The sequence below is a fragment of the Mesorhizobium helmanticense genome (assembly GCF_003034915.1).
Taxonomy (GTDB): Bacteria; Pseudomonadota; Alphaproteobacteria; order Rhizobiales; family Rhizobiaceae; genus Mesorhizobium; species Mesorhizobium helmanticense.
On sequence record NZ_PZJX01000046.1, the window covers coordinates 1 to 52948 of the forward strand.

Annotated in this window: 66 protein-coding genes and 1 tRNA gene (1 of these 67 cut by a window edge); 24 read left to right on the forward strand and 43 right to left on the reverse strand. The window is 62.2% G+C overall.

The genetic code is table 11. The features are described from left to right. Window positions 1–452 precede the first annotated feature (452 nt). From C9427_RS24750 to C9427_RS24765, 5 genes are all read right to left on the reverse strand, one after another. Complete coding sequence (locus C9427_RS24750) at window positions 453–791, reverse strand: hypothetical protein (RefSeq protein ID WP_165779798.1); 339 nt, start codon at window positions 789–791, stop codon at window positions 453–455. Further along, window positions 770–988: a hypothetical protein gene (locus tag C9427_RS24755; RefSeq protein WP_107651708.1), complete on the reverse strand. Its 219-nt coding sequence runs from the start codon at window positions 986–988 to the stop codon at window positions 770–772. Before C9427_RS24755 ends, C9427_RS24750 begins: the two co-directional genes overlap by 22 nt. Further along, window positions 973–1242: a hypothetical protein gene (locus C9427_RS24760; RefSeq protein WP_107651709.1), complete on the reverse strand. Its 270-nt coding sequence runs from the start codon at window positions 1240–1242 to the stop codon at window positions 973–975. The genes C9427_RS24755 and C9427_RS24760 overlap by 16 nt, the downstream gene beginning before the upstream one ends. Before the next feature lie 99 nt (window positions 1243–1341). Beyond that, the gene (locus tag C9427_RS34180) at window positions 1342–1509 is read right to left on the reverse strand and encodes a hypothetical protein (protein WP_165779797.1); all 168 of its coding nucleotides are present in this window, start codon (window positions 1507–1509) and stop codon (window positions 1342–1344) included. A 3-nt stretch (window positions 1510–1512) separates the two neighbouring features. Further along, window positions 1513–2265, reverse strand: a complete 753-nt coding sequence (locus C9427_RS24765) for an N-acetylmuramidase family protein (RefSeq protein ID WP_107651710.1) — start codon at window positions 2263–2265, stop codon at window positions 1513–1515. An 87-nt stretch (window positions 2266–2352) separates the two neighbouring features. Here C9427_RS24765 and C9427_RS24770 point away from each other — a divergent pair, with 87 nt between their 5' ends. The 3 genes from C9427_RS24770 to C9427_RS34190 all read left to right on the forward strand — a co-directional run bounded on the left by C9427_RS24770 (window position 2353) and on the right by C9427_RS34190 (window position 3552). After that, on the forward strand, window positions 2353–2544 hold the full coding sequence (locus tag C9427_RS24770; protein WP_107651711.1) for a hypothetical protein: 192 nt from the start codon (window positions 2353–2355) through the stop codon (window positions 2542–2544). Window positions 2545–3034: 490 nt separating this feature from the next. Next, on the forward strand, window positions 3035–3190 hold the full coding sequence (locus tag C9427_RS34185) for a hypothetical protein (protein ID WP_167434473.1): 156 nt from the start codon (window positions 3035–3037) through the stop codon (window positions 3188–3190). 191 nt (window positions 3191–3381) lie between these two features. Beyond that, window positions 3382–3552 (forward strand): hypothetical protein, encoded by a 171-nt coding sequence (locus C9427_RS34190; RefSeq protein ID WP_167434474.1) that lies wholly within the window; start codon window positions 3382–3384, stop codon window positions 3550–3552. Here the strand turns inward: C9427_RS34190 and C9427_RS33865 are convergent. Then, window positions 3549–3770 carry a hypothetical protein gene (locus tag C9427_RS33865; RefSeq protein WP_146172586.1) on the reverse strand — a complete coding sequence of 74 codons (222 nt, stop codon included), beginning with the start codon at window positions 3768–3770 and terminating at the stop codon, window positions 3549–3551. The two genes, C9427_RS34190 and C9427_RS33865, sit on opposite strands and share 4 nt — an antisense overlap. 13 nt (window positions 3771–3783) lie before the next feature. Here C9427_RS33865 and C9427_RS24775 point away from each other — a divergent pair, with 13 nt between their 5' ends. Both C9427_RS24775 and C9427_RS24780 read left to right on the forward strand, forming a co-directional pair. Continuing rightward, a complete protein-coding gene (locus tag C9427_RS24775) occupies window positions 3784–4095 on the forward strand; it encodes a hypothetical protein (RefSeq protein ID WP_146172587.1) in 312 nt (103 codons plus the stop codon). Next, window positions 4095–4649 (forward strand): acyltransferase, encoded by a 555-nt coding sequence (locus tag C9427_RS24780; protein WP_107651713.1) that lies wholly within the window; start codon window positions 4095–4097, stop codon window positions 4647–4649. Before C9427_RS24775 ends, C9427_RS24780 begins: the two co-directional genes overlap by 1 nt. On the opposite strand, the gene C9427_RS24785 is transcribed toward C9427_RS24780, so the two are convergent. The 4 genes from C9427_RS24785 to C9427_RS24800 form a co-directional block, all read right to left on the reverse strand. Then, window positions 4642–5355: a class I SAM-dependent methyltransferase gene (locus C9427_RS24785; protein WP_107651714.1), complete on the reverse strand. Its 714-nt coding sequence runs from the start codon at window positions 5353–5355 to the stop codon at window positions 4642–4644. The two genes, C9427_RS24780 and C9427_RS24785, sit on opposite strands and share 8 nt — an antisense overlap. Window positions 5356–5413: 58 nt before the next feature. Continuing rightward, on the reverse strand, window positions 5414–5596 hold the full coding sequence (locus C9427_RS24790; RefSeq protein WP_107651715.1) for a hypothetical protein: 183 nt from the start codon (window positions 5594–5596) through the stop codon (window positions 5414–5416). A gap of 10 nt (window positions 5597–5606) precedes the next feature. After that, window positions 5607–8642 (reverse strand): SGNH/GDSL hydrolase family protein, encoded by a 3036-nt coding sequence (locus tag C9427_RS24795; protein WP_146172588.1) that lies wholly within the window; start codon window positions 8640–8642, stop codon window positions 5607–5609. 320 nt (window positions 8643–8962) lie between these two features. Then, window positions 8963–9229 carry a VanZ family protein gene (locus C9427_RS24800; protein WP_245437167.1) on the reverse strand — a complete coding sequence of 89 codons (267 nt, stop codon included), beginning with the start codon at window positions 9227–9229 and terminating at the stop codon, window positions 8963–8965. Window positions 9230–9823: 594 nt separating this feature from the next. On the opposite strand from C9427_RS24800, the gene C9427_RS34460 reads away from it, so the two are divergent. Further along, window positions 9824–9922, forward strand: a complete 99-nt coding sequence (locus C9427_RS34460; RefSeq protein WP_198292795.1) for a putative RiPP precursor — start codon at window positions 9824–9826, stop codon at window positions 9920–9922. A gap of 83 nt (window positions 9923–10005) precedes the next feature. Next, entirely contained in the window at window positions 10006–10449 is a 444-nt protein-coding gene (locus tag C9427_RS24815) for a hypothetical protein (protein ID WP_107651720.1), read from the forward strand. A 128-nt stretch (window positions 10450–10577) separates the two neighbouring features. Here C9427_RS24815 and C9427_RS34465 read toward each other — a convergent pair whose 3' ends face one another. The 12 genes from C9427_RS34465 to C9427_RS24875 all read right to left on the reverse strand — a co-directional run bounded on the left by C9427_RS34465 (window position 10578) and on the right by C9427_RS24875 (window position 23016). Further along, on the reverse strand, window positions 10578–10718 hold the full coding sequence (locus C9427_RS34465) for a hypothetical protein (protein ID WP_208636415.1): 141 nt from the start codon (window positions 10716–10718) through the stop codon (window positions 10578–10580). 93 nt (window positions 10719–10811) lie between these two features. Beyond that, a complete protein-coding gene (locus tag C9427_RS24825; RefSeq protein ID WP_245437168.1) occupies window positions 10812–11255 on the reverse strand; it encodes a hypothetical protein in 444 nt (147 codons plus the stop codon). After that, window positions 11252–13777, reverse strand: coding sequence for a hypothetical protein (locus C9427_RS34470; protein WP_208636416.1), 2526 nt, complete (start codon window positions 13775–13777; stop codon window positions 11252–11254). Before C9427_RS34470 ends, C9427_RS24825 begins: the two co-directional genes overlap by 4 nt. Next, window positions 13778–14308 (reverse strand): hypothetical protein, encoded by a 531-nt coding sequence (locus C9427_RS24835; protein WP_107651721.1) that lies wholly within the window; start codon window positions 14306–14308, stop codon window positions 13778–13780. Window positions 14309–14310: 2 nt separating this feature from the next. Beyond that, entirely contained in the window at window positions 14311–14967 is a 657-nt protein-coding gene (locus C9427_RS24840) for a hypothetical protein (RefSeq protein WP_107651722.1), read from the reverse strand. A gap of 125 nt (window positions 14968–15092) precedes the next feature. Then, window positions 15093–17549 carry a phage tail protein gene (locus C9427_RS24845; RefSeq protein ID WP_107651723.1) on the reverse strand — a complete coding sequence of 819 codons (2457 nt, stop codon included), beginning with the start codon at window positions 17547–17549 and terminating at the stop codon, window positions 15093–15095. 57 nt (window positions 17550–17606) lie between these two features. Beyond that, window positions 17607–18194, reverse strand: a complete 588-nt coding sequence (locus C9427_RS24850; protein WP_107651724.1) for a phage connector family protein — start codon at window positions 18192–18194, stop codon at window positions 17607–17609. A gap of 234 nt (window positions 18195–18428) precedes the next feature. Beyond that, window positions 18429–18677 carry a hypothetical protein gene (locus C9427_RS24855; protein WP_107651725.1) on the reverse strand — a complete coding sequence of 83 codons (249 nt, stop codon included), beginning with the start codon at window positions 18675–18677 and terminating at the stop codon, window positions 18429–18431. A gap of 565 nt (window positions 18678–19242) precedes the next feature. Beyond that, window positions 19243–19896 carry an outer membrane protein gene (locus tag C9427_RS24860; protein WP_107651726.1) on the reverse strand — a complete coding sequence of 218 codons (654 nt, stop codon included), beginning with the start codon at window positions 19894–19896 and terminating at the stop codon, window positions 19243–19245. A gap of 267 nt (window positions 19897–20163) precedes the next feature. Continuing rightward, window positions 20164–21153, reverse strand: a complete 990-nt coding sequence (locus tag C9427_RS24865) for a Coat protein (RefSeq protein ID WP_107651727.1) — start codon at window positions 21151–21153, stop codon at window positions 20164–20166. A gap of 105 nt (window positions 21154–21258) precedes the next feature. Beyond that, on the reverse strand, window positions 21259–22164 hold the full coding sequence (locus C9427_RS24870; protein WP_107651728.1) for a hypothetical protein: 906 nt from the start codon (window positions 22162–22164) through the stop codon (window positions 21259–21261). 279 nt (window positions 22165–22443) lie between these two features. After that, the gene (locus C9427_RS24875) at window positions 22444–23016 is read right to left on the reverse strand and encodes a hypothetical protein (protein WP_107651729.1); all 573 of its coding nucleotides are present in this window, start codon (window positions 23014–23016) and stop codon (window positions 22444–22446) included. Window positions 23017–23289: 273 nt separating this feature from the next. Here C9427_RS24875 and C9427_RS24885 point away from each other — a divergent pair, with 273 nt between their 5' ends. Together C9427_RS24885 and C9427_RS24890 are read left to right on the forward strand one after the other, a co-directional pair. Beyond that, window positions 23290–23604 carry a YMGG-like glycine zipper-containing protein gene (locus tag C9427_RS24885; RefSeq protein ID WP_097576353.1) on the forward strand — a complete coding sequence of 105 codons (315 nt, stop codon included), beginning with the start codon at window positions 23290–23292 and terminating at the stop codon, window positions 23602–23604. Between the two features lie 150 nt (window positions 23605–23754). Then, window positions 23755–24057, forward strand: coding sequence for a hypothetical protein (locus tag C9427_RS24890; protein WP_107651731.1), 303 nt, complete (start codon window positions 23755–23757; stop codon window positions 24055–24057). Between the two features lie 315 nt (window positions 24058–24372). Here C9427_RS24890 and C9427_RS24895 read toward each other — a convergent pair whose 3' ends face one another. From C9427_RS24895 to C9427_RS24920, 6 genes are all read right to left on the reverse strand, one after another. Then, on the reverse strand, window positions 24373–24804 hold the full coding sequence (locus C9427_RS24895; RefSeq protein ID WP_245437169.1) for a hypothetical protein: 432 nt from the start codon (window positions 24802–24804) through the stop codon (window positions 24373–24375). Between the two features lie 127 nt (window positions 24805–24931). Then, window positions 24932–25366, reverse strand: coding sequence for a hypothetical protein (locus C9427_RS24900; protein WP_107651732.1), 435 nt, complete (start codon window positions 25364–25366; stop codon window positions 24932–24934). A 141-nt stretch (window positions 25367–25507) separates the two neighbouring features. Beyond that, window positions 25508–25942, reverse strand: coding sequence for a hypothetical protein (locus C9427_RS24905; protein ID WP_107651733.1), 435 nt, complete (start codon window positions 25940–25942; stop codon window positions 25508–25510). Then, window positions 25942–28452: a hypothetical protein gene (locus tag C9427_RS34905; RefSeq protein WP_245437170.1), complete on the reverse strand. Its 2511-nt coding sequence runs from the start codon at window positions 28450–28452 to the stop codon at window positions 25942–25944. The genes C9427_RS24905 and C9427_RS34905 overlap by 1 nt, the downstream gene beginning before the upstream one ends. 250 nt (window positions 28453–28702) lie before the next feature. Next, window positions 28703–29023 (reverse strand): Bbp19 family protein, encoded by a 321-nt coding sequence (locus C9427_RS24915; RefSeq protein ID WP_107651734.1) that lies wholly within the window; start codon window positions 29021–29023, stop codon window positions 28703–28705. Then, window positions 29020–30783 carry a portal protein gene (locus C9427_RS24920; protein WP_107651735.1) on the reverse strand — a complete coding sequence of 588 codons (1764 nt, stop codon included), beginning with the start codon at window positions 30781–30783 and terminating at the stop codon, window positions 29020–29022. Before C9427_RS24920 ends, C9427_RS24915 begins: the two co-directional genes overlap by 4 nt. Before the next feature lie 317 nt (window positions 30784–31100). Between C9427_RS24920 and C9427_RS24925 the strand changes: the two genes are divergently transcribed. Continuing rightward, window positions 31101–31718 (forward strand): methyltransferase domain-containing protein, encoded by a 618-nt coding sequence (locus C9427_RS24925; protein WP_107651736.1) that lies wholly within the window; start codon window positions 31101–31103, stop codon window positions 31716–31718. 360 nt (window positions 31719–32078) lie between these two features. Here C9427_RS24925 and C9427_RS24930 read toward each other — a convergent pair whose 3' ends face one another. Then, the gene (locus C9427_RS24930) at window positions 32079–32648 is read right to left on the reverse strand and encodes a hypothetical protein (protein ID WP_107651737.1); all 570 of its coding nucleotides are present in this window, start codon (window positions 32646–32648) and stop codon (window positions 32079–32081) included. Between the two features lie 189 nt (window positions 32649–32837). Next, window positions 32838–33596, reverse strand: a complete 759-nt coding sequence (locus C9427_RS24935) for a phage terminase large subunit family protein (RefSeq protein WP_107651738.1) — start codon at window positions 33594–33596, stop codon at window positions 32838–32840. Window positions 33597–33891: 295 nt separating this feature from the next. On the opposite strand from C9427_RS24935, the gene C9427_RS24940 reads away from it, so the two are divergent. Beyond that, window positions 33892–34617, forward strand: coding sequence for a hypothetical protein (locus tag C9427_RS24940; protein ID WP_146172589.1), 726 nt, complete (start codon window positions 33892–33894; stop codon window positions 34615–34617). Between the two features lie 288 nt (window positions 34618–34905). On the opposite strand, the gene C9427_RS24945 is transcribed toward C9427_RS24940, so the two are convergent. The 3 genes from C9427_RS24945 to C9427_RS33870 are packed head-to-tail and all read right to left on the reverse strand — an operon-like array spanning window position 34906 to window position 36370. Beyond that, window positions 34906–35562: a terminase large subunit domain-containing protein gene (locus C9427_RS24945; RefSeq protein WP_245437171.1), complete on the reverse strand. Its 657-nt coding sequence runs from the start codon at window positions 35560–35562 to the stop codon at window positions 34906–34908. Next, the gene (locus C9427_RS34910; protein ID WP_245437172.1) at window positions 35540–35974 is read right to left on the reverse strand and encodes a hypothetical protein; all 435 of its coding nucleotides are present in this window, start codon (window positions 35972–35974) and stop codon (window positions 35540–35542) included. The genes C9427_RS24945 and C9427_RS34910 overlap by 23 nt, the downstream gene beginning before the upstream one ends. A 3-nt stretch (window positions 35975–35977) precedes the next feature. Further along, on the reverse strand, window positions 35978–36370 hold the full coding sequence (locus C9427_RS33870) for a hypothetical protein (RefSeq protein ID WP_146172590.1): 393 nt from the start codon (window positions 36368–36370) through the stop codon (window positions 35978–35980). Window positions 36371–36893: 523 nt separating this feature from the next. Between C9427_RS33870 and C9427_RS24955 the strand changes: the two genes are divergently transcribed. The 3 genes from C9427_RS24955 (at window position 36894) to C9427_RS24965 (ending at window position 38449) form a co-directional block, all read left to right on the forward strand. After that, window positions 36894–37199, forward strand: a complete 306-nt coding sequence (locus C9427_RS24955; protein WP_107651741.1) for a hypothetical protein — start codon at window positions 36894–36896, stop codon at window positions 37197–37199. Window positions 37200–37428: 229 nt separating this feature from the next. Then, window positions 37429–37734 (forward strand): hypothetical protein, encoded by a 306-nt coding sequence (locus C9427_RS24960; RefSeq protein ID WP_107651778.1) that lies wholly within the window; start codon window positions 37429–37431, stop codon window positions 37732–37734. A 409-nt stretch (window positions 37735–38143) separates the two neighbouring features. Next, window positions 38144–38449, forward strand: coding sequence for a hypothetical protein (locus tag C9427_RS24965; protein ID WP_107651742.1), 306 nt, complete (start codon window positions 38144–38146; stop codon window positions 38447–38449). Between the two features lie 20 nt (window positions 38450–38469). Here the strand turns inward: C9427_RS24965 and C9427_RS24970 are convergent, their stop codons facing one another. Together C9427_RS24970 and C9427_RS24975 are read right to left on the reverse strand one after the other, a co-directional pair. Further along, complete coding sequence (locus tag C9427_RS24970; protein ID WP_107651743.1) at window positions 38470–38883, reverse strand: DoxX family protein; 414 nt, start codon at window positions 38881–38883, stop codon at window positions 38470–38472. 306 nt (window positions 38884–39189) lie between these two features. Further along, window positions 39190–39942, reverse strand: coding sequence for a tryptophan 2,3-dioxygenase family protein (locus C9427_RS24975; RefSeq protein WP_107651744.1), 753 nt, complete (start codon window positions 39940–39942; stop codon window positions 39190–39192). Window positions 39943–40235: 293 nt separating this feature from the next. Here C9427_RS24975 and C9427_RS24980 point away from each other — a divergent pair, with 293 nt between their 5' ends. From C9427_RS24980 to C9427_RS25000, 5 genes are all read left to right on the forward strand, one after another. Continuing rightward, complete coding sequence (locus tag C9427_RS24980; protein ID WP_107651745.1) at window positions 40236–40529, forward strand: hypothetical protein; 294 nt, start codon at window positions 40236–40238, stop codon at window positions 40527–40529. A gap of 190 nt (window positions 40530–40719) precedes the next feature. Further along, on the forward strand, window positions 40720–41193 hold the full coding sequence (locus C9427_RS24985; protein ID WP_107651746.1) for an Lrp/AsnC family transcriptional regulator: 474 nt from the start codon (window positions 40720–40722) through the stop codon (window positions 41191–41193). Between the two features lie 322 nt (window positions 41194–41515). Then, window positions 41516–41589 (forward strand) — tRNA-Gln (locus C9427_RS24990). Window positions 41590–41743: 154 nt separating this feature from the next. Next, window positions 41744–41941: a hypothetical protein gene (locus C9427_RS24995; RefSeq protein ID WP_107651747.1), complete on the forward strand. Its 198-nt coding sequence runs from the start codon at window positions 41744–41746 to the stop codon at window positions 41939–41941. A 122-nt stretch (window positions 41942–42063) separates the two neighbouring features. Continuing rightward, window positions 42064–42249 (forward strand): hypothetical protein, encoded by a 186-nt coding sequence (locus C9427_RS25000; RefSeq protein ID WP_107651748.1) that lies wholly within the window; start codon window positions 42064–42066, stop codon window positions 42247–42249. Here C9427_RS25000 and C9427_RS25005 read toward each other — a convergent pair. Continuing rightward, a complete protein-coding gene (locus C9427_RS25005) occupies window positions 42246–42515 on the reverse strand; it encodes a hypothetical protein (RefSeq protein WP_208636417.1) in 270 nt (89 codons plus the stop codon). The two genes, C9427_RS25000 and C9427_RS25005, sit on opposite strands and share 4 nt — an antisense overlap. Before the next feature lie 511 nt (window positions 42516–43026). Between C9427_RS25005 and C9427_RS25010 the strand changes: the two genes are divergently transcribed. Both C9427_RS25010 and C9427_RS25015 read left to right on the forward strand, forming a co-directional pair. After that, window positions 43027–43341, forward strand: coding sequence for a DUF982 domain-containing protein (locus C9427_RS25010; protein WP_107651749.1), 315 nt, complete (start codon window positions 43027–43029; stop codon window positions 43339–43341). Window positions 43342–43392: 51 nt separating this feature from the next. Then, window positions 43393–43638 carry a hypothetical protein gene (locus C9427_RS25015; protein ID WP_146172591.1) on the forward strand — a complete coding sequence of 82 codons (246 nt, stop codon included), beginning with the start codon at window positions 43393–43395 and terminating at the stop codon, window positions 43636–43638. 18 nt (window positions 43639–43656) lie between these two features. Here the strand turns inward: C9427_RS25015 and C9427_RS25020 are convergent, their stop codons facing one another. Beyond that, entirely contained in the window at window positions 43657–44376 is a 720-nt protein-coding gene (locus C9427_RS25020) for a Crp/Fnr family transcriptional regulator (RefSeq protein ID WP_107651751.1), read from the reverse strand. 183 nt (window positions 44377–44559) lie between these two features. Here C9427_RS25020 and C9427_RS25025 point away from each other — a divergent pair, with 183 nt between their 5' ends. Together C9427_RS25025 and C9427_RS25030 are read left to right on the forward strand one after the other, a co-directional pair. Further along, a complete protein-coding gene (locus tag C9427_RS25025; protein ID WP_097576377.1) occupies window positions 44560–44793 on the forward strand; it encodes a DUF6894 family protein in 234 nt (77 codons plus the stop codon). A 303-nt stretch (window positions 44794–45096) separates the two neighbouring features. After that, the gene (locus C9427_RS25030) at window positions 45097–45426 is read left to right on the forward strand and encodes a GYD domain-containing protein (protein ID WP_167434475.1); all 330 of its coding nucleotides are present in this window, start codon (window positions 45097–45099) and stop codon (window positions 45424–45426) included. 280 nt (window positions 45427–45706) lie between these two features. Here the strand turns inward: C9427_RS25030 and C9427_RS25035 are convergent, their stop codons facing one another. Continuing rightward, entirely contained in the window at window positions 45707–47809 is a 2103-nt protein-coding gene (locus C9427_RS25035) for an EAL domain-containing protein (RefSeq protein WP_107651753.1), read from the reverse strand. A 233-nt stretch (window positions 47810–48042) separates the two neighbouring features. Here C9427_RS25035 and C9427_RS25040 point away from each other — a divergent pair, with 233 nt between their 5' ends. Then, a complete protein-coding gene (locus C9427_RS25040; RefSeq protein WP_107651780.1) occupies window positions 48043–48714 on the forward strand; it encodes a GntR family transcriptional regulator in 672 nt (223 codons plus the stop codon). A gap of 39 nt (window positions 48715–48753) precedes the next feature. Here C9427_RS25040 and C9427_RS25045 read toward each other — a convergent pair whose 3' ends face one another. The 5 genes in view from C9427_RS25045 to C9427_RS25065 are tightly spaced (at most 7 nt apart) and all read right to left on the reverse strand, a layout consistent with a single transcriptional unit that may run on beyond the window. After that, window positions 48754–49740 (reverse strand): branched-chain amino acid ABC transporter permease, encoded by a 987-nt coding sequence (locus C9427_RS25045; RefSeq protein WP_107651754.1) that lies wholly within the window; start codon window positions 49738–49740, stop codon window positions 48754–48756. Between the two features lies 1 nt (window position 49741). After that, entirely contained in the window at window positions 49742–50629 is an 888-nt protein-coding gene (locus tag C9427_RS25050) for a branched-chain amino acid ABC transporter permease (RefSeq protein ID WP_107651755.1), read from the reverse strand. Window positions 50630–50636: 7 nt separating this feature from the next. Then, on the reverse strand, window positions 50637–51341 hold the full coding sequence (locus C9427_RS25055) for an ABC transporter ATP-binding protein (RefSeq protein WP_107651756.1): 705 nt from the start codon (window positions 51339–51341) through the stop codon (window positions 50637–50639). Beyond that, window positions 51334–52131, reverse strand: coding sequence for an ABC transporter ATP-binding protein (locus C9427_RS25060; protein WP_107651757.1), 798 nt, complete (start codon window positions 52129–52131; stop codon window positions 51334–51336). The genes C9427_RS25055 and C9427_RS25060 overlap by 8 nt, the downstream gene beginning before the upstream one ends. Further along, window positions 52131–52948, reverse strand: the 3' portion of a protein-coding gene (locus tag C9427_RS25065; RefSeq protein WP_107651758.1) for an ABC transporter substrate-binding protein. Its footprint extends 391 nt past the window's final position; 818 of the gene's 1209 nt are visible here — the last part of the coding sequence; the start codon falls outside the window, past its right edge; its stop codon occupies window positions 52131–52133. The genes C9427_RS25060 and C9427_RS25065 overlap by 1 nt, the downstream gene beginning before the upstream one ends.

The window sequence follows — 52948 nt, forward strand, 5'->3', positions numbered from 1 at the left end:
AGCAGCTGCGTCTGCTCACACGTCATGGTGCGCCTGTCCGTCCGGGCGTAAGCCATGCTTGTGGCGGCAAACAGGATCGCTCCCGCGGCTGTCAAGAAGATTGGGCGAATTGGCATGGCGGTATCCTCACGAGATTCGTCGTGCCCAACTCGCACCGTCGCTCGTGGTTTAGCGCGTTTGGCGCTGGAGCGGCAATGCGCAACCTCGATCACCCGGAACTGGCTGGCCGAAGAGCGGACCGAGCGCGTAAAAGCAAAAAAGCCCGCCACACCTTTCGGCGTGGCGGGCTTTCCAAAAAGACATCACTGCGGTGTCGGCACTTCCGGTTCATTCGACACCACTGCGGCTCCAATCACCGCCAGCCTGCCCTTCTTGACAAGCACCACACGCCCTCGGATCGAGCATCAGGAATGCTTTACGCGATGCGCTTTAGACTTCCGCCAGGCACGATTTCACTCTTCCCTCCCCGGTTTGAACCGCCGCACCATCACCTCGAATACAATGTCCGATATCCACATCGCCGAGACGCCGATGAGGAACGCCGCGGCCAGCGTCGTGGTATCGTCGTCGGGGACCGGCAGGCCGGTCGCTCGAAAATAATGCGCCACGGGAAGCGTGAGATAGGCTGCCGCCAGTGCGCCGCAGATCGGCGACGCCACCATCTCGCGGACCTTGTAGCGGTGGCGCGACAAGGCCCGCAAAATGCCGCCGGAAAGGCCGGCGACCACCACCGGCGCCTTGATGCCGAGCGTATCGAGAAACTCCTGTATCATGGCGCCCACCCGCACCATCTGGCGCCCTTTCCGTTATAGGCGTTCATCTCGTCGAGTTCGGACCGCGTCATCGCCACGACGACGGAAGCTGACGAGCGGCGCGGCTGGTTGTGGTCGCACCAGACCTGGCGCGGATTGCCGACCGAGGCCGGCGTTGTGCATCCGGTAAGCAACAAGCCCCCAGGCAGCAGCGCGACCATCAGCGCCTTGCCCATCGCATCGCCTCCCGCCGCGCTGCCTCGTCCGGCAGGTCGCGCGCCGCGCGCTCGACATCGGTCGCTTCGCGGTCCATTTCGAGGCGGCCCTCGGCAGCGGCAAGTTTTTCAGCCGCTTGCCTGGCCGCATCCTTTTTCGCCCGGTTGACCCCGCCGGCGACATAGAGCCCGAGGCCGCCGACGAGCGTGGCGAAGATCGCCATGATCGTCTTGTTGCCGGCGAGCGCCGACAGGATTGCGAGGAGCGCGCTCATAGCAACAGCCCAAGGATCAAGCCGGCGACCGCGCCGACGACGAGCGGCGGCCAGGATTGGCGAAGGTAGGCGGTGATGAATTCGACCCGGCCTTCCATGTCACGCGCCCTGGTTCGGGATGCGATAAACGCCGCCGGCCACAAGGGCGCCGACGATCAGGTCTCGCACCACGCCACCGAGGCCGGGGATTTCGACCTGAAGCTGCTGAAGGCCGATCAGGACGCCGATGCCCGCGACTGCGACGATGAATTTCGAATAGCAAGCCATGGTTCATTTCCTTCCGAACAGTTTGAGAATGAGATTGAGGAGCGCGGTCCAGGGGCTTTGCTTTGCCACAGGCGCGGGCGGCGCGACGGGCTTTGACGATTGTGGGGGCCGGATAGGTGCTGGCTGGGGAACCGCGGGAGAGGCCGCCGGCGGCCACGGCGTATCCTTGATGCGTGACCATTTGCGATAGGCGTCGGCAAGGCGAGTATCGTAGGCGTTCTTCCTGTATGACGCGCCGTTGTAGCCCTTGGCGAAACCGGCCCAATCGTGATTGCGCAATTTGTCGGCGAGCCGTTTCTCGGCGATGAAATTGACAGCCGCTTCAAGCTGTAGCGCCTCGTCTTCCATCATGGCTTCGACCATGGCCTGCACGGTGAGGAAGCCGGCCGCCTCGAAATTCTCGCCGAGCACCTGGCCGAGACCCCACGACGCCGATTTCAGCGCCGCCGTCTCGTCGATCGCGACAGCCGCTTTCAGCCTGGAGTAACTATCCCTGGGGTAGGGTTTTTCGCCCCACTTCGGATAGGCGAGACCCGCAGCGACGGCTTGCGCTCGAGCCGCCCCCGACAGATTGCGGAAAAAGACATGCGGCTCGAACAGGATGATCGGCCGACCCTGCGCATCGAAGCCGTGGCCGCTGGTCTCGACATCGAGAAAGGCGTGGATCTCGTCCTCGCCGACGCCGATCAGCGCGCCAAGTCGGGGCAGATCGAGGTCGTCCAGACGCTTCGCAGCGCCCTTGAAAGAGGTGTCCATGGTGTTTCCTTTCCGCCCGGGCCACGGGCAGTTGATGTTTGCAAGCGATCGTGTGAGATGAGCGCAAGGGGGAGGGAGGATCTGCGGATGTCGGAAGACGAAGAAACGGCAATGGCCACGGAACGCTGGACCGTGAAAGCCGAACTATCCGCGCTCGGCCGCGACAAGCCGCTGCTTTTGGTGCTGGCGGCGATCCTCTGCCTCTATTGCGGGCTGGTCGCCGGGCCAATCCTCTATGCGTTCCTGGCCATTCAGGGCATGGCGGATTTCTTCAAATGACCGTGCTGGCTGCTTGAGAACAGCTCCGTCCGTGCCCTCGCCTGTATCGAAATTGCTTAGCCGGGATGAAACCGCTCCGATTGATCGTTCGTACCTTGTGGGACACAAGGTGCGGGAGGGCACGTGACAATAAGGATCAGGCTTCCGGGGGGAACTCTGAAGATCAAGAAGAAGGACGAACTGCGTCGCCGTGAGCAGAAGCGCGAGGTTCCGGTCTGGCAGATCGGAAATCGCTTTGTCATCTGGTGGCCAAGCAGCATGTCTGATCGCCCATCCAAGCGCCCGCCAGAACGGTGATCCAAAACTCGCGGCTGTGAAGAGATCCGAGGGCGGACCAGGACAGAACGGCGGCGATTCCATCGGGAGCACCGCGCTTCCATCGCGCAGGGACCTTGTTCCGAAACATCCCAGAAATAGTCAACGCCCTGCCGTTGACTATTTCGCTGCGGAAGCTCTCTTATTGCTGCATTGCACAAAAAGGTTTGGGCCGATGGCGGTGCGGATCAGGTTGCCGGGCGGCACCTTGAAGATGAAGGTTTATCGGGAGTTGCGCGAGCGCGAGCGCGACCGCCGTGTGCCTGTGTGGAAGGTGGGCTCGCTCTATCTTATCTGGTGGTCGAACCGCCAGCGTCCTTCAAAAGACTAGCGGCTGGCTGACGGCGCGCCAGACGCTTCCGCAAAAGCGTTACACCCGATCATAAAACCGTTATCCGACGTCTGTACCCTGGGCCCTCCCAGAAACAGTCGATGACCAGATGTTGACTCTTCCGCAAGGGAAGGTCTCTAATTTGCTGCAATTGCACATCATTGCTGCGTTGCACAACGGGAGTTGAACCGATGGCGGTGCGTATCAAGTTGCCGGGCGGCACGCTGAAGATGAAGACCTATCGCGAATTGCGGGAGCGGGAACGCGACCGCCGCGTACCGGTCATGAAGATGGGCTCGCTGTATTTCGTCTGGTGGTCGAACCGGGGTTCTCACGACAAGCCGCAGGGCAGCCATCGCTAGATGGTGGCGGCATCTGCCTGCGCAGGGCGTGTCCTTTGAACACCCAGGATGCTGTAAATTCTTGCATCGACCAAGGCGGCAATGCGCCATCGCAGATCAACCAGCGCAACGGCAAGTTGATCTGCGATGGCGACTACAGGCTTGTTGGACGCCTCACCATCACGCTTGCAAAGCGACGCCGCTTGCCGCAAATGGCAACTTGCCAGATTGATATCCAAGGAGGCCCGCGAGATGGCTATCCAGCGCACATACCACTTCAATGGGGTAAACCATATCGAGGCTGAACAGGGTGGCAATCCCGTTTTTGTCGAAGCCACAAATCCGGTCCAGGGCGGCGGATGGATGCATATTTCCGCAAGTCAGGTCCACGATATCGCGGTCCGCCTGTTTTTGACTTCGCAAGACACAGCGCAGATGCGCAACGATCTGACCAAAACCGTCACACACGCAGAGCCCGTCACCGCAGCGCTATCCGCTCAAATGCCTAAGCATTGCGTCATTATTGAAGATTGGCCAGCGTTAACGCCGCTTGGCAAGCACTGATGCCGTTCGTTCCGCCGTTCCTGTTTCGCCTGTTAGGCATTAATGTCGGCGCCGGCACGAAGATGAGTGTCCGAAGTGTCCGCACCGCTCGCAAGGGCCATCACACGATCGGCGATGAATCCAATCTCAGTTGCTATTTCTCATACGACCGGCCTGAGGCGCAGATCACGATCGGCGACCGCACCTACATTGGCAAAAGCCATTTGGTCGCCGCTAGCCGCATAACAATCGGAAATGACGTACTGATCTCGTGGGAGACGACGATCGTCGATCACAATTCCCATTCGTTGGACTGGAAACAACGGGCACATGACGTTGTCGATTGGAACCAAGGCAAAAAGGACTGGACCGGCATCGGCATCGCACCGGTCACCATCGAGGACAATGCTTTTATAGGTTTCGGCGTCATCATCCTAAAAGGTGTCACGATCGGCAGGGGCGCGATCGTAGGCGCGGGGTCCGTCGTGACAAGGGACGTTGCGCCATTCACCGTCGTGGCCGGCAATCCTGCCAGACTGATCACCGATCGCTCAGCACACCAGCAAGCTACTTAGAACTGCACAGCGCGCCGGCCATATAAACCATGCTGCGCACTGCAGCCTTCGGGGCGAACCTAAGAAACTCGGTGCGCAGCTTGTATTTTACCCAGCCTTTGGACCTACCCGCCAGGTGCTGCTCGTAGGCGAGATCGTGAGCGAACGTCATTAGCCTTTCGACCTTCAGACCAGACGTCTTCAACAAATTGTCAAAAGTCAGAGGCGTGTAGAAGTTGATGTGCCCGTAAGGGCCGGACATGCGGATCGCTTTGCCGAGGTTTCTCGTATGCTCCAGCGGCACCTCGATATAGAGCTTTTTGCAGACCCTGGCCGCTTCCATCAAGAACATTCGCTCATGCTCGACATGTTCGACGACATGAATGGCAAGGCCGAGATCGAAGGATTTATCAGGGTGCGGGATGTGGTAGCCGTCGAAGATGTCGAGGCTGTCCAGGTTGGCGATCTTTCTCGCCTTGATCGCTTCGATGCCACTGGTTGAAATCTCGACCGCTCCAAGTGTTTTTCCGAGACCCTTCTTGTTCAGCTTATCCAACACGGCGCCCTCGCCAGCACCTATGTCGAGGACCTTTTCGAACTTCTGTCCTTTGATGATCGCTTCGATGTGGCTGACCGATTGCTTCGACGCAATCTCGCGTTTCGCCGCCACCTTCCCGTCCGTGTAATAATCGTCATAAATATCGATAATACTGCCGGCGTTGGACATTGTGGTGGGCTCCTCTTTGGCAACCGTGCCACAGCGAGCGAACCGCGTCCAGTGCGGGCTAGGCGCCGCCCTCCCAGACCTCAATGAGGCCCTCAATATCGCCGTCTGGCACCGTGATTTCTTGGCTGCGCATCGGGTCGATTGGGTCGGCAATAATGATCTTGTCCCCGACCACCACCCAATCCTCGCCATCCGAAAGCTCGGTGATGATCTCGCCTTTGTATGAGATTGCGCGCGGCATTCCTGCCTCCTTAAGCCAGCGTTTCTATGCCGATTTGCGCCATGGCGTCATTGCCATTGACGCTAAGATGAAGGCCATCTTGCAGTAGCCCCATGTTGATCCAGTCGAGCTTGTCGGAGCCGAACATCTTGATGTTGTTTTGCCTGTACAGCTTCCTCAGCGCACCGGCCGCAGGATCGAAAGTACGTCCACTCGTGTAAGATCCGTCCCACGAGGACGTTAACCGCCAGATCGGTATGGCGAACATGGCGGGTGCCCCAGCCGCAACGAAATCGTTGATCAAGGCAGTGGCATTGGCGACGATGACGGACGGGTCCAGGCCGAACTGGTCGTTGATCCCCAATGCGAAAATCGGGACAGGCTTACCGCCGAAGGCAGAAGCCTGCTTGATCATTGAAGCCCGCCTCGCGGCATTAAACGACTGGAACTGGTAGCTGCCGTGAGCCGCTCGCATGGTGAGCAATCTCGGGCGTGAGCCAGCCGCCTTGGGACCAAGCCTGACCAGTCCGGTGATTTCCACAGGACCGCCGACAGCGGTGATCGTATAGGTTCCGCTTGCCGCCTGCGCGGTCGCGGTTGGGCCGCTATAGACATCATGGGTAGACGCACCCGCCGCGTTGACCGTCTTGAATGCCGGCCCGCCATTGTACTGGAAGGACAGGCTGCCAGCACCGGCTCCCTGCTCATAGAACACGTCCACCTGTTCATAGGCGCCCGTAAACGACATCGCCGCACCATCGGCCAGGATCAGGCTTTCGCCAAGTGGTCCGGTCGAGCCGGTCGATACTGTCCCCGAAGTCGTCAGCCCATAGAAGGTCGGAACATAGGCGGATGACGGCCGTAGTGCGGTCATAATCGGTTCGTCGGCCGCTATGTTGAAATTGGCGAACCGGGTGAATTTGTTGAACCAGTGCTGTGCACCGGAGGCCAAACCCGTCGAGCCGAAGTGAGAGATACTATCTCCGTTCAGGACCACCACGTCATTCTCAGTGATGAACTCGGCCAAGACGGAGCGCAGGCCATCGTATAGGTTGGTGAGTTGCGGGCGCGGCGGTATAAAGAACCGCTCGCCATTGACGACAGGCTTGCCCGGTCCCCATAAGCCGTTTCCGGTTGCGGGGATGGCAGTCAGCGCGAATGTACCGGGCGGCACGTATGGCTGCGGATGGGCAGCGGCGGCGGCGGCAAAGATCGCGGTCGCGTCAACAACGCCATTCGGATCAGCATCCACCAGCAGGCTCATGCCGGTGTTTTGCGCGCCGCCATTCTTGGCCACCGCTACATCCGCGACAAGGCCAGTCTTGAGCTTGAAACTGACCTCAAAGCGATGCGATGTCTGATCGATGACGGCGGCGCCATTCGACAGTGCGCCCGACCTCACCCAGGTGCGGATGCCGAGCGGATTGCTGTTTGCCTGATACTTGTAGCCGCCGCCGCTGATCGCCGCATACTGACCGGCCGCAATCGGAATTGCGAGCGGCATTGAAGCCACACCATTCAACAAGGTGACGGCCGTAGTGCTGATCACATTGACGGTCGGACCGGCAAGAAGTTCCACCACATGGATGTTCGCCGCACCGCTTGCTGCCGCACCGACATCGACTTCGGTGATGTAGCCGTCGCCAGCGGCCGGCGTCTGCGGGATGACGCTATAGCCAGGCGGGGTGTCGGCCCCTGTGTTGACCAGAGACGGCCAGCCGATATCAGTGCTGGAACCCACTGTTTCGACAATAGCAGCCACAGAGCCATCGGCCCGGCGTGCCTTGGCCGCAATCTCGCCGACAAGAACCGCCTGCCACTGGACGCCGTTCGTCGTGGTGATTGTCTTCGCTGTATGGCTGGTCGGAATGGTCGCTGTGTGCCAGCGAGCTTCGCCATTGGGGATCGCGCCGGCAGTAAAATAAAGCGAGCCGCCCGCTGCGGGCTGAACGCCGACCACGCATCCGGCCGGCTTGTAGATGTCCAGTCCTGAAATGGTGGACACGCCACCCGGCGCATTGACCAACTGCGTCGGAACGCCGGCATCAGAAAGGGAACCGTCGCCCTCTACCTTCGAGACCACCACGCGCAGGGCACCAGCAGCCGTCAGCGCGACCGGCAGGGCCGTCACATACTCATCGGCTGAGGCCAAAGAACTCGGCCAGAAATAGACGTTCGCGCTCGCAACGCTGCCGGCACCCGTCAGGGGGGTTGGCCCGACCGTCCGCGAACCGATCAAGGCGACTACTTCCGCCGCCGACGCGCGAACGCCTGTGTCCACCGCAATCGGCCCCGTCGCCACCGTGTACATTCCCATGATCCCAACGCTGACTTCGGTCCAGAAGTATTCGCCGATATCGACGTTGCGCGCGAGGATGGGCGACGCGCTGGCCCCTGCAAGCCCGGCAGACCCCGCGAAACTGAAGGTCGGCGCCACGGTGTACGAGCCGGGTGCAGTGATCAGGATCTGTGTCAGCGCGCCACCGGCGACGACGAAGCGGCCGGCGGCGCCCGAGCCGGCGCCGCCGGTAAACGCCAGGTCGAATATGCCGTTGGTGCCACCGGCGCCCGCAGTGATCGCGCCGCTGCCGACGACGCCAAGGCCGATCGCGGCCGCAACCGTCGGAAAGATGCCCTTGCCGTACAAGGATGCGTCGCGCGCTGCCTGGGCGCTGGCCAGGTTGGCAGCCGTGGTGAGAACATCGGCGGCGGTCAGCCCGGCATTGGCGGCAGAGGCGGACGCGCTCGCCGCTGCCCGGCCGGCGCTGGCCTCGACGGCATCCTTCAGCACCTGCGTTTCGTCGCGCAACGCTTCTACCTCATCGACCACCTCCGAGATGTCGGGCGGCACGAATGCCGCAATGGCGATGGCGTCGGTGCCCACAACCGGCTCGTCGGAGGTAAACTCAAACACCCGGTCCGCATTTGCCGACCCGACCTGCGTGTGAACCGTCGTTCCTTTCTGCAGCGTACGGGCGGTGCGGGCATCGGCGGCGCGGAACCATTCGCCCTCGCTCACCGTATAGATGCCGTTTTGCGCCGGGTCGGCCTGGTCCTTGACCAGCACCCGGTCGCCGATTTCGGCCGGCACGCCGTCAATGGCTTGCAGGCCATGCAGGGCTATGTTGGCCGTGGTCGCCACACGCACGGGTTCGCGTTCGCCGGTCAGAAGTCGAACGGCGGCAGTTGCAGGTCGGGCCATAAGGGCTTGCTCCATGAAAAAGCCCCGCAAAAGCGGGGCTTGAAAGATCGGGAACGTCAGGGCGCCCGCGAGACATCCAAATCCGTAGCGTCGCTAGGGAATTGGGGATTCAAGTATCGCAGGCGGGGAGTACTATTGGCGAAAGATGGCTGGCTTGTCTTAGAGGAAGCCGCAACCGCTGCGACCTACGGCAATCCGCCGACGAGCCGCTTCGTCCAGCCGGCGAACGTCAACCCGCATGCCATGCCGGCACAGTCGGCAAACCAGTCGAATATGCTCATATCGCGCCCTATCAATTGCATGCCCTGGAGAAGCTCGATCGCGGCGCCGGTAAGGACAAGAAGGACAATCAGCCTTGCCTTGTGTTCCGGCCAGCCGATGCTTCCCAGAGCCGTCAGCACGGCAAAGGCGGTGGCGTGGTTGAGCTTGTCGTGATCGAACGTGAACGCCATGCCGAACTCCTGCAAGAACCGCGCCGGTGAAAGGGCGAGCAGGAGGACAAAGGCCAACGCGGCCAGGAAAATGATCCTTGCCATGGTCGGAAAAGAGTCTGTGCGCAACAAGATACCGTCAATCCTTCATCTGAAAGGTCCGGCCTTCATCTGAAGGTCCTTACTGGCCAATGTGTGGCGGGCTCCGAGGTTTGCATCGCCCTGAAGTGGCAGCGCGGCGGGCGAATTTCGGATCCGCTGCGCCAGGTCAAGACAACGTCAAGCTACACCAATCCGCGCCTCCAGCGCCAGCCGCCACCTTGCGACGCTGCCGATTGCCGGTATTTTGTTTTCGATCGGATCGTCGATCTGGCGTCGTGGTCGACAATCTGACCCGGTGGCCGGCAAAACGGCCTCTAACGAGGCAACCAACCTCTTCGCCGCTCGTTGACCCATGCTGGGCTCTCACCCAGCTACTCCAGCACCTGCCCGTCTCGGTTGGCGCCGGGCCGGGCCTTTTTTGCTTCGGACAAATGGCGCATAAAGGCGGGCGAAGGGAACGCAACCGCGGCGAGCGCGTTCGATGTGTTGGTGGAATCCCTGCGGAGCCCTGCAATGAAGCGCATCTATAAAAAGCCGACGCTGGTGAAACACGAAAAGCTTACCAGGCTGACCGCGCAAATCATTGCGTCCGGGGTCGTTTTGGGCGAGTGATTTTCCAGGCTTTGCCGAACGCCAGCGCAAGACCCGGTTTTCTTGCGTCACGGCTGAATGCCGATCTCTGAGGGGGGGAGAAAATGAGACATAGCGTAAAGGACGCGCAGGCAGACCCGGCCGAGCAGTACCCTCGCGACGCCTATCTCAATGCCTTGGTGACGTTTGCCGAGGGCAATCTGGAAATCGGCATGACGCTGTTCATACGCGGTACGGTCATCGCCGGCACCTTGATCAGCGGCAGGAAGTATTTTGAGGAACTGAGCCGCCAGATGCGCAGCGCCTCGATACATGGCTCCAGCGACCCCGCCGACCTGCAGGACGTGCTGGGCCGCGCCATGCTGGATTTCGCCAACATGTACCCCAGGGCCGGCGAGCAGCCGGAGCCCGGGAGCCCGACACAGTCGTTCCTCCACCTTAGCAATGCGCGGATTTTCCAGGCCGCCAACCATTTGCGCTCCAACGGTCAGCTCATGCGGCTGCGGCTCGACGCGGTCGACGGCTATTTCATGGGAAATATTGAATAGCGGCGCGTGGGGATTTAGCGCGTTGCGCCCTCGCCGCGCCAGGCGCTCAATCCGCATGCTCCGTGCGATCGGTCAAAAAATAACCAGCCGGCTTGGGGAGAGGTGTATCCAAGTTGCAGGCCTATACATCACCCTTGAAGTTCCGGCAGTACCTTTTCATCAAGGAATTTGAGACGTCGATCCAGCATTTCAGCATTGGCGGGAACATTGACCGGGATTAACTCCGCCACTGACTTCCCCTGCCGCGCGGCTTCAACCCACTCTTCCATGGCGCCGATATATCCATCCAGCGCCTCGTGTGTAGTCTTGAGGTCGTCGCCAGGAATATATTGCCGGAGACACATCGCCGACGATCACCCAGCTCAACGCTGCTCGTGCCGAACGTCGAACGGTTTGATGGTAGCGGAAGGGAGACCTCGTTCATCAAACACATCGAAGACGCGTTCTGATAAGACGAGGTTCAGGTTCTGGGCGATACCGAAGTCATCGTGACCCGCCTTCCCGTTCACCTTCAGCCACACGAAAGACGGAAGCTCTACCTCGGGCTGAAGTTCGCGAAAATCTTCGGACGTTATGACTTCCACAGGGGCGAATGTCGCTCCGGTGAAGCCGATTTTTGACAATGCGTGCGCGGCGTCTTCCGTCACAAGGAAGCATGGAAAGCTTGTTATAAGAACGTCACCGAACCATCCCTCCATCTGGTACACAAGCTTGCTTACGACAGGGGGGTGTACACTTGTATCCATAACCGTACCGCGGCCTAATCCTCCAGCCACATCGGGCAGAATATCATAGTATCTCATCATTCACCTATCGGAGGATCGAAAAAATGTCCGTACTTCTTGTCGATTTCGGAAACATAATCAAGGACATTCTGACGGGTAGCATGAGGATTTTTCTTGTAAAAACTGTCCCACTCGTTCCGAATAACCTTAAGGTGCAAATTTATGTCGAACTCCTTTCGGATCCCACGAAGATTCTCGATTGAATTTAGTTCTTGCTCTGTAAAAAGCCCAGGATACTTGTCAAAAACTGCCTGCTCGACACCATGATGCACGACATAGTCGCTTTTGTTGAGGCTAGGATTCGCGTCGAAGAAGGTTTTTCGATAGTCCTTTGATTTCGCCCATCCAACTTTCGCCCCGGCATGTTTAACAGTTGACGGGTCTCTGGCAAGCATCGCACCTAGTAGCGGGGTCTCAATGGCACTGTCGGATATTTCACCGGCTCGCGTCTTCCGGCGTACAGCTCGTGGCGAGACCGATCGAGCTAAGTCTTGTTGGAAGCGAAAGGTTTCAGCGTCGACTCCGCGAACAAGCGCCTCGCCACCTTCGGCTAGGTCTGTCGGCAGCATCGAAAATGCTGAGAGTTTCTCTACCCAGGGCTTGGCAATCTTCCCGGCGGCGCGTTGCAGGGGCACGGCCACCAACTTGCCGCTAGGAATTGCCCCTGCGGCATTCAGCAGTGCTTCGCTGTAGTTGCCTTCCAGCGCTGCATTTCCAGCCTTCTCCAGTGCAAACGACGTCCCCAACGGTGTGAAGTCGGCCACCGAGACGCTGTCTTCGCCGAGCCCGTCGGAGCCCACGAGCTTTTGCGCGAGAAGACGCCACAGGCTCCCCCGCTCACTGTCGCCGGCTATCAATCTCCCGAGCCACTCTTGATTCGTCGGGATGTAGTTGGTGAGTTCCGCGTTTGCCCGCGATCGCCCAAGCTCAACAGTGTTGGCTAAGTCGAGCAGCATCATCGGGTCGACTACAGCTGCCCGGACCGACCTGTCCGTTATACTGTTGTCCGTTTGGGACGCACTGGTCTGAAGCAGGTGGCTCAGCACCGCTTCGCGCGCGGCTTGACTCGGTAGCGCCATGAACACATTGCGCAGCTCTGCGGTCTGGTCTTGCGGCTGGGCCTTGAGTTTGCCGACAATGTCCTCTGCAGTTGAATTGGGCAGCGGCTGGGCGGTCTCAAAACCCAACTGCTGCTGGGCGGCGATAGAGCCGATGATTGCCGCCTGATAATCTTCTGGCTTCGTCAGATTGTTCCAGGCGGCATCCAGGTTCGCGAATACCTTGCGGACATAGCCGCCCGGATCGGCCCGCCTTGCCTTGAACGTCAGCTCCGCAGCGGTGGCGATAGCGTCGTAACGCGCCTTGTCCTCTTCCGGCGTTGGACTGTCTGCCGTGGGGTCGGCGTCTTTGACCATGGCCCGCACGGCGCTATTCGACAGGTCGCGCATGCCGTGGAATTGACGACTAACCTCAATGGTCCTGCTGAACGCCTCGAAGCGCCTGGCGCCGTCGGTGGCGCCATAGAGAGCGACGAACTGTTCCGGCGTTGGGATCGGGCCGGAATAGGTTCCAGTGTCCCTGATGGCGGCCGGCGCATTCTGCTCGGCCAGGCTAATGTTAGTGCGTGTTTCGACTTGCCGCATCGCGTCGGCAGCTCGGGCCTGCTGGACCAACGCTGGGCGGTCTTCGGGCGGAATGTCCTCCCGAAAGGCCTGCACCACCCTTTCGTCCGGCGTAAGCTTGCCAACGCGATGGCCTTTGGATGCCAGCGCGCCAGACCCGCTCGCTTGTGGTCCGCTGACAGCCTCGACGGTATCGTCCTTGGTCCTGCCGCCGTTGACCGACCCCGCACCCAGCATCTCAACCGCGCGCATCGGATCCTGCGCGATCATCGCCAGGACGAGCGCCTTGGCCGTGTTGCTGCGCCAGGCTAGTTCGGCCGCTTGCCTGGTAAGCGGGTTGCCGATCTTGCCGATGAAGTCGAAGCCGCTCTGCCGGATCGCCTCGAACGTTGCGGCATCGTTCGGGTCGCTCTGTGCGATGGAGCCGGTGTAGAAATTATCGACCTTGGTCCATTCGGTCTGCTCATAGGCGTCGCGGCGCGCCTGCTGCCTGGCGGCCATACGCGCGGAGCCAACCGAGCGCATGACTTCCTTCTGCCCGGTGAAACTGGCGCGTTGGCCCTCGGGCACTTTCGGCAGAGTGCTGTCGAAGAGTTCATCGAACAGGCCGGGCTTGACCACCTGGCCCGTGCGCGGATCGACCTGGCCGTACATGGTGTCGTGCAAACCGCTGCCATCGGCTGGCGCGTTCTGCACCGCCTCGTCTTCGGCTTGCGCGATCTGCCCGTTCAAGCGCCGGCGGGTGACTTCGGCGTCGAACGCCTCCTGCTGCTCTTTCCGCTGTCGGTAGCGCTCCGCGACGGCGGAAAGCTCGTCGCCAAAGCCTTGCATGGCTTCGCCGACGAGCGAGCCGTTCGGATAGGGAACCACATTGCCGGTGTCGAGCCGGCGCTGGGCAAGCTGGAGGGGAATGGTTGCCATTTAGCTGTTCCCTACCCACGGCGCCCTGAGCGCCGAGCTGCCGAAGATCACGGCGCGGCTTGGCGCCGTGCTGGCTGCCGCGCTTGGGTCCATCGCCTTCGTCGGGTCATGGATTTTGGAGAGGCCGCCAACGAGATTGCCGCCGGCCTTGAAGATGCTCGCCGTCACCGCCTGCTTGCCGGAAAAGCGCGAGATGGCGGCTTGTGTGCCGAGACTGTTCTGGCGCAGTTGCGAGCCGTACTGGATCGCCTTGAGGTCGAGCTGGCCCTGCCTCGCATTGGCGGCCAGCACCTCGGTCGGCGAGCCTGCCATGCCGACGCCGGAAGCGCCCGCCTGGGCGCGCGCCTGTGCCTGCAAGAGTTCCTGCTTGTGGCGCTCCTGGCCCAGTTCGAAGGCCGCACTTTGGGCCTCGGCCTGCGCCTGCTGCTCATAGGCCTTGGCCTGATAGTCGGCCATCTGCTTCGACTGCTGGCCTTCGACCAGTGCGCCGCCAACCGAAAGCGCCGTGCCGAGAAGGGCAACTGTGCACATGGTCAGCCTCGCTCGCCGGCCGGAATGAATTTGCTTTTGACGCCATCCACCGGCGCGCCCAGCGCCGGGCGCGGATCGAGTGCGCCGCCGGGGCTGAGGAAGGAAAGCAAGAGCCTGTCGGCCTGGATTGCCGGCCGGCTGAGGCGGGCCGGTGCGGCCGCCCGCGCGCCGGCCATGGCTGTACGGCGGATGGTCGTCAGGTTGACCTTCAGGTCGGCGACGCCGGCGGCGTCGAACAGCCCATTGGCGGTGGTTATGGCGCGGCTCAGCGCATCGGCCTCGAACAGCTCCTGACGCAGCTGTTCGATCAACCGGTGGACACTCTTCCAACGATCGCCGAGGGTGATGGCCTTGGCCTTGATATCCCCGCCCAGCGCCGCGACGTCGGCCCGAGCCTCGCTCCGACCAGCCTCGGCGCGGCGCTTGTCGGCGCCGTCGACTGTCTTTTCGATGAGCGCGATTGCGTCGTTGCAGTCGTCGAGCGTGGCCCGCACGGCTGCCAGATCGCCGTCGCCGAAGATCGCGCGATCCTCGGCCTGTTGCAGTTCGTGCCGGCGGGCGATGGCGTTGTTGAGGTCGGTGTCGAGCAAGGCGATGACGGCAGCGAAATCGGCAGCCGTCCGCGCCCTGCCGAGGTCTTCGGCATGGGGGTGGGTCACGGGGAGGTTCCTTTTGGGGAGTGATGGGTGGGCGGGGCAGCGACGCCGCCAATCTCCCCCCTCGTGGGGGAGATTGGCAGCTGCGCGGCTTTCGCCAATCTCAAGCGTCAGGAGGAGAACTTCACCTAAGGCTCGGCGTCGAACACCGGCGTGAACGCGCGGATCGTGCAAGGTGTCGGGTTCACATGCCGGATGCGCACCCTGCCCTGCCCTTCCCAACTGTCGTCGATCGGCACCTCGACATTGCCGCTGAAGAGATCGGCCTTGCCGTCGGGCGCGACGATGCTGGGCATCCGCACCGTGTCCCAGCGCCCCCGCAGCAGGGACTGCACTTCGAGCCCGGTGGTGTCGGTCTCGAGCAGTGACATCATCACCTTGGCCACCTTCTTGCGGCGGCCGATGATGGAGCCGTCGCGGCCGCCGACATCGAGCTCCAGCGTGTCGGCTTGCGCCTGATAGGCAAGCCCGACCTGCCACGTCGCTGCGGTGGCGCCGCCGGGCAGCGTCACCTGGCCGGCGGTCACGACGAGGCCCTTGTAGACCTTGCCGCCGGCCAGCACGTCGACGCTCTCGCCATCGAGATGATCGAGCCCGGAGACGACGTTGACGGCGGCGCCCGAATAGGAGAGCCCGCAATCGACCTGAAAGGCATCGTCGAGGCCGCCATATTCGAAAGGCGGCGTCATGATTTCGATCGTGCGTTTCGTCACGCCGGCGATGGTGCGTTTGACGAACAGCCAGATGTCGTCGACCCCGTGCTGGCCTGGCGTGACGGCGATGCTTTCAACGAACGCCCACTGCGAACCGGCGAAGCCGCCGCCTAGGCGGTGCCGATGCATGCCGCGCACCTCTTGGCTTGGCTGATGCGTGTAGCCGCCGAGCTCGCCATTCTCGAGCGGGAACCACAGCACCGGATCGGGATCGGTCTGGAAGGCCAGTTCCACGACTCCCTTTTTCGGGATGTGCTCGGAAATCTGTCCTACATCGTCTGATGTGAAGCGGCCCGTCGACGCTTGCGTCAGTTCTGCGATCGATCGGCGCGAACGCGTCACATAGAGGAACGACTGCCCGGCATCGACGGGGCGGATGCGGGCGCAGCCAAAGGTGCGCGAGCGCCGGTTCTTGAACGAGGATGGCGTCAGCGCCTCATCGATGCCGGAGCCCGACAGCGCCCTGATGCCGCCCGAGGTACCGATCAACAGCGCGCCGTCGGAATCGGCGATCCAGACGATGTCGTTGGCCTGGCCGCCGCCGGCCTGGACGAACTCCAGCGCGTCGTCATCCTTCTCGCCCAGCGCGAAATTGTCGAAGTCGCCGGTGACCGAGGCATAGACCGAGAATTTGCGGCTGAAGGCCAGCCGTTCTTCGTAGAGCGAGCCGGTCTCGACATATTTGCCGGGCACGAAGGTGCCGAGCCGCCAACGCGTGATCGGGCTCAGATCGGGCAGCGCAAAACCATGGAGCTGGATTGTCACGACCGTCGTGCTGACACGGGAGATGATCTTTGCCCAGCGCCAACGGCCGTCCGAACCGAGAAGGCGCACCGCCCGGCCGACATCGCTGGTTTGGAAGCCGGTATCGTCGTTGATGCCGACGATCGAAGAAGCCGTGAGAGCGAACGGCGTCTGACTGGCCGCCGCCTTGTTCATCGTCACTTCGGCGAATTGGGACGAAGTATTTCCATTGACGCTAAGCCAGCGAAAGCGATGGTATTCGTAGGGCGTCTTGTTGAAGAATTCATAGAACCGCGCTTCGCCACCGGTCCAACCGCTTTCCCCCTGACGGCTGTCGATGGTCGTCCATGTCGAACCATCGTTCGAGCCTTCAATCTTCCATGCGACCGGCTGGCGGTCCACGCGCGTGCCATCGGTCGTGGTGACGGTATAGCGATCCACGATGGCCTGGGCGCCGCCGGGTAGTTGATATCCGATAAAGCCAACCGTGATGTTATCGAAGAAGACGTCGGTGCCGCTATTCTTGTCGAAAGCCTGCCATGCGCTGGACGACCCGCCGGTCGACGTAACGGTGCCGGATGGCGAGGTCAGCCCGGCCATGTCCGGTGTCAGCGAACCGTAATCGGCTGGCGTTAGTGTCGTCGAGGTATCGTTGATGTCATCATAGGGACCATCCTCAAAGGGATAGTCACCCAGCGTCCATGTCGTGTGCGCCGTGCGCGTCAGCACCTTTGGCGGGTAGTTCCTGTGGGTGATCCACATCTGGTCGGCCGACTGCACATAGGCGAGGTCGAACAGGTCCGCCTCCAGATAAGGCGACGCCACCTCCACCGTGCCGACCCGGGCGCCATAGGCATAGACGCGGATATAGAGGTCGCCGAACTCCAGGCAGTAGGCCTGCTCGGAGGAGAAGATGAACGGGATGCCGCGCGTCTTTCCGGCTGCGTTCTTCACCTCGCCGACGAAGACGGTGCCGCCGCGCTTCCTGATGCCGCCATGCGGCAGCGTGAGGAAATTCTCGCATCTGGCGAGCGCCGCCCGATAGAGGTCGAGCGAGGCGCGCGCATGCAGGCGCGGCGAGATCTCGCCGCGGGTGAAGACATCCTGGACCGGATAAAGCGTCGTCATCAGCGAAAACCCTCAAAGCATGTCTCCCCGTGCGCGGCGGGGCAAAAACATGCGAAATCAAAAACGAAAGTCGCCGCGCTGCTGCGACCAGGAGGCGGTGTAGAACCGGCCGCCGCGCTGGATGGCGTTGGCGGTGAAGGCGGCGTCCAGCGCCCGGTCATAGGCTGAGCGCGCGATATCGATCATGCCGGACTTGTGGGTCAGCGGATGGGCGATCTTGATGGCGAGTGCCGCGACCAGCACCTCGCTGAACAGCGCGTCCCAATCGTTGGGGTCGGTGAGGTTGGCGACGTAGCGGATAAGGCGCGGGCCGGGCTGGTCGCAGTAGATCAGCCCCGCCTCCTGCCGCCACGAGATCGGCACGCCGTCCGGCTCGCCATTCAAGGTCAACGGCAGCGGCCGCAGGCAGTCCACGGGCAGTTCATAGGCAAAATTCAAGGTGCCGCTGCCGGTGTCGGCGCCGGCGACGGACGCCGACAGAATGGCGAACACCCAGGCGTGCTTGGTTAATTCCGCTTCGCGCGTCAGGTCGAAATGCAGATTGAGCAGGCGTGCTGCCTTGACGTCCTGGTCGAGCGAGTCGATCGGCGCCTCGTCGAGGACGGCGAGCGCCATGTTGGCGATGTCGAGCGGGGTGATGGCCATGGCGTCAGGCCTCCGTCAACATGGTTGATCGGGCAAAGCAGGGCATGGTGGCCTCCACGGCAAAAAGCCGCTTCGAAGCGGCTGGAATTTGGTGATTTGTGTTTGGCGGAAGAGTTCTCGCGCGCCGAACCCATCAAGGCGCCGAGAAGGAAAGACGATAACGCTCTGATTTATCGCAGTTTCACGACATCGCCGCGCGACGCTGCGATGGCTTGCGGACTGAACCCCGCGGTATCAGCCGATGCTTGGGTCAGTCGAGTTCCGCCGCTTTTCCCTGGATTTGGCAGGGGCGCCTGATTGCGGTTCTTCGGCGCGTTTCGCCATCGCCAACCCCCTGTCCAGCGCCTCCTGCAGGCTTGTCGTGTAATAGGCGGTGTTTTCCTGACCGCCGACAAGGTTTATGCGGTGGATTTCCCCCTTCTTGCGTATGGAAATGCCCGCCTTTCGTAGCCTTGCCTGAACGGTCTTGTACGTCAAATTCATGGTTAACCCCTGCCGAGACAAGGCAACATCGCCGTTCTTTGTAACTGGCCGGTGCCGGCAAATGATCAATGTGCAACAGGAATAAGGTGGCAAACCTCAAAGTTCGTCCCACGCAGCCCGACGGGCGGGTTTTCGATTCGCCACATCGACGGCCTAGGCCCATCGAGCTAATTGAATGGGGAGCCAAACTTGTCCACAATTGCACCTTACCGAAGCCCAGCGAACGCCTGCTGATTTTGCTTCGACTTGTTTGCCGGCATTTGTCCAAACCCCGACGCCGGTCGGTAAACAAAGGCGGGCCCAACTGTCCCTCGGGTCCGCCTTTTCTTTTTTGAAAGGGATTGCAACTGCCTCATGCGCAGGGCGGAGCGCCGACAGCTCTCCGCCCGCTTGCTCAGGCCTCTGTCGTCCTCAGCGCGATGAACGCCATGTTCTTGACGCTGGAGGCCGTGCGGTCTCAGTTCGCCAGCGGCGTCAGCCTGAAAATCTGGTGATTGGCGGAATGCCGAAATAAAAACGCGCCGGGGATGTCCCGGCGCGCCAGCTGCCGAGTTCTGGCAGCAGCCTAGAATTTCATCGCGATGCCGACGCGGAAATCATGCGTCTGAAGCGTATGTTCGAGGACACAGCCACCGCCGCAATATTCCAGTGACTTCTTGCCGAAGAACGAGAAGTCGTACTCGCCGCGCAGGAAGACATTGTGGGTCAGCGCCACGTCGACGCCGGCGCCGACGATGCCGCCGACAACGGTCGCGTCGCGCTCTGCCGGACCGCCCGGATAGAATGTCTTCAACTTCGCCGCCGTGACGCCTGCGGTCACGAAGGGCAAATAACGCCCCATGTCCATGCCGACCCGCCCCTTCAACGACCCGAACAGGCCGGTCGAGACATCCAGCGTGCCAGGACCGGGAATATCGTCGAAGGTCGATTTCTTGAATCGGTAGCCGAGTTCGCCTTCGACGCCGTAGACGACGTTGCCAGACTGGAAATTGTAGCCGGCAAAACCGCCAACGGCCGCGGAGCCGACATTGTGGGTGACGCTGTCGCCGATATTCGGCTCGTGGATCTTGTAGTGTTCGAGCGTTCCGGCGCCGAAGACGCCGGCATAGGGACCCTGCCAGGTCCATTCCGGCGTCTCGACCGGCGCTGTCATATCGGCGGCCACCGCCGGCGCGCAAAGCGCGAGCCCGAATACGCAGGCGAGCAATACAGATTTCATTGGATTCCCCAAGTTCCTCAAAGAATTTGCCAAGTTGCATTATCCGCGACTGGATTGCATTGTCTGTAGTAAAAAGATCACACAGCCTGGGACTATTTTGCTTCGGTCAATTTAGTAATGGCGCATATAATTGATCTTTGGCTGCCTGTATCCAGGCAGACCTTCCTGTCAGTTCTTGCAGACGACGATGCCCCTGCAAAGAAGGGCATCGTCGGCCGGTCGTACAGGGGACGGGGGTCATCCCCCCACCTTCCTATACTCAATCGATCAAACCTCGGTCGTCTTCAGCGCGATGAACGTCATGTTCTTGACGCTGGAGGCCGTGCGGTCCCAGTTCGCCGCCAGCGCCAGTTCCGCGTCGGTGGCGAATTCGCCGGCCGAGGAGGCGTCGAGGAACCGGGTGCCCGGCACATGCGGCACGAAGTGCCGGCGGCCGACCATTTCGGTGACGCCGCCGCCATGGCCCTGCCGCGGCTTGCGGTCGAACTCCAGTGGCCCGCCTTCCGTATTCACCGGAAGCTCGTTCCACAGGATCGCCTTGTCCTTGAACATGAAGGCTGTATAGACTCCCGCCGCCACCGGAATGTCGTCATCGACGACGGCCCTTAGCCCCATATAATAGGGGATCAGCGGCCCGCCCTGCTCCGACGACGGCACATAGTCGATCAGGTCGGCGAGCTTCAGCGCCTTCATCTGCTTGGAGTGCATCCAGATCGTCTTGAACTTGTCGGCGCGGTCGCCCATCAGATAGGCGGCCTCGATGATGTCGGTGTCGACGATGGAGGCGCCGGTGGTGCGCACCAGATCGCCGCCATCATTGGCGATGTTGTCGGCCACGACGCCTTTCAGGATGCCGAGCAGGGTCAGCTTGTTGGCGCGCTGCCAATATTCGGTCTGGCGCCGCACGATCAGCTTCTGCGGGTCGTCGCCGGCCAGGATCGAGGTCAAGTCCGGAACGCCCCAGGCCTGGGCGCGGACATTGCGGGCGGCGACCTCGCGGCGGGAGCCGATCTTCTTCATCTCGATGGAGTCGGCCGGGTCGTCATTCACCGGTTCGGACGGGTCGTTGCCGAGATCCTTCCAGCCGGGCATGTCGACCGAGCGGCCGCCCATCGAGAGTTTCGAGGCGATGGCCGGGTCCGAAAACAGGATCCCGGCCTGATAGATTTCGAGCGACTGGACGTGCTCCTCGAACGAGTATTGTGCATAAACGGACGGAACGATCGCGTCCGCGATACGGGTATAAGCGTCTGCCATTTTGTCTTTCCTTCAGGGTTGATGGGCGGAGAACTGTTGCAGGCCGCTTTGAAACTCGCTCCGGCGAGCCGCCAGATGGCCACCGGAGTAGAGTTCCCAAACGGACTAACGGGGGTTGTTGGGCATCCAGAGGTCCGGGTTCTCACCGGCCTCGCGTGCCAGCCGCCGGGCGCGGGCGGGGTCGGTTTTGACGAGGGCTGAAATCGCCGAAATGTTGCGTTCGCCGGCGGCGTTGCGCTTGAAGGGGTTTTGCCCCCTTGGCACGCCGTCGGCGTCGATCGTGTCTTCCCGGAACATCGCCTCGCCGATGGCCTGGAACGCCTTGGCGATCTGCGGATCGGTCAAGGCGCCGTCAGGCAGGAGGATGCCCTTCGCCTTGTAGGCATCGACCAGGCCGAGCTTCTTCATCGCCCGGTTGGCGACTTCGAGCTTCTGGCGAAAGCCATCGCTGTCGGTCGGTCCCCAGTCCCTCACGAGATCGTCGTGAGTGGCCTCCACCGAGCGGGCAAGCGCGATCTCCTGGCGCGCGGCCTGCTCGGCCATGTAGCCGACGAAGCGGTCGTGATAGGCCTGCGCCACCTTCGGCGTGGCGCCGGCTTCGACCGCCCAGGCCTTGGACGCATTTGCGAGATCGTCCGAATAGGCGAAGTTCTCGGGCACCCCGTCGGGGCGCCTGTACTCGACCTTGTCGGGCGAGGTCAGCGGACGCATCGCCTCGGGCAGCCGGGTATGGAACCTGTCCCAGTCTTCCCGAGATGCGTCAGCAGCCGGAACGCGCAGGCTCTCGCCCTGCTGCCGCTCCAGCTCGGCATAGGATGTGAAAACCCGATCGAGGTTTTCCGCCTTGGTCCAGCCCTTGGCTTCAGCGAGCTTGCGGTTGCCTTCGGAAAGACCGTCAAACCAACTTTTGGCCGTGGGCGGGGCGGACCCATTGTCTCCGTTGGCCGGTACTGGGTTGCCCGCCGGCGGCACGTGCGCCGCCACGGACCCGGCGTCTGCCAGATCTGTCATGTGAGAAGGTTCCTTGTGTTGAGGTTTAAGAGAGAGCCGGCGGCGAAGCGCCAATCTCCCCCCTCGTGGGGGAGATGTCCGGCAGGACAGAGGGGGGCGCGAAGGAACGCGAGCGTTCGCTTCTTTGACCCAGGCTTTGTTCTTCCAAAATTTCAGGCGCGATTGGAGCAGGAGGTCGGCACTCTACGGCCCCCCTCTGCCCTGCCGGGCATCTCCCCCACACGGGGGGAGATTGGCCGTCACCTCCGCTTTCGCCAATCACCCAGATCTGGAGGGAGTCTAGACATTATCCCCCCAGTTCTCCCACAGCAGCGTAATCGTGCCGGTCACCGCAATCGTGCCATCGGCGTCTATATCGGTGCCGGTGGCGAAGGCGAGGTTGAGATGGAGATCGGCCGGCGTCACTGTCCCGTCGAGCGTCAGTGCAGCCGCCACATCGGCCGTCGAGGCGGTCGACAGCGCGGCACCCGCGCCGTCCAGCGTGCGGCCGGTGGCGGCCAGCACATTGACCATGGTGGCGGCCAGCGTCGCGCTCGCCGCCGCCGCCGAGCCGAGCGACCAAGTCAGCGCCGCATTGTCGTTGATGGTCGAGGCGCGAGCGGTCAGCACGGCGAACTGCAATCTGGCGGTGCCGCCTTTGATGCGTACCTTGCCGTCGAGGAAGTCGAAAATCTTCTGGCTGGCATAGGCCTGCGCATCGGCAACCGGCACCTGCATGGCATGGAACGAAAAGACGGTGCGGAAGGCGCCGCCCTGCCCCGTGGTGACGGCTTTCAAGCCGAGCCTGGGCGGGGCAAAGCCGGCCTCGCGGGCGGCGGCGCGGCTAAGCGTCCGGGGAAGACCTCGGGTCATGGCATTTCTCCATTTTTGGGGGAATTTGTCGTTGCTATCGGCTCGGTCAGCCGCCGCCGGCGGCCGCTTGTCGAGCCATCAAGGCTGAATCATTTCGACAGCAAGCTGCTCTATCGCTTTGTTCAAAGACATCTTTCGCCGCGCCACCCCATCAACGCACGAGAAACCATGTCTCATTTCGTGAGGCCCGGTGCCGCCGTTCCGCCGCAATGCGACAGCACTTGGCAAAATCAGCCAGTGCATTAGTTCATTGACTTCAAAGGAGTACCGCAAATGACCATGTACAAAGCCATTGCCGCCGTGCTTGTGACTGCCGCGCTGGCAGGCTGCGCGCAGACCGAGGGGCAGCAGCGGGCCGGAACCGGCGCACTGATCGGCGGCGCCGGCGGTGCTCTCGTCGGCCAGGCCATCGGCGGCAACACCAAGAGCACGGTCATCGGTGCGGCCAGCGGCGCCCTTCTGGGCGCGGTCGTCGGCAGCGCCACGACGCCGCAGCGCCGCGGCGAACAGCTCTGCCGTTACCAGGACCGCTACGGCCGCATCTACACCGCGCCCTGCGACGACCGGTACTATAACGGCGATTATTGAGTGTTAGCCCCTTCTCCCCGTCTACGGGGAGAAGGTCCCGGCAGGGGATGAGGGGCAGCGCAACGTTCGGAATGCTGACACGACCCTTACCCTCGGAGCAGTTCGACGCTATCGTCTGGCACTCACGAGGGGGCGACGATGCGTTTTTTGATGACCACGCTGCTGGTTCTCTGTTCGGTTTCCGCGCATGCCAGACAGGCTACCAGCCTTGACCAGATCGACGGTTGCCTGGTCCTGCCGGTTGCCGCTGTCGACATTCACCTCAAAGCGACTTTCGAAGTGACACTGGACAAGACCGGCAAGCTCAAGTGGATTACCGTCGCATCCTACGAGCCGCATTCGGAGGCCGCGGCAAAAGCAGCCCTGCTACTCTCAAAATCGGTCGAGAGATGTTGGCCGCCGGGCGTCAAAACCAGCCCGATGCGCATAACTGTGGATTTGAGCAAAATCTAGCTATCCCGCGGCCTTGGAGAACGGTGCTCAATCCACATCGGCCTTCACCACTTGCGAATAATCTTCAAGAATTGGTCCTGCTTACGGAGGCGAGACATTTTGCTGCCGCGTGTTGGCAGGTTCCAGAGGCGGGTTGAGTTCGCCGTACTCCTCCTTGAACTGGTCTCGCCATTCGTGTTCGTCAAGCACGTTGGCGGAGTTTCGGACATCTGCTGAATTAGCTCTGGCCCAGGGAGAGTTAGGCTCAAGCACGGCATACGCGCCTCCCGCACCGGACCCGGGGAGAGTTCGGCTCAAGCATAGCATACGCGCCGCCTACCGACCGTCGTAAGGCTCAACCGTCGCGGATGGGATACCAAAGTCGTCAAGTAGATCCAGCACGCGCTTCGAGATGACCAGACGCAGATCGCCAGCAATGCCGAAATCATCATGACCTGCCTTCCCATCCACTTTCAACCACACGAACTGCGGGAGTTCTACGTGGGGCTGCAGTTCCAGGAAGTCTTCCGACTTCGTGATTTCGGCGTGAGCAAAGTTCGCACCAGAGAAGCCGATGTTCTGCAAGGCTTGCTTGACTTCAGCCACGACGAGAAAGCACGGGAAGGTCGTTATGATAACATCGCCGAACCACCCTTCCATTTGGTAGACCAGTTTGCCTACAACAGGGGGATGAACGCTTGTGTCCATGATGGTGCCCCGGCCAATTCCGCCGGCGACATCGGGCTTTATATAAAAATATTCCATCATTTACCTACGGGAGGATCAAAAAGATGATCGTATTTTTTATCGATCTCGGTGAACATCCTGACGCGTCGCCATTGGATACGTCCTGAAGAAATCATCCCATTCGATGTATTGTTCTCGAAGCCCAACCTCATTGCTGCTGGCCATCGTAGGGCTCGACCACAGCAAACGGTATTCCCAATGACTCCAGCAAATTGAGAACGCGTTTCGAGATGACGAGGCGATAGTTTGCCGCGATCCCGAAGTCATCGCGGCCAGCCTTCCCATTCACTTTCAACCAGACGAAAGATGGAAGTTCCTGCCCAGGTTGATATTCATGAAACTCTTCGGATGTTGTCACTTCGGCTTCAGCGAACGTCGCACCTGAAAAGCCTATCTGCTGCAATGCGCGCTGGGTTTCTTCGGTGACGAGGTAACACGGGAACGTCGTAACGAGCACATCACCGGTCCAGCCCTCTACCACGTAGTGGAGCTTGGTCACAATCGGAGGATGGACACTGGGGTCCAAAACGGTGTTTCTGCCAAGCCCACCAGCCACATCAGGTCTGATATAGAAATACTGCATTATCCACCTATTGGGGGATCAAAAGATGGCCATATTCTCTATCGATCTCAGTATCTTATCCAATAACATCCTGACGAATCGCCACTGGATGCGTCCTGAAGAAATCGTGCCATTTGATGTATTATTCTCGAAAGCCCAACCTCATTGCTGCTCGCCATCGTAAGGCTCGACCACAGCAAACGGTATCCCCAATGATTCCAGCAATTCAAGAACGCGTTTCGAGATGACGAGGTTATAGTTTGCAGCGATCCCGAAGTCGTCACGGCCTGCCTTCCCATTCACTTTCAACCAGACGAAGGGTGGAAGTTCCTGCCCAGGTTGATCCTCGTGAAACTCTTCGGATGTTGTCACTTCGACGTCGGCGAACGTCGCACCTGAAAAGCCCATCTTTTGCAGTGCGCGCTGCGCTTCTTCGGTGACGAGGTAACAGGGGAACGTCGTAACGAGCACATCACCAAACCAGCCCTCTACTTCATAGTGAAGCTTGGTCACAATCGGCGGATGGACGCTCGGGTCAAGAACGGTGTGGTTGCCAAGCCCACCAGCGACGTTCGGTTCTATGTAAAAATATTGCATCACTCACCTATTGGGGGATTGAACAGATGTCCGTATTTCTTGTCGATGTAAGTGACGTAGTCCAGCACTTGCTGGCGGGTTGGCTGGGGATGCAACCTATAGAATTTATTCCATTCGAATCGGAAAACAGTCTTGTGCAAAAGATCATCAAGCCCTTTGGGAATTCCACGGAGATTCTGAAGTGAGTGCATCTCATCTTCGGCAACGAGACCAAGATATCTGGTCAATATCTGCCGCTCTGCCGCGTGGTGGACCACGACATCGCCTCCCAAGTTCGGGTTCGCGTGGAGAAATGTTTTGCGGTAATTTTTCGAAGCAGCCTTGCCAAACGATGCTCCCGCATACTTTACCTTTGAGGGGTCTCGCGCGATTGATTTTATTATCTCAAGAAGCTCGGCCTTGTCAGGCTTGGCACCCTTGCTCAAGCGGTAAGCCGCGTCTTTTGCTGCATTTATTGCACGAGACTCAGCCTCAACGGCCTGGCGAGCCACCGCACGCTCAGCGGCGAGCTCTGATGCGGCCCGCGAACCACTAGCCGCAAACTCTTCTAGCGGCTTGGCAAACTTGCCCGTCCCGCCGCGGACAATGGCCAATCCTTTTGTAACAGCCTGGCCGAGTGACTCTAATACTAGGCTGCCCCCGCGTGCTGCCCCAGAGGCGGGATTGACCGGCAGTTGACTAAGGGCGTCCAAAGGATCGTCGCGCAGATCCCGGAAAAACAGGCCAATGTCGTGCGGGGCTCGGCCTAAGGCCTCAAAACTCTCACTGAGATAGTCGCCGAAATTCTCCGCGGCTTGTTGGAATGCAGACGGGGGCTCGTCAGGTTGTGTCGATGGAGGTCGTCCTTGCCCCATCGCAGCAGTGATGATCGGGTCGATTTGGGTCGGCCGAGCAGGGCCAGCTTGATCCAACTGCTGAGATAAGGCCTTGCGAACGCCCGGATCGGGCGCTGCTGCCAGAAGATCACGCAGGATGATGTCCTTCTCAGCCTGCGGAACGTCTTCGTTACCAAAGGTGTCGGCAAGGTTTTTGACAACGGCCATCGGTAGGGGTTGAGGGGTCTCGACCCCCAGCTGCCGTTGGGCTGCAACTGAGACAGCGATGGCCCACCTGTAGGCCTCCGGATTGCTGGTCTTGCTGTTTGAGCTAGCGACCTTGCTCCACGCGGCATCGACATTGGGGAAGACCCCGCGAACGTAGCCACCAGGGTCCGTCCGCCTAATACCCAGAGTCTTGAGGGCGGCAGCAGCCGTAACCTGATAACGTATCTGCTCTTCCTCGGAACTGCCCGGCCCAGGCTCTGCATCGCGTAGCGCCGCGTGGATTGCCTGGTTGGGCAGGGTCCGCATGCCAAAAGCTTGACGGCCGGCATCAATCTTTCGGGCAAAATCCCCGTACTGCTTGCCGCCCTCTTCGGCGCCATAAACTGCGGCGAAGTCCGCGCGGCCAGGCATCTTGCCGGAATAGCTGCCCGTATTGGCGATTGCGTCCGGGGCGTTCTGCGAAGCAAGGTCGATGTTGGTGCGTGCTTCGACCACTTGGGCCGCAGTCGCCGCGTGGGCCTGGTCGATCAGCCGCTGAATGTCATCTGGAGACAGGTCGGCGAGACGGGCGATTGCCGGCTTGGTCGCCATCCGGTCGGGCGCCGGGGCACCGTCCCCAAACGCCTGTTCCACCATTTCATCGGGCGTCCGCTTTCCAACGCGGTCACCTTTCCCGGTAGCTGCCTTTGAGTTGTCCGAGACAAAGCTGCCTGCCGCTTGGGTCGTATCGCTGGCGGCATCTCCCCCGGAGGGCTCCGCGGGCGTCCCGACACCAAACATCTCCAGCGCACGCTGCGGGTCCTTGGCGATCAGCGCTTCGAAACGCGCCTTCGCGGCGGTGCTGAACCAGTCCTTCACCTTCTGCTGCCTGATCCCGGGGTCGAGCCCCATCTTGTCGATCAGGTCGAGCCCGTCCTGGCGGGCCGCTTCGAAGGTGACGATGTCGTCGGGATTGGCCTTGCCGATGGCGATGGCATTGGTCTGCAGCACCGTGTCGACCTCGGCCTGCTCGTAATCCTGGCGCCGCTGAAACTGGCGCTGCGCCATGCGCAGCCCGCCAACCCTGCGCATCGCCTCCTTCTGCCTGCCGAAATTGGCGCGCTGGCTTTCCGGCATGTTCGGCAAGGCATCGTCGAACAGCCTGTCGAACAGACCGGGCTTGACCGCCTGGCCGGTGCGCGGATCGACCTGGCCATACATCGCCTCGTGCAGGCCGCTGCCATCGGCCGGCGCGTTCGCCGCCACCTCGTCTTCCGCCTGCGCGATCTGGCTGTTGAACCGGCGGCGCGCGAGCTCGGCGTCGAACGCCTCCTGCTGCTCGCTCATCTGCCGGTAGCGCTCGGCAACAGCGGAAAGCTCGTCGCCAAAACCCTGCATGGCAGCACCCAGCGGCGATCCCTGTGGGTATTGCACCGGCGTGCCGGTATCGAGCCGGCGCTGGGCCAGTTGGAGAGGAATGGTCGCCATTTGATTGTTCCCTGCAGTGGCGCCACGCTGGAGGCCGCGGCGCTGCGCCGGCGGTCCGGCCCGGTGCCGCCGCTTTCGCGCGTCATGAATTTTGGGGAGGTCGCCAATGACGGTGCCACTGGCCAAACAGGGTTGGGTTTCAGCGACCCTTATTGTGAGCCTGCTGTGAGCTGGGCGGCTCCGCGGACCCGCATGGATGATAGGCCGAAGCGGGCCGTGACCACGGTGAAGCCAGCGCTTGCGAAGTCCCCTACCCCTCCAGCCTCGCCGCCTTCTCGAGCGCCGCCAGCTGTGCCTCGTCCATCGTCAGGAACCCCATGATGTGCTGCACCACTTCGGCGCGCGCATTGCTCAGCGCGCTGTGCAGTTCGAAGCCGCTTGGCGTCCTGGTCCTGGCCATCCACTCGCCATAGGAGGGGCGGCGGTAATAGCCCGTCGTTGCCGCGAGATCGGCCAGCACCATCTCGCCATCCTCACCGGAAAATACCCTGAGATACGCCTTGGTCAGCGCTTCCCGCGCCTTGGCCGGACCGCCGGCCTGCCCGGCATGGGCGAAGCGTTTGCGGCTCATGCGCCGGCGCCCGGCGCAGCCGGGCCGCTGGGCATCTCGGCCTCGGCCTGCCCGCCCTGCAGCATGCCTTGCAGGCCGTCGAGCAAGCCGCTGTCGCGCGCCTGCACGGCCGCCGGCACCGCGTCCTTGGCCGCCTTCCCCGCGGTGGCGATCGCCGCCATGCCGGCCTGCGCCTGGCTTGCCTTGGCTCTCGCGTCGCGCAGACCGTCGACCTCCTCCTTGCGGCGAAAGATGCGCTGCGGGCTGCGCCCGGCGCTCTGCACGATCTTGATCGCCTCGTCGCCGTCGATATTGTCCATGATGCCCGGATCGAACTGCGCCATCTGCATGGCCGTCGTCACCACCTGGATGGTGTCGCGGGCCTCGGCCGAGCGGCGCAGCACGTCGAGCGGGCCGGTGAAGGTCGGCCGCACCGCCTTGCCGGCCAGGCTCGCCGGCGGCAGGAAACGGCTGTCCTCGTCGTACAATCCTTTGTCTTCCAGGATACCCAGCTCGCGGTCGAGATTGCTGGCAAAGCCGGCCTGGATGATCGAACCGGACGGCCCGAGCAGCGCGCCCTTTTCCTCTTGCCTTATCAGCGCTTCGGTCGCCGTCATCTGCGGGTTCTGCACCAGCGTCTGGAACAGGTTGACGAACATCATGTCGCGGATCTCCTCGGCCCGGCTCTCCGCGTAGTTGAACGCATAGGTCGGGTTCTGCCCGGTGGCGATCGGCGCGATCAGCGGCCGGCCATTGTCGTCGATCAGGCCGGGATAGTTCTCGCCGGGATTGAGCACAGGCACATAGTCGAGCCTGGCCTTCGAGGCGGTCGCCGGATCGGTGACCTGCTGCAGCGCGCGCAAGCCCGAGCGGCGCACGGCGTTCTCCTCGCGCACCGTGGTCAGCGCCTCGATGGTCGGCGAGATGCCATAGGGGTCGCCCTCGTAACGGCGCCAGTTGAAGGTCGACACCGGGAAGGAGCGGAAGCCGCTCTCCCTGACGATAACCTCCTCGTCCTCGATGACGTGGTAGGAAGCAAACGCTGTGTCGAGATATTGGTAGGCGCCGCCCAGCCTATACATCCTGCGCTCGTCGCGCGGCTGGATGCACTGGATCAGCGAGATCCTGGTCTCGCATTTGGCGGGGTCGTCGACCAGCATCCTGATGCGCGCCGGCAGCTTCTCATAGCCGAGCAATTGCGCCGCCTGCCGCGCGGTGCGCTCGTAGCGGCGATGGAAAATATCGACCTGGCCCCAGCGGTTGCGCGACAGATAGCCCTCGACCACCGGGATCGAGGCATAGCGGATCAGCGTGCCGCCGAACCCCTCCTCGGCATAGAGATAGGCCGGGCCGTAGCGCACGACATTGCGCAGGCAGGCCTGCGTCGCCGGCACGAAATTGGAGTTGGCGGAGTAGCGCAGCGCAAACAGGAAATCGCGCAGGCTTTCGGCCCATTCCTTTTCCTCGTCGCTCTCCTCGTCGTTCATCTCGGCGGTCGTCAGCCCATGCCATTTTTCCGACTGCGGGATGATCAGGCTTTCGAGCCCGGCGGCAAGACGGTTGGCGGCTGAGTTGATGGTGTTGGCATAGACCCGGGCGCCGCGCCGCTCCTGCCGCTCGGCCTGTGAATCCGGGCCGCCGGTGCGACGGCCGCTCCAGACATCGGGGGCATCGGGGTCGCAGAATTCGGATACGGCCTCCCAGACATGCTCGTACTGGCTGCGCTCGCTCTCGAATTCGGCCTGTCGCGACAGGATATCGCGGGCACGGGAATCGCTCATGGTCTGCCTCGTTGAAACTGCCAATCTCCCCCCTCGTGGGGGAGATGTCCGGCAGGACAGAGGGGGGCGCTGTCCCTCCAGCCTGCAATGAATTCGGATTGCGCCCTCGGGCATATTTCCCGGTTCGAACAGCAATGGCTGGTGTTCCTTCACGCCCCCCTCTGCCCTGCCGGGCATCTCCCCCACGAGGGGGGAGATCGGACGTCGCGTCGGCCTTCGCCAATCTCAAACGTTGGCAAAGCGCTATGTCATTTTTTGCGCACTTATCGGTGCTAGATCGTCGGTGCGGCGGGCCTTTGCAGGAGGCCAATGTGGCAATGACGGAAAGCCTACCCGGCGCCCTCAAGCGGCGAAGCAAGCAGGTTGCAAAGCGGCTGATCGGCTATGATTCCCGCAACTGGTTGCGCATCAGGCAGATCGAGGCGTTCACCGCGTTTCTGGAAGCGGACAATCGAAAGTCCTCTCCGGTGATCGAGGTCTCGCCCGGCTGGAACCGCTACTGGAAGACGATGTGCTCCAACTACACCTCGGTCGATTTCCCCGACTTCGACATCTGCAAGGACCGCACCGAGCGGCAATATCAAATCGTCATCGCCGACCAGGTGCTGGAGCACGTCCAGCGGCCGCTGGCGGCGGCGCGGAACATCCACGCCATGACCCAGCCCGGCGGCTGGGCGATGGTGGCGACGCCGTTCCTGTTCAGGGTGCATGCCAGGCCGCACGACTACAACCGCTGGACGCCAGCCGGCCTGAAGCAGGTGCTGATCGAAGGCGGTTTCGCGGAAGCCGACATAGAAGTGTTCGGCTGGGGCAACAAAGCCTGCGCCAGGGCCCATATCGGCGGCCCGGTGCGCGCCTACGGCCTGTGGCGCGATTTGAGCAATGACGAGGAATACCCGCTGATGGTCTGGGGGTTTGCGAGGAAGGCGGGGTGAGCGGCCGAAGCCTGTCCTCCCTTCTCCCCCTGTGGGAGAAGGTGGCCGAGCGAAGCTCGGTCGGATGAGGGGTGTTCCAGCTTGGCACTGGCGGCACTCCGTCCAGCACCCTCAACCGTCTCGGCGCTACGCGCCGATCCACCTTCTCCCACAAGGGGAGAAGGAAAAGCCTTCACCCCCGCCGCTTCACCAACCTTGCCAGCCGCCGCCAATACCACCAGGGCCAGCCGCCCCGGTTCCTGAACACCCGTTTCATCGCGCCCATCTCACACCCCCAAGAGCACGCGGCGCTTGCCGGTCAAATCGCCGGACGCGAGATCGGTCTTCACCGTGCCGGCTGTGCCCTGGCGCTGCTCGAGCTCAGCCCGAAGTGCCGCCTCGCGCGCCTGCACGTCCTTGTCGGCGATGGTCGGTGTCGGTGGCAGCGGCTTCAAGGCGGGTGGTTTTTGAAACAGGCACATGGTTCCAGCTTTCTCTTGTCCAGTCGAAGAGGATGAAGGTTTCGCCGTTCCTGCCATATCCAGGCAGACGGCAGCGTTCAGTCGCGCCCAGCCGGCCAAGCCAGCGCAGCGCCAGTTCATTGGCGGCCAGCGCCCGCGCCTCGACCCGCCAGGCCCCACGCGCAGCCACCTGAGGCCCAAGCACTTCATGAAAGAACCGCGTGATGCCAGGCACGCAGCGCTTCATGCGGCGCGTGCCCCAGCTCCAGGCGATCCAAAGCCCGCCGCGCTGTTCGGCGGCGCCGAAGCCGGCCTCCGGATTGCCATCGAGCTCGGCGACATAGGCAAACCCCTGCAGCGCCGTCAGCGCCAGCAGCGCCGGAGACCACTGGTCGAGCTGGCAGTCGATCTCGGCCCGGTCTTCAGGGCGCAGGTTGGCGGCGATGTAGGAGAGATCGCGCAAGGTGGCGGGGATGATGCGGGTCGGCATGAACAGACTTTCGTCATCCCAGGGCGAAGCAGGAGCGAAGCGACGTCGCGGAGACCCTGGGATCCATGCCGTGAACTCCGCCGAAGAATGCCGCATCGCAGAATTTCTGCGCCCGTCGCGGCGCTCTGAAGTCACGGCATGGATCCTCGGGTCAAGCCCGAGGATGACGAAACGAAGGCACTGCGAGCATCACCGAAACGCCCCCAGCGGGTCACTCTGCCCCGCCGGTCGTTTGCGCCCCGCCTTGAACTCCGCCGGATCCACCACCGCTTCCCGCAGCATCATCACGCCATAGCGTGTCGCCGCCATCAGGTCATCGCGCAGCTTCACCACCTGGCCATCCCGGCGGTGATAGAGCCGGAACTCCTCGAACCAGGGCAGAAGCGTCGAGAACACCTTGAAGCGGCCGGACTGCATGCGGTCCAGCATCTCCATCAGCCCGGCCTCGACCGAGACCGAGCCGTCGGCGAATTGCGCATGGCGGGTCAACATGTTCAGCCCGTGTGCGGCATATTGTTTGGCCAGCGCCACGCCGGCGCCCTCCAGCGTCTCGCGGCGGCCGTCGCGCGGCCACGCCCAGGGCAGCCATTCGCCCCACGGCTTCAAGGTCAGCGCCTGCATGGCCGGCGTCTGCTGCGAGGCGCGGCAGGCTTTCGAGACATAGACGACATCGGCCTCTGTATCCCAGGCGAGCTCGACCGCGGCCGACGGATGGTCCCAGCCGAAATCGAGCGCGCCGAGCCGCGGCCAGTAGCGCGGCAGGCGGAACGGCTCGCAGCAAATCAGCGCCTCGGCGATCGGAAAGATGCGGCCTGAGCCCAGCACCGGAGTGCCCTTGGCGCGCGCCTCGCGCTCATGCGCGGGATAGGCGGCGACGATCGCGGCGCGCTGCTCGGGCGAATAGTGCCCGGCGTCGTCGATGGTCATGCAGGTGACGTGTCGAGACATATTAGAGTTCCGTAATTGACTTGGCGCGGCGAGCGACTTCCACTGATCTTTCCCTTTGCGGCTTTATGCGCTAGGTCTTGCCCGGCATCGGCGAAACTGATGCGTGTTGGGCCGGAGCATTGCGCGCGGCCTGTACTCTACGCGGGTGGGAAAGCCACTCTTTGCCATGACAGATCTATTCGAGGCCATGCGCCTGTCCGCCGAGGACAGCGAGACCGCTCATCTTTTCTTCAGCGAAGGCGGCAAGATCCTGCTGCCGCTCGGCAAATCGACAAATGCCATGACCGGTCCGGAAATGCTGCAGCGGCTGATGTCGCCCTCCGATGACGACAACGGCGCGCTTGCCAACGACTTTCTCAGTGAGCTCGGCAAGACGGTTCCGCTGGAAAGCCTGCGTCTCCTGCTCATATCGGGCAATGCCCGGACGCGAGCGACAGGTGCGTTTCTTGCCACGTTTCAAAACCAGAACATCAGTTCGATGGTGGGCGAACTGGCCGCGTTGCTGGCAGATGACAACCCGCGCACGCGCTTCGATGCCGTAGAGTCTATCTTGCGATGCAGCACGCGTGGCGATGGCGACTATCTGGCGCAAGCATTGTTTGCTCTTGCAGATGAGCATGAGGGTGTGCGCATGGGAGCCATCCAGTTCGTGCGCTTTGCAAAGGACTGGCAGTTGAAGTTCGCCCGCCAGCGCGCCGCATCGCTCAGGCCGGGAACGCCGTTTTCGTCGATAGCGGAAATTTCCGGGCAGTGGCGGGACGATGCGTCAGGCGCGATCCGTGCGATGCTGGACCATGCCGAGCCGGTGGTGCGGCGCTACGGTCTGGGGCTGGCCGGCCGGGCGAGATTGGTCGTCGTTGACGCCTATATCGAATGGGCGCAGACGTCTGCCGATCCAGAAATCAGCAAGCTGGCGACGGATTGCCTCGAGCACAACCAGATATCGCAGCATGCGGTCTGGCATTCATCATTGCCGGCAGCCGCCCGACCTCGCCCTGATCGAAAGCGGGCGCGAAGGTGACGTGACGGGGCATGGATGGTTTCCGCTTGAATCAGTTTGGCAGAGGCGGGACCTAGGGTGTTGTTTGGGCGGGAGCATTGAATGCCTGGGTTCCTCGCCCCCACGAAAGTGGGGGAGAGGTGGCTCGGCGAAGCCGAGACGGAGAGGGGGACGCCGGTCGTACAAACAGAATGGTCGAAGACGTGGCGCTTGCAGGGACCGGCGCCCTACGAAGGCCCCTCTCCGTCCGCTTCGCGGCCACCTCTCCCCCCGCTTCGCGCGGGGCGAGGAACCCAAGTTCTGCAAACCTCACCCCTTCCCCATCCGCTCCACCTCCTCCGCCGACAAAAACAACAGCACCACATCGCTCATGCCAAGCAGCGGCGTGAAGGTGACGATGGTGATGCCGCCCGTCGCATTGGTGCGGGTCAGGCCTTCGGAGTAGATGTCGAGCGGCGGTTCCTCGTCGAACCAGACGCCGTGCAGCGTTTCGCCCTGCCACTTCTCGCGGCCTTTCTCGTAGCTTTTGAACGACAGCACGGATTCGCCGGCCTGCACGTCGCCGCCGCCACCATGGCGCACCACGACGCTGTCGAGGGCACCGGGAGCATTGCGCCCCATGATGGTGTGGGCAATGGCGTCGGCGGGGATCATGCCGGTGCCCCATTCCGCCGGCTGCTGCGGCGGGCCGACCAATATACGCTGCGGGTTGTCGCGCGTGCCCTCGCCGGTGACGCCGGCGGCCCACAGCCGCACGGCCTTGTCGAACACCTTGCCCTGCCACCACGCGGGATAGCGGCCGGTGAGATGCATGGCCCATTCCGCGCCGCCGGCCCTGGTCTTGCCGAGCTGGTTGCCGGCCATGAACAGGCGCTCGCGATTGGTGGCGCCCGCCGCATGGAACGCGGCCTGCCTGGCATAGGGCTGGTACGCGGCGAGCTGGTTAGTGCGGCGCCGGCGGTCCAACTCCTTGAGCAGGCCCGGATATTCCCTCTTCGCTGCTGCCGGGCTCTTTGAGACCAAGCTTTTCGCGGCCCGGCCTTTCCCTGAGGCCCGGCCCTTCCCCGAGGAATGGCCGCAGGACGGCTTCGAGGCCGCGGATGCGCTGCCTGATTTCGTCATCGCTCAATGCATCCAGACTGTTGGTGTCGATATCGGAACCCTTGGGCAGCACCGACAGCACGATCTTCAGGTACTGGTCGGGCTTTTCGCTGCGAACCTTGGCGATGACGCCGGCGCCATGCGCGCGGAAATCGGCGCGCACGGCGACCAGGAAATCATCGCCCAGCGTCTTCTTCGCCCGCTTCGGACGGCCCGAGGATTTGGTCTTCGGCGCGGATTTCGAAGCGTCCGGTGGATCGTCGGTGACTTCCGTCATGCCCTACTCCGCAATCTCGGCGGGCGCCGGCTTCCCGGGCTTCGTCGCCATATCAGCCTTCGCCGCCGTCTTGCGGGCAGGCTTCTTGCGCGTCCTCTTTCTGCCGCGCGGCTTCGCCTTTGCCTTGCGCCTTGCAGCCTCAGGCTTCGCCGCCTCTGGCAAGGCTTTCAGCCTCGCACGGACGAGCCCCACGATGCTGCCACTGAGCCTCACCTGCGGAAAGCCGAAGCCGCCAACGGCATCGACCGGACCGCCCCGCACCATGCCGATCAGCACGCCGGACGGCACCGCTTCGATACGGCCGACGCGCGCTTGCGGCACGCCCTCGAACAAGCCAATGGCGCTGACGACCTCACGGCCGTCATCGTCGCTGATGATGGTGGCGTAACGGGACATGGGGTGATCTCTTGAGGTGCGGTGCGCGTCACAGGAGGCACCGAGTTCCTTCGCGCCCCCCTCTGTCCTGCCGGACATCTCCCCCACTTGGGGGGAGATTAGCAGCTTCGCCGACAGCGTCCCTTTGCAAGGTTGGTGGTTGGCGAAATCAGTGGTGACGGCCAATCTCCCTCCTTGTGGGGGAGATGTCCGGCAGGACAGAGGGGGGCGCTGTCCCGCCGACATTCAAAGTCGTCGATACGCCAACACTCACTCGAAGATCGCGAGAAACAAAAACCCGCCTCGGGGGCGGGCCGTCGGCGCAAATCAGCACCATAGTCAAATCATAGCATAACTGCCCTCAGATGGCCAGCTGCCGCTATGCAAAGCTCCAACAGAAAAGACCTGTGGCCGGGTCAAGAAGATGAGTTCCCGGTCCAGAAATTGATCGGGTAAGCCGAATTTCTATCGGAACCATTGGCAGGCCCGAACGGTTCTACCCCCAGTCGCAACGCGACAGTGCCTTGGAACAAAGGAGAAGATTATGTTTACCAGAATTCTTGCAGCTTCCGCATTGACGATTGGCCTCGCCACGGCGGCGATAGCCCAGAACGCCGGCGGGACAGGCAATGAAGGCGGCAGTGGCCAGTCGATCACGGTTGATCCGGCAACTCCCGCCAACCCGGCTCCCGATCAGGGTACAACCGGCAGCACCACCACAACTGACGGCATGAATTCGAACGCCGATCAGAATTGTGCCAACAGCCCGCAGGGCGCACAGCCCGACGCTAGCAATTTATCACCTGGAACCGCGTCGCCGACCGTCAACGACAACAATTGCGGCAAGTAGGCCGCTCTCGGGGGTCGCAGGGCTGTGGAGTTGCTCCACGGCCTTGCCTTGGTGAGATTGCCGGAGGGAACCCATTTGCTCCGGCGTCGTTGCCATAGATAAAAAGAAGGAGATGACCGTGGCAGACAATGAAACCAGCCCATCGAACAGCAATGGCAATTCCGTCGCAGCGCGCAGCCAGGGTGCCTCGCGCAGTCGATCCAGCCGGTCGAACGCGTCCGAAGAGACGATGAAGAAGCAGATCGCCGAGTTGCGTCGTGAGGTCAGCAGGCTGAACCGGGCGCTGAGCGAGCAGGCGGAGGAAGCCGTCGAAACAGCCCATGGCTGGTACGACAGCGCGGCGGATCGCGCTTCGCGCGCGGCAAAACAGTTGCGCAGCCAGGCGCAGAGCGTGTCGGAAACGGTCCAGCAAAATCCCGGCACGATTTCGACGGCAGCAATGCTGGGCGGCTTTGTCGGTGTACTGATCGGGCTCACGATTGCCCGAAGCGTCGAACCCCAACCCAACTGGTTCCATCGCCGCTGGCACGACTGACGGAGCGATCGGTCGATTCCACTGGCAAGGCTGGGGGCGGCCGGCCTTGCGCAGGTCGACATCCGACCGGCGATTCACGACCGGACTGGCAGAGCCAAGAAGCAACGCCGCCATGCCTGTGGGATACGTGAAAAGAAGCTGTGGGATACCGTGAAAAGAAAAACCCGCCTTGGCGGCGGGTCGTTGGCGCAAATCAGCACCATGGACAAATATGTAGCATAGCTGCCCTCACCCGGTCAACGACTTTCTAAGAAAAAATTCCCATTCCCATCGAAGTGCCCTGTTCGACAACCGAATCCAGGTGCGCTGGCCTGAGGACGAAGCGGATCCGATACCGGCCCTCCGAGCGCTGTTTCGGATCGGAACCTGCCCTCGCGCGTTTTCACCCTGACCAATGGGAGCAACAGCCATGAACGTCGCCAATCTGCAGCTCGAAGGCCTCCTGATGGCCGTCGCATCGATCAACCAGGTGCTTGTCCGCAAGGGCATACTGACGGTCGAGGAGATCGACATAGCGCTACGCAAGGCCGAAGCCAGCGAGACCGGTGAGGAACGGTCCAACGGCATGTCGGCGTCGAGCCGCGACGCCGTCAGCTTCCCGATCCGGCTGCTGGAACTGGCCAATCAGTGCCAGCCGGAGACGGACATGCCGTCCTTCTCGAAGCTGGCGCGCATGATCGGCCAGATGAAGGAACCCTACAACGACCAGATGTGAGGCCCTTCCTCGCCTCTCCCTCACGCCCTGCCGAGCTTCGAAGCCAGCACATTGCCCGGCCCGTGCACCGCGGCAAACAACAGCCCGGCCAGGAAGGTAAAATGGTCGACGAAGAAGCCGAACTCGGCCTGGTTGCCGGCCCAGTGGCTTGGCCCGTGGAAGGCAAAGTTGAGGAAGATGACGTAGACGCCGGCGATGAGCGCGGCCGGTGTGAAGAAAGCCCCGGTCAGGAAGCATACGACCAGCACGGCCTCGAGCAGCGCCGCGCACCAGGCCAGGAATAGCGGGAACGGAAAGCCGGCAGAAGCGATGTAGCCGGCGGTCGCCCCCATATCCATGACCTTGAAGGCCACCGCCATCAGGAAGACGGCGGCGAAGATCACCCGGCCGACGAGTATGGCAGTGGTCTGCCACGGCGATTGAACGGATACCATGATGTCCCTCCAGGGTTCGCTGCGGTTTCGCCCCAAGGACGGGCGAAGCGCGGCGGTTCCGACATCAGGCTGGAAATAGTTTTGGCTGGCGGCGTGGCAAGCCTCGCAGGGTTGGGTTTCCTCGCCCCCACGAAAGTGGGGGAGAGGTGGCGCGGCGAAGCCGCGACGGAGAGGGGGATTGCGCCGACGGCAGTCAAATGAAGCGGTTGAGGACGTATTTGGCCTTGGCGCCTTACGAAGGCCCCTCTCCGGCCGCTGCGCGGCCACCTCTCCCCCCGCTTCGCGCGGGGCGAGGAAAACTCAAGCCTACCCCGCCTTCGCCTCCGGATGGCTGATCGGCTCCCTTACCGTGCCATACTCGGCCCCCCAGCGGTCGGTCATGGCGCAGCGTATGTCCCACAGCTCCGGGAAGAAGCGGTGCCGCGCGCCGGCCTCCAGCAGTTCGACCGGGCGACCTTTCAGCGACTTCGAGCCGAGCCCGATCGAGCGGTGGATGAGCTGGAGATGGTTGGCGCGGAACTTCTGGAACAGTTCGTCGAATTCGATCAGCGCCTCGGCCACGACGTAGGAGTCGCCGTGATCATAGCCGGAATCATAGACGTCCTCGACGGTCAGCCCGCGGCCGTCGAGATAGGATGCCTTGAAGGCCCGCCACAGATCCGGCGGCATGCGCAGCAACAGCTTGAAGCCCGGCGATTCCTGGCCGCTGCCATTGCCGAGCTGCAGTCGGATCTGCTGATACTCCTTGGGCGACATGGTCTCGAGCAGGTCGAGCTGCGCCGTCATCATGCGCATCAGCCGATGCACGCGCCCCATCAGCGTGACGATGCGATGCGTGTTCTGCCGTTCGAGGAAATCGACGACATCGACCAGCGTGTAGGTGATGAGCTTCATCCACAGCTCCTCGACCTGGTGCACGATCTGGAACTGCAATTCATCCGCGTTGACCATCTCGGCGAGCGGCTTCTGGCAGGCCAGCAGCCTGTCGCATTTGAGATAGACGCCATAGTCGCGCATCTCCGGCGCTTCGATGCGGGCGTAATAGTCCGGCTTGTGCATGGTTTTTCTCCCTGCCCGGCCTGAGGGCTCAAGCTTCGTTCGATCCGAGTCGACAGGATAGAAGTTTTCGGCTTGAACATTGTTCCTTTCTGTTATCCAGATAGCTGTAAATGGAGGACGGAAGTCGCTATTGCGTCAACTTTGGAGAACGATTGATGCTGGATGCCCTCGGCCTCAGGATTGTCGCGGTGCCACGGCGTGCGAGGCCCCCTCGCCAGATCCCGCCCGGCCATTGCGCAACCACCTTGCGACATGCGAGTTTGGCAAAGACTCATCATCATGGGAGTCTCGACATGTCCCTTCGTCCGATTGCGTTGACCTCGGCAGCGATCATGCTTGCCTTCACAACCTATGCCCAGGCCCGGCCGGACACCCGCACCATGACCTGCCAACAGACGCAGGCGCTAATCCAGAGCCGTGGCTCGGTGGTGCTGACCACAGGTCCGAACACCTATGCCCTCTACGTCCGCCAATACAGCAGTGCGTGTAACTATTCGGAAATCCCGGCGATCGCATATGTGCCGACCCTCGATGGCCAGTGCCAGGTTTATGGATGCAGGGAGCCGCTCTACACTCCTCCCGGCTGACGGCCTCACGCCGGGCGACGAGCCGCGCTGCCGATTGACGGCGCGCTTGCCGGTCGCACCACAACAGGAAAGCACATGGCTCGGCGACCGTCTTTCAGGGCGCGCGCCGCTCGAATTTTTCTTGTTGTTGTTCAGGAACAGAAAAGGCAGGACGATTAGCGGGTTTGAGGCGGCCATAGGAGAACGATCGGTGCTGGACGCCCTCGACATCAGGATTGTGGAAGCGCTCGAACGCGATGCGCGAATCTCCTTCGCCGCGCTCGCCGACGAGGTCGGCCTGAGCAAGACGCCGTGCTGGAAGCGGGTCAAGGCGCTGGAGGATGCCGGCATCATCAGGGGCTACTCGACGCGCATCGATCCGGCCAAACTCGGCTTCGGCATCGAAGCCTTCATCCAGGTATCGATCGATTTCGAGGTGTCGGACGCTTTCGAGGCGGCGGTCAAGAAACACCCGCTGATCCGCCGCTGCCACGCCACCACGGGCGAGGCCGATTATCTCCTGCAGATCGTCACCGTCGACATGATGGCGCTGGACCGGATGCTGCGCGTGGAACTCAGCCGCCTGCCCGGCGTGCGCCGCACCATCACCTCGATGGCGATGCGCGAGATCAAGGGCGACATCTCGTTTGCTGCCGCCGTGGGACACGCGCAGACAGAGCGATAGGAGGGGCCGCTTTCGCGTGCTTCCGTCACAATCCTTCCCGCCACACAGGGGGCTTCGATTTCAACGGCTGCGTTCCTGGCTCGTCGCGTCCCTCCTTCTGCCGTTCGCCGTCGGCCTTCCGCTTAGGACAGTCCTCGTAATTATGGTCACGCCCGCCGCAGTAGGAGCAGCATTTTGCCGGCGTGTCGGACTGGAGCATCGAGGCCATTCCCAAGAATGCGCCAGAGGTCGTCTGGTTGCAGCAACGCTGCGAACCGAAGTTGATTCGCGGACAGCTTCATTCGCGGACGGGAAAGTGTTAGAGAGCGTTCACGTCGTCTATTCCCGCTTCGTCTAATGGTAGGACAGCGCCCTTTGAAGGCGTGAATCGTGGTTCGAGCCCATGAGCGGGAACCAGCGGCGCGGCCGGCGCCACTGCCGGACAGGCGACACGACGCCGGTTTTTTCGGCCTGCCACCGCCATCGGCGAGATTCAACGTCAGGTTTTAGAAACGCAACCACTCATTTACTTAGGCGCTGTACCAGACGGCGGTGAATCGCCGGAGGTCGAATGTCGGGACGTGCATTGCGCTTTGAATGTATCATGGAGCCAAACGGCAGGTGGATGGTGTGGGATAAAAAGCTCGACCTGCCGGCCCAGTTTTCAGCCCTTGCGCTGATCGGCCTGTGTCACCTTGAAGCCATTTCGCTCTGCGACCTCTTGAACGAGACCGACACTGCCGATGTACGGCAAAACCGGGCTTCGTGATCGCCGTATCGAACGGCGCCAGCCTGAATGGCTGGCGCTCCGTAGCCGCGCAGCCGGGATTTGCCTTGACAAACAAGAGTGCTATATTAGCTGACTAAATGATTCACAGTCGGCGAGCCGGCATGGCCAAGAAGAAATCGAAACTGGAACTGTCTGGTGTTTCCGCGGTTTCTCCGGCGGAAGCCTACGAGGCGGCCTACTTCGCTCGAAAGTGCGGACTGACCCGGGACGAAGCGCTGAAGATCATGCGCGAAGCCCAGCGCTCGGCGGAGGCGACGATATCTGCCGGCACCAGGCGGCAGAATTAGCCCGATATCCGAAGCCCCTCTCCGCCCACGATCGGCGGGATCTCGCCAGTGATGTGGCTGGAGCATTGCGGCGAGGCCAGGAACACATAGGCCGGGGCGCCATCCGGTTTGGGTTTCGCCTTGGCGCGGTCGTCGATGTCGACCTTGCGTTGCACGCGGCGCTGCTTGCGCACCGTCTTTGACGTGTCGAATTTCTTCAGCGTCGGTTCCTCCCTCGTTCCAAAGGTACAACGCATGCCGATCGAAAAGGTCGGCCGCCGTCTCACCGGGGTTCGTTGGAGCGGGCCGACACAGCCGAGAACCCTCCCTGCACAACGCTCGGCCCAATCGTTCCCGGAGACATATCAAAGTTAAATGCGAACGGCTGCCCCGAGGTGATAGTCAATCTCGGCGGGGGGCTATCGGGAGGAGAAGAAGCCCATGGAGATTGGAGACTTGCTTGACAGATTGTCGGCCACTTTGCAGCGCAGGCATCCCCCCATCCCGCCACCGTCGGTCAGGCCGATCCGCAACTCGCTCGCCGACGACGCCCCGCCAAAGCCGCGTGAATTGCCCCGCACCGACCACGCCCGCCAAGCCGACCGGCGAGCAATATAATGGATGCAACCATCGCCGGTTATCTTCGTTTATCGCGATCCAAATCCTATGCGGGTGGCAGTGATGAAATCGTTTCAGACAAGTAATCCCATTCTGGTCTTGGGCGCCGCTCTTTTCCTGCTCGCGCCCTTCGTGGGGCTGCTGTGGCGTACAAGAGAATGGTTTGGATGGTGAGTACTGATGAGCACGTTCCTGCCACTGACCATTAAATTCGTGGACGGTGACTCGATGGTGGTTTCATCGATCGCCGATGCCAGGAAGGCGCTTGATGGCAAATGGGCGAACAAGCAAGCCGCGCCCTATACCGCGGCGGTCAGGCTGGTGGACGATGCCCTGAATGGCATTTGCCGCCCGGCCATTGCTTTCGACGCCTTCGCCAAAGCCGCGGTCGAACAGGGTTTGCTGAAGCCCGCGAAGCCGTCGAGCGCGCTTGCCATGCTGGACGAGTTGTGCGCGCCGGACGGCCAGGTGCAACGTGATCGGTCCGGCCGATGATAGACGGTCTCGCGCATGGCTTGGATCCTTAGGGTTGGCGACGAAGTGATCGTGAATGGCACCGTCCTGAAAGTGCTCGGCAGTGGTCGCGCGCGTGTCAGGATCCCTACCCATAATTTCCCTTTCGCGATCGAGCCTCCGGCCGGCGCCAAACCGGGCGATCAGATTGCCATAGTCGGCCATGTCACGGACGTCGACCAGGGCAAAGGCAGGGTCACCTTCAAGGCGGGCGGCCTTGTCACCGTCGATATCGCCTCCCTTACCGCGTGGAAGCCCACACATCGGGACCCGCAATAGCAGGCCGCGGATCCTGGCCTATCTCGGCTCACGATTCATGCTGAGATAGGTGGGATCGAATTCGGCTATTTCGACAAGCCGCTGCCAGTCCAGTATCGTTACCTTGTGGTTTGCCCAGCCAATCACGCCGATCTTGCGCAGCGTGCCGATGACCCGGTTCATGTGGACGACCGACAGCCCCAGCACGTCAGCCAGTTCCGCCTGCGACAGAGGAAGCAGGAAACTCATCCCGTCGGTCCGTTTGACCACCTGAAGCCGGATAAAGAGTTCGCAAATGAGATGGGCCAGATGCGATATCTTGGAGCGCCGGCCCATGGCCACGATCCATTCCCGGTGGATCGCGCCATCGACAAGTGTATCCAGCCAAAGCAGCCGGGTGAGATGAGGAGCCTGCTCGGTAATGGTGCGCAGCTTGCTGTGCTCGGCGGCGATGACGTGACATGGCGACAGCGCGATGATGCCGTGGTCCATCGTCTTCAGAAGAAAAGCATGCAGGTCAACGAAATCGCCGGGTACCTGCAGGGAGGTGAACTGCCGCCCGCCATCTTCCAGCACCTTGTAGCGCGCGGCCAGGCCGTCAACGATGAGTGTGCTGTAAATCGGCCTCGAACCTTCCGAAACGATATCCTCGCCGGTGGCGAAATATTTTTCGGTCGACATGGCACTGGCAAGCAGCGCCTGCTCGCCCTCCGAGAGGGCGTCGTGCTGGCCGAGATTGAGATAAAGCGACTCCAGCATCCAAGATTTCCGATCCTGCTTTTAACGCCTGGATGAAACGTTGGAAGTCAAGGGTGGTTGCAGCAAGCCAACCATCGCCGCCTCCGGCATCTGCACCGGATCTCTTCCAAGGCCTTGTCTCCGGCGCGATTGGAACCATGAGCGCGGACACGAATTGAAGTTTATGATGCCGGATCCTGTCGCATGGAACGTTTCTATTTCGACCTCTACAACACTGAGCACACCCAAATGGATGGCGAAGGACAGCTCTTTCCCACCCGGGAAAGGGCGGGGATGGAAGCGCTGCGGATATTGCACGATGTCGCGCGCGACGAGGTGTCGGACGGCGACAATCTGAAGATCGTCGTCAAGGTGCGGGACGCGAACGGAGATCAGATCTTTGAGGCCTCTCTGGTCCTCGCCTCAGCCTGGAGCTAAGCAAAATGCCAGCGATAACGTTCCAAATTCCCAACGGCTGGAATAACGCTGGCTGAGCACGTTCATTTTTCGGCCCGGGACTGTTTCTGCTGCGCGCTACCGCATAGACATACGGCGGACTCTTGCCCTCAAGATCGGCCTGATCGACCTCGGAGCACGTTCATCGGCATTGCACTTATATTAGCTTAAGCGCATATTTAGTCAGCCGGTGAACGACCCAAGCCGGTTAGGCTCGGCGCCAGTCCCCCCCTCGATCCCCCCGACGCCGAGCCGCTATGGATCGAAGGCCCCAGGAGACGAACCATGCCCATGTATCTCTCACGATTCAGCTATACGCCCGAGACCTGGGCGCGCATGATCGAAAACCCCGAGGATCGGCGTGACGCAGCCCGTACCTACATCGAAGCAGCGGGCGGAAAGCTGCACGGGTTCTGGTACGCTTTCGGAGAGCACGATGGCTGGAACCTGTGGGAGGCGCCAGACAATGTTTCGATGGCATCTGTCGTGCTTGCCATTGGTGCGGGAGGAGCGCTCAGCTCGTACGAGACCACCGTTCTGCTCAGCGTCGAAGAGACGATGCAAGCCCTGGGCAAGGCAAAGTCGATCCGATATCGCCCGCCGGGAAAGCCCTGACGAACTCCCACGTTAGACGGACGTTCGCCCACCCACCTATCTTAGGCCAAGGAAACTCAGTATCACCAATACGATCACCACAGCACCGACCAACCAGATAATATTGTTCATGACGTGCTCCTCCTGCGGGGTCACGCCGTAAAAGACGGGACCGCGAGAACAGAACATAAGCCGCACCTAAAAGTTCCATGATTGCTCGCGATCGACACGGAAGGAAGCCGCTTGCCGGAACCGCCGGGAACTTTGCAACGCGGCGCCTGGAGGCATCCAGCCGCAAATGCTAAGCTCTCCGGCCAACCGGCAAGATCGCTTGCGCGGTCGCCCGCGCCACGATCGCCTCCAGCGGCTCCGGCCGGTGCAGCAAATACCCCTGACCGAAGGCAACGCCCATCTCCTGGAGGATCTCCAGCGTGTCCTGCCGCTCGACCTTTTCCGCCACCACGGAGCAGCCGAGGCTTTTGGCGATAGCGGAGATGGCCGAGACGATTTCGCGATCGAAACGGCTTTGCGCGATATGTTCGATGAAGGAGCCGTCGATCTTGATCTGGTCGACGGGAAAGCGCCTGAGATATTCGAACGAGCTCATCCCTGCCCCGAAATCGTCGAGGCTGACGCGGCAATGCCGCTCGCGCGCCTTGCGCACGAACTCTTCGGCGGCACCGAAATTGGTGACGGCGGCCGTCTCCGTGATCTCGAAGCCGATGCCGAAATGCGGCGCGCCAGCTTCATCGATGGCGGCGTCGACGAAGTCCCAAAGCTGCGGGTCGCTCAGCGTCTGCGCCGACAGGTTGAAGCCGAGCGTGAGCGCCCCGGACTTCAGCGCCGGCCCATGCAGCGACAGCGCCGTCCTGATGATCCAGCGATCAAGCCTTGATGCGATGCCGAACCGCTCCGCCACCGGGATGAATTCGCCCGGCTGGATCAGCTTTCCACTGCGCCCGACGAGCCGCGCCAGGACTTCGACTTGGCGGCTCTCTTGCCAGGGCTTTCCGAGCCGGTGGATTTCCTGGCCGAACAATTTCAGCCTGCCATCTTCCATGGCATCGACGGTGTCGGCCGCCAGCCGCGCCGCGTTCAGACCGCCAGAACCGGATGCTGACCCGGCGGAAAACACCGCGAAACGATTGCGCCCGGCAGCCTTGGCCGCATAGCAGGCGTCGTCGGCGCAGGCGAGCGCGTCGACCACGGTGGTGTTCCGGTCCTCAATGAAGGCGATGCCGACGCTGGCGGCGAGCTTGCGCGACGTCGCCGTCGAGCCGAGGTCAGCGTTGCGAACCGCTGCGAGAACGGCGCCGGCGAGCCTCTCGGCCTGCCTTGCATCGCAATCGGGCACCAGCAGCGCGAACTCATCGCCGCCGAGGCGCGCCGCATGCGCCGACGATGGCAGGCAGCCCAGAATACCTTCGGCGACGCTCTTCAGCGCGAGGTCGCCGGCGGCGTGGCCGGCAAAGTCGTTGAGCGCCTTGAAGTAATCGAGATCGATGTAGAAAACCGCGAGTGGAAACTGCCGCCCCGTTGCGATGTCGTCGGCCAGCAGCCGGTCGAAGGCGACGCGGTTCAAAAGGCCGGTCAGGGCGTCGTGGTGAGCCGCATGGGCCAGTTCGTGCTCGCGCCGCTTCGCCTCGGTGATGTCGCGCACCGTACCCAGGATCTGGCCCGACGATTGCATGTCGGCGATGAAGCGCAGCAGGGATTCGATATGCCGGATCTCGCCGTCGCGCCGGATGATGCGGTATTGCGAGGCGACGACGTCACTTGTCTGCAGCGGCGCCAAGTGGGCCAGCTCGGCGGCGTCCCTGTCGTCGGGATGAAGATAGCTGTGCCAGAGGTCGCGCGGCACCTCGTCGGTATCGGAGACGAAGCCGAAGATCTCCCTGGTGCGGGCATCCCAATAGCTTTTGCGCGTGGCCAGATCGTGGTGCCAGATGCCGGTGCCGCTGGCCGCCAATGCCAGGCGAAAGCGCGCATTGACCTGTTCGAGCTCAGCTTCCGCTTCCTTCTGCTTGGTGATGTCGGTTTGAACGCCCATCACCCGAAGAGGCCGCCCTTCGGCATCGCGCTCGACCACGCCGCCGCGATCGAGAACCCATACCCAGTGGCCGTCCTTGTGCTTCAGCCTGATCTCGGTCTCGATGGAATCGGTCTGACCGGCGAGATGGCGTTCGCCGCTGGCCACCGCTTGCTCACGATCGTCGGGATGCGTCAGCCGCAGCCAGAGATCGCTTGTCATGGCAAGCTCACCCTCGCCATAGCCAAGCATTTGCGACCACATTGGCGAATAGAAACAGTCGCCGCTCCGCAAATCCCAGTCCCAGACGCCTAGATGCGCGCGTTCAAGCGCCAGCGCCCAGAACTCCCCATTGCGCGTCTTGTCGTCGGCCATGCCCTGGTCCGCCCTCCGATCTCCGCCACTGTGCAGCAAAATCAGAGAAGAAACCGTTACTGCAAGCGGCGCCGCGGCGGCCATGGCATTTCGATCGAGCCGCCGGATTAGTCTGTTCACTGCCAGGGCAAGCGGTCAATATTATCAATAATCATGATTTAGATTTCTGCTAATACCGAGAAGGCTCGCTCTGCGGTCAGAGTGGCCGCTGCGAACGGCGCGAGGACTTGAAGATGCTCAACCCGGCTGACTATGGCGGCAAGGAAGCCGACATCGTGCGGGCGCTGGAGGAAGACATCATCTTCGGCAGGCTGGAGCCCGGCGCGCGACTGGTCGAGGACGTGCTGCTCGCCCGCTTCCCGGTGTCGCGCCACACCATCCGCCAGGCGCTCTACCAGCTCGAAAAGCTCGGCGTCGTCACCCGCGAGCGCAACAAGGGCGCGGCGGTGCGGCGGCTGTCGCCGGACGAAGTGCGCCAGATCTACGAAGTGCGCGAACTCCTGCAGCGGCAGGCGGCGCTGATGATCCCGCTGCCGGCGAGCGAGGCCTTGATCGCCGAACTGATGGAGATCCACCGCGCCTACAGCGCCCATGTCGACGCCCACTATCTGCGCGGCATCCATGAGACCAACGACCGCTTCCACCTGACCATGTTGTCTGCCTGCGGCAACGACTACCTGGTGTCGTCGATCGATCATTACATGCGGCTCAGCCTGCCGGTGCGGGCCAACTCGCTGGCGGACCGCGAGGAGCTCGAAGTCTCGCGCCAGCACCACTGGCTCATGATCGAGGCAATGAAGCGTAGGGACAATTGGGTGCTGGCCCAGCTCTGCGTCGACCATCTGCAGCCGAGCAAGGTGTTTTACCTCAAGGAAATCGAGAAGACGGGCGAAGACGCGGTATAGGGCGCGCGGCCTTCGCGCAAGCAGCTCAATCTGGCGCAATCAGCCCTTGCCGCCCTCGCCCCCTTCAGCCGGTGCCAGCCACCGCGCATAGAGTTCGCCGACGATGCCGCGCCTGAAGATGAGCACGCAGATCATGAAGATCAGCCCGGTGGCGATGGTCACCGGAAAGCCCGACGTGGCAAGCGTGTTTTCCAGGCCGACGACGAGGCCGGCGCCGACGGCCGGCCCGGCCATGGTGCCGATACCGCCGAGCAGGTTCATCAAGATGACCTCGCCCGACATCTGCCAGGTGACGTCGGTGAGCGTCGCGAACTGGAACACGATTGCCTTTGTGGCGCCCGCAAGCCCCGCCAACGCCGCCGACATGACGAAGGCGGCAAGCTTGTACCGTCCGACCGAATAGCCGAGCGAGATGGCGCGGTTTTCGTTCTCGCGGATCGAGCGCAGGATCATGCCGAAGGGCGAATTGACGATGCGCCAGATGGCGAACACGCCGATCAGGAAGATGGCCAGCACGACATAGTACATGTTCATCGCAACATTCAGGTCGAGGATGCCGAAGAGAGTGCCGCGCGGCACACCCTGGATGCCGTCCTCGCCTTCGGTGAACGGCGCCTGCACGCAGAAGAAGTAGAACATCTGCGCCAGCGCCAGCGTGATCATGGCGAAATAGATGCCTTGCCGGCGAATGGCGAAGAAACCCATGACCAGCCCGAGCACCGCCGCGCCGCCCATGCCGAGCAGAATGCCGGCCTCGGGCGGCCAGCCCCATGCCTTGACGGCATAGGCGCAGAAATAGGCCGCTCCCCCGAAAAAGGTGGCATGGCCGAAGGAGAGCAGCCCGGTATAGCCGAGCAGCAGGTTGAAGGCGCAGGCAAACAGCGCGAAGCACAGCATCTTCATGATGAAGATCGGGTAGACGAAGAAGGGCGCCGCAATCAGCGCCACTATGCCCAGCGCCACCAAGGCCCGTTCCAGCCTGACCGAGGCAGCGTTGCGCTCGTCTTGAAGCGTCAGTTCGCTCATCTCAGGCATCCCTTCCGAACAGGCCGGCCGGCCGCAACAGAAGCACGATCGCCATGATGACGAAGACGACGAGGTTCGACGCCTCGGGATAGAACACCTTGGTCAGGCCCTCGGCGAGGCCGAGCATGTAGCCGGTGACGATGGCACCGAGGATCGAGCCCATGCCGCCGATCACGACGACCGCGAAGACGACGATGATCAGATCCGACCCCATCAGCGGGCTGACCTGGTAGACGGGCGCCGCCAGAATGCCGGCAAGGCCGGCGAGTGCCGCGCCAAGCCCGTAGGTGAGCGTGAGCAGCAGCGGCACGTTGACGCCGAACGCCTGGACGAGTTCCGGATTCTCCGTCGCGGCGCGCAGGTAGGAGCCGAGCCTGGTCTTCTCGATCAGGAGCCAGGTGCCGATGCAGACGACAAGCGAGGCCACCACGACCCAGCCGCGATAGTTGGGCAGGAACATGAAGCCGAGATTGGTGCCGCCGGCAAGCAGCGACGGCACGGCATAGGGATTGCCCGAGACGCCGTAGTAGAACCGGAACACGCCTTCGATGACCAGCGCCATGCCGAACGTGAAGAGCAGGCCGTAGAGCGGATCGAGCCGGTAGAGCCTGGACAGCGCCGCGCGTTCGACCGCCATGCCGAAGACGCCGACGGCAAGCGGCACCAGGATCAGCGCCGGCAAATAGCCGATGCCGAGATGGACGAGCAGGAGATAGCCGATGAAGGCGCCGAGCATGTAGAGCGCGCCATGGGCGAAATTGATGATGCGCAGCAGGCCGAAGATGACGGCCAGCCCGAGGCTGAGCATGGCGTAGAAGGAGCCGTTGATCAACCCGACCAGCAACTGTCCGAGCAGGGCCTGGATGGGGATGCCGAAGATCATCGTCATGGCGCCGTCATACCCCCAGCACCTCGTGCAGCGTTTCGGTGTGCGCGGCGAGTTCCGCGACCGGGAACCCCTCCAGCACCTTGCCGTGCTCCATCAGATAGAAGCGGTCGGCAATGCGGGCGGCGAAGCGGAAATTCTGCTCGACCAGCAGGATCGTCATGCCGCGCTTCTTCAAGGTCGCCAGCAATTCGCCGATGCGCTGCACGATGACCGGCGCGAGACCCTCGGTGGGTTCGTCGAGAAGCAGCATCTGCACGCCCGTCCGCAAGATGCGGGCGATCGCCAGCATCTGCTGTTCGCCGCCGGACAGCCTGGTGCCCGGGCTGTTGCGGCGCTCCTTCAGATTGGGGAAGAGGTCGAATATCTCCTCGACGCTCATGCCGCCCTCGGCCACCACCGGCGGCAGGACCAGGTTCTCGTCGACGCTCAGCGTGGCGAAGATGCCGCGTTCCTCGGGCACGAAGCCGAGGCCCTGATGGGCGACGCGGTGCAACGGCAGGCCGATCAAGTCGCTGCCGTTGAAGAAGACGCTTCCCTCTCGCTTGCGAACCAGCCCCATGATGGCGCGCAGCGTGGTGGTCTTGCCGACGCCGTTGCGGCCGAGCAAGGTCACGGTCTCGCCGCGATAGACGTCGAGGTTCACGCCATGCAGCGCATGGCCCTCGCCGTACCAGGCATGGAGGTCGCGCACGGCAAGCAGCGGCTCACTCATGCTCCGTCCCCATATAGGCGACCCGGACCCGCTCATCCTGGCTCACCGTCGCATAATCGCCGGCCGCAAGCACCTCGCCGCGCTGCATCACAGTGATCCAGTCGCAGAGATCGGCGACAACGGTCAGATTGTGCTCGACCATCAGCACGGCGCGATCGCGCGCCAGCCCACGGATGATCCCGGAGATCGTGCCGACATCCTCGTGCCCCATGCCGGCCATCGGCTCGTCGAGCAAAAGCACCTTCGGGTCGAGCGCCAGCGTGGTGGCGATCTCCAGCACGCGCTTCCTGCCATAGGAGAGATCGCCGGCGAGCCGGTGCGCCGCATCGTCGAGGCCGACGATGCCGAGCAACTCCCGCGCCCGCGGCGTGAGTTCGTCGAGCGCCGCCAGCGAGCGCCAGAACTGGAAGCCCAGCCCGCCCGGCCGCTGCAGCGCGACGCGCACATTGTCGAGGACGCTCAGATGCGGAAAGATCGCCGATATCTGGAACGAGCGGACCAGGCCCATCCGCGCCACCCTGGCCGGCGAGGTCCGGGTGATGTCCGTGCCCAGCAGTTCGATCCTGCCGCTGGTCGGCTGCAGGAATTTTGTCAGCAGGTTGAAGATGGTGGTCTTGCCGGCGCCGTTCGGCCCGATCAGCGCGTGGATCTTGCCGTGGTGGACGTCGAGGTCGACGTCCTTCACCGCGACGAAACCGGCGAAGTCGCGCCTGAGGCCGCGGGCGGAAAGCACCACCCGCGGCCTGTCCTCAGCACTGTCCGGCCGGGCGGCCAGAGCCGTTGCCGACATCACTTGGTGACGAGCGGGCAGCCGCTATCCTCGGCCTTCATGAAGGCCTGGTCGCCCGGAATGGTCGCGAGATAGGTGTAATAGTCCCAGTCTTTCTTGCTCTCCTCTGGCTTCTTGACCTGATAGAGATACATGTCGTGCACCATCGAGCCGTCGGCCTGCACCTTGCCGTTGGCGGTGAAGACGTCGTCGACCGGCATCTCGTGCAGTTGCTTGGCCACCGCCTCGGTCTCGTCGGTGCCGGCCTTGTCGATGGCCTTCAGATACTGCGTCACCGCCGAATAGGTTCCGGCCTGGATCATGTTCGGCATCCTGTTGGTGCGCTTGAAGAAGCGGTCGGCGAAATCGCGGCTCTTGTCGTCGCGGTCCCAGTAATAGCCTTCGGTCAGCACGACGCCCTGTGCTGCCTGCAGACCAAGCCCGTGCACCTCGGCCAGCGTGAACAGAAGTGCGGCGAGCCGCTGGCCGCCGGCGACGAGGCCGAACTCAGCCGCCTGCTTGATCGAGTTGGAAGTGTCGAGGCCGGCATTGGCAAGGCCGATGATCTTGGCGCCGGAAGACTGCGCCTGCAGCAGGAAGGACGAATAGTCTGTAGAGCCCAAGGGATAACGCACCTCGCCCAGCACCTTGCCGCCGCTCGCCTCGACGACCTTGGCGGTCTGCTCCTTCAGCGAATAGCCGAAGGCGTAGTCGACGGTGATGAAATACCAGCTGTCGCCGCCCTGCTGCACCAGCGCGCCGCCGGTGCCGACTGCCTGGGAATGGGTGTCGTAGGCCCAGTGGAAACCATAGGGCGAGCATTGCTTGCCGGTAAGGT

Bases quoted from the DNA above. Each gene is read 5' to 3' on its own strand.
- C9427_RS24750 (WP_165779798.1), bottom strand. From the start codon at position 791: ATGGTGCGGGTGGGCGCCATGATACAGGAGTTTCTCGATACGCTCGGC.
- C9427_RS24755 (WP_107651708.1), bottom strand. From the start codon at position 988: ATGGGCAAGGCGCTGATGGTCGCGCTGCTGCCTGGGGGCTTGTTGCTT.
- C9427_RS24760 (WP_107651709.1), bottom strand. From the start codon at position 1,242: ATGAGCGCGCTCCTCGCAATCCTGTCGGCGCTCGCCGGCAACAAGACG.
- C9427_RS34180 (WP_165779797.1), bottom strand. From the start codon at position 1,509: ATGGCTTGCTATTCGAAATTCATCGTCGCAGTCGCGGGCATCGGCGTC.
- C9427_RS24765 (WP_107651710.1), bottom strand. From the start codon at position 2,265: ATGGACACCTCTTTCAAGGGCGCTGCGAAGCGTCTGGACGACCTCGAT.
- C9427_RS24770 (WP_107651711.1), top strand. From the start codon at position 2,353: ATGTCGGAAGACGAAGAAACGGCAATGGCCACGGAACGCTGGACCGTG.
- C9427_RS34185 (WP_167434473.1), top strand. From the start codon at position 3,035: ATGGCGGTGCGGATCAGGTTGCCGGGCGGCACCTTGAAGATGAAGGTT.
- C9427_RS34190 (WP_167434474.1), top strand. From the start codon at position 3,382: ATGGCGGTGCGTATCAAGTTGCCGGGCGGCACGCTGAAGATGAAGACC.
- C9427_RS24775 (WP_146172587.1), top strand. From the start codon at position 3,784: ATGGCTATCCAGCGCACATACCACTTCAATGGGGTAAACCATATCGAG.
- C9427_RS24780 (WP_107651713.1), top strand. From the start codon at position 4,095: ATGCCGTTCGTTCCGCCGTTCCTGTTTCGCCTGTTAGGCATTAATGTC.
- C9427_RS24785 (WP_107651714.1), bottom strand. From the start codon at position 5,355: ATGTCCAACGCCGGCAGTATTATCGATATTTATGACGATTATTACACG.
- C9427_RS24790 (WP_107651715.1), bottom strand. From the start codon at position 5,596: ATGCCGCGCGCAATCTCATACAAAGGCGAGATCATCACCGAGCTTTCG.
- C9427_RS24800 (WP_245437167.1), bottom strand. From the start codon at position 9,229: ATGGCGTTCACGTTCGATCACGACAAGCTCAACCACGCCACCGCCTTT.
- C9427_RS34460 (WP_198292795.1), top strand. From the start codon at position 9,824: ATGAAGCGCATCTATAAAAAGCCGACGCTGGTGAAACACGAAAAGCTT.
- C9427_RS24815 (WP_107651720.1), top strand. From the start codon at position 10,006: ATGAGACATAGCGTAAAGGACGCGCAGGCAGACCCGGCCGAGCAGTAC.
- C9427_RS34465 (WP_208636415.1), bottom strand. From the start codon at position 10,718: ATGGAAGAGTGGGTTGAAGCCGCGCGGCAGGGGAAGTCAGTGGCGGAG.
- C9427_RS24825 (WP_245437168.1), bottom strand. From the start codon at position 11,255: ATGATGAGATACTATGATATTCTGCCCGATGTGGCTGGAGGATTAGGC.
- C9427_RS34470 (WP_208636416.1), bottom strand. From the start codon at position 13,777: ATGGCAACCATTCCCCTCCAGCTTGCCCAGCGCCGGCTCGACACCGGC.
- C9427_RS24835 (WP_107651721.1), bottom strand. From the start codon at position 14,308: ATGTGCACAGTTGCCCTTCTCGGCACGGCGCTTTCGGTTGGCGGCGCA.
- C9427_RS24845 (WP_107651723.1), bottom strand. From the start codon at position 17,549: ATGACGACGCTTTATCCGGTCCAGGATGTCTTCACCCGCGGCGAGATC.
- C9427_RS24850 (WP_107651724.1), bottom strand. From the start codon at position 18,194: ATGGCCATCACCCCGCTCGACATCGCCAACATGGCGCTCGCCGTCCTC.
- C9427_RS24855 (WP_107651725.1), bottom strand. From the start codon at position 18,677: ATGAATTTGACGTACAAGACCGTTCAGGCAAGGCTACGAAAGGCGGGC.
- C9427_RS24860 (WP_107651726.1), bottom strand. From the start codon at position 19,896: ATGAAATCTGTATTGCTCGCCTGCGTATTCGGGCTCGCGCTTTGCGCG.
- C9427_RS24865 (WP_107651727.1), bottom strand. From the start codon at position 21,153: ATGGCAGACGCTTATACCCGTATCGCGGACGCGATCGTTCCGTCCGTT.
- C9427_RS24870 (WP_107651728.1), bottom strand. From the start codon at position 22,164: ATGACAGATCTGGCAGACGCCGGGTCCGTGGCGGCGCACGTGCCGCCG.
- C9427_RS24875 (WP_107651729.1), bottom strand. From the start codon at position 23,016: ATGACCCGAGGTCTTCCCCGGACGCTTAGCCGCGCCGCCGCCCGCGAG.
- C9427_RS24885 (WP_097576353.1), top strand. From the start codon at position 23,290: ATGACCATGTACAAAGCCATTGCCGCCGTGCTTGTGACTGCCGCGCTG.
- C9427_RS24890 (WP_107651731.1), top strand. From the start codon at position 23,755: ATGACCACGCTGCTGGTTCTCTGTTCGGTTTCCGCGCATGCCAGACAG.
- C9427_RS24895 (WP_245437169.1), bottom strand. From the start codon at position 24,804: ATGATGGAATATTTTTATATAAAGCCCGATGTCGCCGGCGGAATTGGC.
- C9427_RS24900 (WP_107651732.1), bottom strand. From the start codon at position 25,366: ATGCAGTATTTCTATATCAGACCTGATGTGGCTGGTGGGCTTGGCAGA.
- C9427_RS24905 (WP_107651733.1), bottom strand. From the start codon at position 25,942: ATGCAATATTTTTACATAGAACCGAACGTCGCTGGTGGGCTTGGCAAC.
- C9427_RS34905 (WP_245437170.1), bottom strand. From the start codon at position 28,452: ATGGCGACCATTCCTCTCCAACTGGCCCAGCGCCGGCTCGATACCGGC.
- C9427_RS24915 (WP_107651734.1), bottom strand. From the start codon at position 29,023: ATGAGCCGCAAACGCTTCGCCCATGCCGGGCAGGCCGGCGGTCCGGCC.
- C9427_RS24920 (WP_107651735.1), bottom strand. From the start codon at position 30,783: ATGAGCGATTCCCGTGCCCGCGATATCCTGTCGCGACAGGCCGAATTC.
- C9427_RS24925 (WP_107651736.1), top strand. From the start codon at position 31,101: ATGACGGAAAGCCTACCCGGCGCCCTCAAGCGGCGAAGCAAGCAGGTT.
- C9427_RS24930 (WP_107651737.1), bottom strand. From the start codon at position 32,648: ATGCCGACCCGCATCATCCCCGCCACCTTGCGCGATCTCTCCTACATC.
- C9427_RS24935 (WP_107651738.1), bottom strand. From the start codon at position 33,596: ATGTCTCGACACGTCACCTGCATGACCATCGACGACGCCGGGCACTAT.
- C9427_RS24940 (WP_146172589.1), top strand. From the start codon at position 33,892: ATGCTGCAGCGGCTGATGTCGCCCTCCGATGACGACAACGGCGCGCTT.
- C9427_RS34910 (WP_245437172.1), bottom strand. From the start codon at position 35,974: ATGACGGAAGTCACCGACGATCCACCGGACGCTTCGAAATCCGCGCCG.
- C9427_RS33870 (WP_146172590.1), bottom strand. From the start codon at position 36,370: ATGTCCCGTTACGCCACCATCATCAGCGACGATGACGGCCGTGAGGTC.
- C9427_RS24955 (WP_107651741.1), top strand. From the start codon at position 36,894: ATGTTTACCAGAATTCTTGCAGCTTCCGCATTGACGATTGGCCTCGCC.
- C9427_RS24960 (WP_107651778.1), top strand. From the start codon at position 37,429: ATGAAGAAGCAGATCGCCGAGTTGCGTCGTGAGGTCAGCAGGCTGAAC.
- C9427_RS24965 (WP_107651742.1), top strand. From the start codon at position 38,144: ATGAACGTCGCCAATCTGCAGCTCGAAGGCCTCCTGATGGCCGTCGCA.
- C9427_RS24970 (WP_107651743.1), bottom strand. From the start codon at position 38,883: ATGGTATCCGTTCAATCGCCGTGGCAGACCACTGCCATACTCGTCGGC.
- C9427_RS24975 (WP_107651744.1), bottom strand. From the start codon at position 39,942: ATGCACAAGCCGGACTATTACGCCCGCATCGAAGCGCCGGAGATGCGC.
- C9427_RS24980 (WP_107651745.1), top strand. From the start codon at position 40,236: ATGTCCCTTCGTCCGATTGCGTTGACCTCGGCAGCGATCATGCTTGCC.
- C9427_RS24995 (WP_107651747.1), top strand. From the start codon at position 41,744: ATGTCGGGACGTGCATTGCGCTTTGAATGTATCATGGAGCCAAACGGC.
- C9427_RS25000 (WP_107651748.1), top strand. From the start codon at position 42,064: ATGGCCAAGAAGAAATCGAAACTGGAACTGTCTGGTGTTTCCGCGGTT.
- C9427_RS25010 (WP_107651749.1), top strand. From the start codon at position 43,027: ATGAGCACGTTCCTGCCACTGACCATTAAATTCGTGGACGGTGACTCG.
- C9427_RS25020 (WP_107651751.1), bottom strand. From the start codon at position 44,376: ATGCTGGAGTCGCTTTATCTCAATCTCGGCCAGCACGACGCCCTCTCG.
- C9427_RS25025 (WP_097576377.1), top strand. From the start codon at position 44,560: ATGGAACGTTTCTATTTCGACCTCTACAACACTGAGCACACCCAAATG.
- C9427_RS25030 (WP_167434475.1), top strand. From the start codon at position 45,097: ATGCCCATGTATCTCTCACGATTCAGCTATACGCCCGAGACCTGGGCG.
- C9427_RS25035 (WP_107651753.1), bottom strand. From the start codon at position 47,809: ATGGCCGACGACAAGACGCGCAATGGGGAGTTCTGGGCGCTGGCGCTT.
- C9427_RS25040 (WP_107651780.1), top strand. From the start codon at position 48,043: ATGCTCAACCCGGCTGACTATGGCGGCAAGGAAGCCGACATCGTGCGG.
- C9427_RS25045 (WP_107651754.1), bottom strand. From the start codon at position 49,740: ATGAGCGAACTGACGCTTCAAGACGAGCGCAACGCTGCCTCGGTCAGG.
- C9427_RS25050 (WP_107651755.1), bottom strand. From the start codon at position 50,629: ATGACGATGATCTTCGGCATCCCCATCCAGGCCCTGCTCGGACAGTTG.
- C9427_RS25055 (WP_107651756.1), bottom strand. From the start codon at position 51,341: ATGAGTGAGCCGCTGCTTGCCGTGCGCGACCTCCATGCCTGGTACGGC.
- C9427_RS25060 (WP_107651757.1), bottom strand. From the start codon at position 52,131: ATGTCGGCAACGGCTCTGGCCGCCCGGCCGGACAGTGCTGAGGACAGG.